The sequence below is a fragment of the Streptomyces sp. NPDC052109 genome (assembly GCF_040680195.1).
In the GTDB taxonomy this organism is placed as follows: domain Bacteria; phylum Actinomycetota; class Actinomycetes; order Streptomycetales; family Streptomycetaceae; genus Streptomyces.
The window spans coordinates 1-52347 of sequence record NZ_JBFAWF010000001.1 but is presented as its reverse complement, the minus strand read 5'-3'; the positions used below and the strand labels follow the sequence as shown (position 1 = coordinate 52347).

Here is a 52347-nt window from a genome sequence, read left to right as displayed (position 1 = left end):
CGGCCCTCCGCTCCTGCTCCTTACGCGCCCTCTCGGCCGCATCCCGAGCAGCCCTCCGCTCCTGCTCCTTACGCGCCCTCTCGGCCGCATCCCGAGCCTTACGTAGCCATTCGTCGTATGCGCCGTCTGCGGCATCGGCAGCTTGCCGGGGTTCATCTGCACCCTGCCGTTGCCTGTCGCGTCGCCGGGAAGACATGTGATTGGCATTCCACTTCTCCTCCGCGCGTGCTTGCCAATTCCCACCCACCCTCTGACATTCGGAGAGAATTGCGAAGGCCAGATTCACCTCCTTCATCTCATCTTCTCGGTTTTTGCGAACGGATTCGGCCTCCTGCTTATGATGATGCAAGTCCGAGTGCAGCAGTTTAGCCTTCCGCTGTCGCGCCCTCTTGATTTCGAGAAAAGAGGCCCCCCGCGTTACCCCCAATACTCCCCAGGGCCCCGGGTCGCCCATCTTGCACCCATCCAGATTGAAGGCGCCAAGCCGATCAATCAGACCAAATCTTCACACCTCGCGCCTGCAAGGCAGGAAATTGCTCAAACGCGTACTCTGTCACGCGATCGATGGCACTCTGGCGAAGGCCTGCAAGGCGAAGGCATTCCGCATTCTCGTGAACAATGTCTTCCAACGACATCTTCGCCAATTTCTCCGAATCATAAAGGCCGCGCTCTCTTTGATATGCGTCGACCTTTCGATGCTGCTCTTCCGTCAGAAGAATGGCCGCATTATAGGAACCCCTTGACTTTTCCAAGCCAAGCGCCTTCAAGTAAGCGTGCTGAATTATCTCGTGGCCAGCAAGACCGTCACCCACACGCTGGGGAATATTCGCTCGGCCGTAATCCGTCACGAGATACTCTTCGCCAAAGGGTTCCCGACCTCCCCCGCCTCCCGGCTTCCCCTTTCCGTGGTGAGATGAGGAAAAGGTTCCGATTATGGGCTCGCGACCCTGCTTATCGTGGGCTCTTTTCTCCGCAGCGACACACGAGCCACACTTCCCGCCCTGGGACGGCGCACCAGGGCCGCCGTGGACGGAGCATATGTAGACCTGATTAGATTCCCTCCAATCAGATATCCTTTTTTTTTCCCAAATTCTTGCCTGTATCCTGTTCATCTCCTGCCTGTCCGCAAAGCGCCGCTCCTCTTGACGCCTGGACTCGCTTCGCGAGTATTCATCGTTCCCCATGGCTATCTCCAATGGCGTCACGCCACTCACGCTTCTGCATCCATGGCACTCCACCTCACTGGTCGCGTCAAGCTGGCAGCCGCATGTATCTTCCGTTCGCGAATCTCGCCTACTCCAGCCAGGCGCCACGATGCTGCCGCCTCCACTGAGTAGCGGGCCAACGACTGTTGGTCGCCTACTACCGGCCCTATCCGGGTATCGTATAAATATCAATCACCCAATCACCTATAGCCGTCACACCCAGATAAGCGATAAATCGGTCATCACCAAAGTCGATCACTTGATGCCCGCTGCCTTCTCCGGAATCCCGCACCATCCGAATAGGGCTGTCGTAGCCGGAATTGGTGATCTTCCAAATCTGGATCATGAAAGGAACGGCTCGGCTTGGGGGGCATGTCCACTTCAACATCAGCTTCTCGGTGACAGGGAATCGATCGGTGATCCCCATGCTGGTCCCAATTTCCCGTCGAACCTTGGCGAACGCGTCTTGTGCCATGGCCGACCTCCCGGAATCTCCTGCCTTACGTTCCCTGGATCAGTCTCCTACCCATCCATCTCCGCAGCATCTCGATGCCAGGCAACCGACGTTCATGTGGTTTCCCAGTTGATGCTGGTGAGGTCAGCGTCGTCGCCTTACCGCGGGTGTCTCTGCCAGACTGTTCATCACGTCCTCTGAACCAATGGAAGTTCGGAGGAACCCGTCGAGTAGACGCCGCGTCCGTCTCAGTTCCCGTCTCATTCATCCCCGTGCACGGCCGTCCGGCCCCGTTCACTCAGCCCAATGATCACGGCATCCGTACGCAGCTGAACGCCCCCGAACCGTGCCGGATCACGCTCTGCCCAGCACCAACTAACCTGCAAAGCGAGTTACGTGGGTTCGATTCCCGCCACGGCCTCTGGTGCCTGAACAGGCAAAACGTAAGGGCGGCACCCCTCGGGGGTGCCGCCCTTACGGCCGTCCGTCTCGTTTCCGTCTCGGGCGACCCTGGTCACAGAGCCGTCAGAGCGGGTTGAGACGGGCCTTGAGCAGGCAGAACTCATTGCCTTCGGGGTCGGCGAGAACGTGCCACTGCTCCTCGCCGGTCTGGCCGATGTCGGCCGGACGCGCCCCGAGCTTCAGGAGGCGTTCGAGTTCGGCGTCCTGATCGCGGTCGGTGGCGTTGACGTCGATGTGCAGCCGGGACTTCCCCGGCTCCGGCTCGTCCCGGCGGGTGAGGAAGATCGTCGGCTGTGGGCCGCCGAACCCTTCGCGCGGCCCGATCTCGAGGCTGCCGTCCTCTTCGCGATCGAGTACGACGAAGTCCAGGACCTCGCACCAGAACCGCGCCAGCACCTCGGGGTCGCGGCAACCGAGCACGAGCTCACTGATGCGACATGCCATGGACGAAACCTACTCTCAGCGTGAGAACTGCCGGGGCGGCCGCGCGCGGAGCTCTCGGGCTCGACGCAGCGGGAACACGCTCGAGACCGTACCGGGCGAAGCGAGCAGGTGCGAAGGGGTTTCGAGGTCCTCGCCCCACCCGGCCGGGCCGCCGGACGAGGACCGCCCTCGTGGAACGGCGACGCGAGCGGCGGGAACGGGTGGTCGTGGTGGGACGGGGCGGGCCGGGTCAGAGGATCCCGCCCGCCCCGTCCTGGAACTGCTCCGTCCAGTAGTGCCAGTCGGTGCCCGGCGCCGTGCCCGTGGGGTCGACGGCCGACAGGATGTGGATCATCACGGCGGCCAGCTGGTCGTACGCCACCGTCGTCAGTGCGTTGCCCAAGTGCCCGTCGATGGTGCGCTCGTGGTGCAGGAGCCAGAGCGTGAACGCGAGGGTGGAGACGTCGGTGTTGAGGGGGTGAAGCGTCGCCTCCGGCTCGCCGAAGGTCAGGATCGCGCCCGTTCTGCCGTCGAGCACCAGGCTGTTGTCCTCGGCCAGCCGGCCCAGGCGGATCAAGTGGTCGGCATGGGCCGGGAGTTCGGACAGGGGGTGGTCGCCCGCGCACTCCTCGGTGGCGTACTCGCGGAGCGTCGGCAGCGGGACGTCCGTGTCGGCGTGGAAGAGGACCGCCTCCTCGGGCAGCCCGGTCTCCCGCAGGAAGCGCCGGGTCGGCTCGTGCGTGAGCGTTGCCGGGAAGTCGAACTCCTCGAAGCGGGCCACCCGGCCGTGCCCGAACTCCTGGTCCAGCAGGCGTGCGGGCACGTCCAGGGTGAGACCGGACGTCGTGCCGGGGCCCGCGACGAGGGCGAGCGGGCGGATGAGGGCCGCCGCCTTCCAGTACGGCGGGACCTCGCCGTCCGCGCCCTCCTGGAAGAGGGAGAGCAGACGCCGGGTGGCCTCGGTCACGGCCCTGGGGCCGTACTGTCCCGCGAGCGAGGCGAAACGGCCGCGCAGTCCGGCCAGTTCCTCGGTGACCGCGGCGAAGCGCAGCAGGGTGTCCAGGGAGGGCGCGAAGGGGCGGGGGTCGGCCGGGTCGAAGAGATAGGCCGTCGTCAGCTCGCCGGTGCCGCCGTCGAGCAGGATGGCCTCGCGCCGCATGCCGGCCGGGTTGAGGAGTTCGCCGATCACCAGCCGGTCCCGCAGCTCGTCCGCCACGCGGAACGGGCCGTCCGCGGCGTCGGCGAGCGTGCGCAGGCCGTGGGTGCGCAGCGGGGAGAAGGTCAGCAGGTCGGTGTCCGCGGGCAGTCCGGAACCGGTGAGCAGGCCACGCGTCGGCGCGTGCGTGACATAGCGGTCCAGCTCCGTCTCGGTCAGCGTGATCGCCGCAGGCCCGGCATCGGTCGTCCTCATCGCTCCCCCGCGATTTCCCCGTCGGTGCACACGTGAGTCGGTCCGTGTGCGATCCCGTGTGAGTCCGTGAGCGCGAGTGCCCCCACTGCTCGGCACACTACGCCGCCCCACTGACAACGACCCTCACCTGGAAGGACGTCACACGGCCCGGGCCCGTTGCGCGTCCGCGGGAATCGTCCGCGCCGTCTCTTCGGGCGTCTGCCCGGACGTGTCCGGCCAGACGCCGATGCGCGGGGCGCGCGGGCGCGGTTCCTCGTCCAGGGCGGCCACGGTCCCTCCATCCCCTGCCGTACCCGGTCTTCGCGCGGCCGGCCTCCCGTGCCGCGACCTCCGCCGCGGCCGGCGCCAGGACGACCACGTACAGCGGGCGGGTGCGGACCGGGCCGACGTACGCCCGCAGATCCTCTCCCAGCACCACGTCCTGCACGGCCGCCGTGAAACCGGCCGCCGTGCACCCGTCCGCCGACGCCGCCGACAGGCGGTACCGCAGGCGCGGTTGGGCGAGGGCCTCCCGTCCGCTCCGGGGCGGTCGCACTCGGCCCGTCCCGACACGGTCATCCGGCGGAACAGCCCCCGACGTGGGCGGCGCGCGGCAGCCGTTCGGCCGGCCGCTGGGCGACCGTCGACTCGCCGGCCGCCCTCACCCCGGTGACCGGCACGACGCCGTCCCTCAGCCAGGGGTGGTCACCCGCTGGTCACCACCGCCGCCTGTGGCCGGATCGGGAGCCGGTTGACCGGTCGGCCGGTGGCCGCGCGGACCGCGGAGGCGATCGCGGCCGGTGCCGTCACGACCGGGACCGCGCTGACGGACTTGGCGCCGAAGGGAGCGACCACGTCCCGTTCCTCGACCAGTTTGACGATCCGGATGTCCGGCGCGTCCAGGGCGGTCGGGAGGGCGTATCCGGTCAGGTCGGGGTGGCGGATCAGGCCACGCGGGGTGCGCAGGTTCTCGGTGAGCGCGATGCCGACGCCCTGGGTCACGCCCGCCTCGATACGCGCCGCCAGCTGGGTCGGGTTGAGGATCCGGCCCACGTCCTGGGCGACCGCCAGCTCCACCACCCGGACCGAGCCCAGCTCGATGTCGACGTCGACCACCGCGCGGATCGCGCAGAAGGCCAGGCCCACGAAGGCATCGCCCTGGCCGGAGGCGTTCAGCGGTTCCGTGGGGTGCGGGCGGCACTGCGCGGTGGCCCACAGCTCCTTGCCGTCCATCGCCTCGGTGACGGTCGTCGACAGCACGCCGTCGTACGAGGTGATCTTGCCGTCGGTGATCTGGAGCAGTTCGGTGGACATGCCGAACTTGTGCGCCAGGGGCTGCAGGAGCTGGGTGCGTACCATCTTCGCCGCGCGTTCCACCGCGCCGCCCGACACCCAGGTGTGCCGGCCCCGGCAGCCCGGGCCGGCCGGTGGCTGGTCGGTGTCGACCGGGGCCACGTGGACTTCCTCGATGCCGAGGGTCTCCTGGACGATCTGCCGGGCGAGCGTGGTGAAGCCCTGGCCGGTCTCGACGGCCGCGCACAGCACGGTCGCGACCCCGTCGTGCACCTTGACCGTCGCCGTGGACACCTCGTCGGCGCCCTCCGCGCCGAGCATGTGCACCATGCCGAGGCCGTAGCCGACGCCTCGCCGCACCGCGCCGGGTTCGCCCGCGCCCTCGGGACCGCCGGGCAGCAGCCACTCGTCCTCCGGGGCGTCCTTGGGCAGGGCGGGCAGCGGGAAATCGCTTACTGCCTGGAGGAGTTCGGCGACCGGGGCGGGGCACGTCACGGTCTGGCCGATCGGCAGCACGTCACCGGTCGCCAGCACGTTGCGCAGGCGCATTTCGGCCGGGTCCAGGCCGAGCTTCTTGGCCAGCTTGTCCATCTGCGCCTCGTAGGCGGCGCACACCTGCATGGCGCCCTCGCCGCGCACGTGGCCGGAGGGCGGATTGTTGGTGCGCACGGCCCAGCCCTCGATGAAGGCGTTCGGGACGATGTACGGGCCGCACGCGAAGGAGACGGCCGCGGCCAGGGCGTCGGAGGAGGTGTCGGCGTACGCGCCCGCGTCCAGCAGGATCTGCGCCTCGACCTTCACCAGCTTGCCCTCGGCGTCCGCGTGGTGGCGGTAGCGCAGGAGCGTCGGGTGGCGGTGGGCGTGGCCGAGGAAGGACTCCTCGCGGGTCGCGGTGAGCTTCACCGGACAGCCGGTCTTCAGGGCGAGCAGGCCGAGCGGCAGCTGGAAACCCTGGTCCTCGCGGTCGGCGGTGGCACCCGGCACCCCGGTGACGACGATCTTCACCCGATCCGGGGACAGGCCGTAGCAGGCCGCGGCGGTGTTGCGGTCGCTGTGCGGGTCGGTGGAGGCCAGGTACAGCTCCACGCCGCCGTCGGGGCGCGGCACGGCGAGGCCGGCCTCGGCGCCGATGGGGGCCGGGTCCTGGCGCCCTATGCGGTACTGACCCTCCACGACGACCTCGCCGACCGCCGACGGGTCGCCGTGGTGCAGCGGGATGTGCCGGATCAGGTTCCCGTCGGGGTGCAGCGGTTCGGCCTCGAAGGCCTGCTCGGGATCGGTGACCGGGTCGAGTACTTCGTACTCGACGATGACGGCGGCCGCGGCCATCCGCGCGGTGTCCGGGTGGTCGGCGGCGACGGCGGCGATGGGCTCTCCGTGGTGGCGTACGACCTCGGAGGCGAACACCGGCCGGTCGGGCGTGCCGCGACCGTGGCGCGGGGTGCCGGGCACGTCCTCGTGGGTGACGACGGCACGTACGCCGGGCATCTCGCGCGCGTGGCTGGTGTCGATGGACACGATGCGCGCGTGCGCGTGCGGCGAGCGCAGGACGGCCGCCCACAGGAGGCCCTCGGCCCACAGGTCGGCCGCGTACGGGAAGGTGCCCTCGGTCTTGGCGCGGGCGTCGGCGTGCGGCAGGGAGGCGCCGAGGCCGTGCGGCGACGCCTCGGCCTCGGGAGCGGGTTCCGCGGCGGTCGTCGCCGTGCCGGCTTCGTTGCTCACGCCTGGCCTCCGTCCTGGCCGTAGTGCTGGTCGTGCGGGCCCGGTGTGCCGTGCGGCGGGGTGCCGTACGGGTCGGGCACGCCGTACGGGTCCGGCGTGTCGCCGTAGCCGCCGGGCGCGGCCCGCGGGGTGTCGAACGCGCCCGGCGCCTCGAAGGCCGACGGGTTGACGCCGCCGGCGCCGGGGCCCGCCTGGTGCGGAATCCGGGCCTCGTCCGCGTTCGCGCCGGCGTCGGCGGCATGCGGGGCCTCGCGTTCGGCGACGACCTCCTTGACGGCCTCCAGAACGCCCCGGTAGCCGGAGCAGCGGCACAGGTTGCCGCACAGCGCCTGCCGGGTCTCCAGCTCGGTCGGCGCGGGGTTGCCCTCCAGCAGATCGTGCACGGTCATCGCCATGCCGGGCACACAGAAACCGCACTGCACGGCGCCGCACCGGGCGAGCGCGCGCTGCACGTCGGAGGGCTGTCCGTCGGCGGCCAGGCCCTCGACCGTGCGCACCTCGCTGCCGGCCGCGGTGACCGCCGGGACCAGGCAGGAGGCCACCAGCCGGCCGTCGACCTGGACGTTGCAGGCCCCGCACTCGCCCTGCGAGCAGCCGTCCTTGGCGCCCGCCAGGCCGAGCCGTTCACGCAGGACGTACAGCAGCGACTCGCCGATCCAGGCGTCGGTGACGGGCCGGTCGACGCCGTTGACGCGCAGGACGTAGGACGCGAGCGGGTGGTCGTCGTGCGGCGGGAGGGGCGCGGTGTGTTCCTCGGCGCCCTCGTCGCCGGCCGCCTGCGCGGGGACCGGGGCGGAATCCGGGGCGGTGCCGGGCGCCGGGTCCTCCACGGGGTGCTCGTGGGCGGTGCCGGCGGCGTCGGGGGTCTCACCGGTGGGTCCCTCGCCGGATTCCCCGGCGGCTCCCCCCGCCCGTTCGGGCGTGTCGTGCGGCACGCCCGTGCCGGCCCCGAGGTCCGGTGCGCCGGGCTCGGAGGAGTGCGCCGTGGCCGCCGCGTCCGGGTGCGCGGCCGCGGGGTCCGCCGCCCCGGCCGTGTCCGCCGCTGTGGCGGCCTGCGGGGCGGTGCCGTGGCGTGCGGGGCCTTCGTGGCCCGCGGGGCCGTCAGCGGGGCCCTCAGCGGCCCGCGCGGGGGTGTGCGCGTCGAGGGGCGCCTGTCCGTGCGCGGCCTCGCCAGGGCGACCGGGCTCCGGGTGAGCGGTCCCGTCGTGGGCGAACTCCGGGTGAACGGCCTCCGCGTGGCCCGGCGCGTCGTACCCGGACTCCGCGCGGCCCGCCCTGTCGGGCGTGAACTCCGCGTGCCCGTCCTCCTCGTGACCCGGCGTGCCGTGGGCCGTTTCCGGGTCGGTCGCGGTCGGGTGGCCCGGCTCCGGGTATCCGCCCGGGGCACGCCGGTACCGCTCGTCCCGCGCGTACGCGTCCGGTGCCGGTGCGTCGCCCGCCGGGTGGGTGTCGGTGTGGTCCGGCAGCGGGCTGGGCTCCGGGCCGGCCGGGCCCTGGGCCCAGGCGTTGCCCGCGCCGTCCGTCGCCCACGGGGCCGGCGCGCCGCCGGGCAGGGTGGCCGGCGGAGTGCCGCCCCACTGCTCGACCAGGGAGGACGCGGTGAACTCGCCCGATTCGTCCGGCAGATCACCGCCGGCCACGGGGATGGACCACTGCCCGGTGACGTCGTGGCCCGGCGCGGCCGGGGCGGCGGGCTCCTCGAAGGTCCAGTGCTGGGTCGCACCGGGGGGGTACGTGAACCGGTCGTCCGCGTGCCGTGTCTGCGGCGTGGCGTTCGGGTCGGGCCACTCGGCGCCGCCCGCGGGCGCGGCCCAGGTGCCGGGCGCGGCGGGGTCCCCGGCGCCGGGGGCGACCGCTATCTGCGGCGGCACATAGCCGTGACCGGGCGCGGCCAGCGGGCTGTCGCCCGCCAGCAGGGCGTCGATGCCGCCCTCGGGGAGCTTGACGAAGGCGGTGGCCCCGTCGTCGTAGTCGCCCTGGGGCAGCGGGTCCCAGCGTCCGCCGCCCTGGGGCGTGCCCTCTCCGTGCTGGTCGTCGGTCACGACAGCGCCCTCCCCAGTGCTCGTCGGGCCAGTGCGGCGACGGTGCGCCGCAGGTGCAGTACGGCGGGCGGAAGCGCGGGCACCGAGCCGTCGGGCTCCGGCGCCGGGTCCGGGATGCAGGCCGCGGCGACGTACTCGCCGAAGGCGTTCAGGGCCTCCGGGACGAGCGCGCGGTCGTTGTCCCAGTCGATCAGCTGGGCGACCCACTGCTCGGCCTCCAGGGGCCGCAGCGGCATCGGCGCTATGGCGCCGACGGCGCACCGCACTCCGCGCCGGGCGGGGTCGAGGACGAGGGCCACGGAGGCCAGCGCGCGGCCCGGTCCGGTACGTCCGGTCGCCTTGAGGAAGACCTGCGGGGCGTGCAGCAGCGGCACGCGCACGTAGCCGACGAGTTCGCCGCCGCGCAGCATCTCCATGCCGGCCAGCAGGTGCGACACCGGGATCTCCCGGCGGGCTCCGCCCGGGCCCGCGATGATCAGCGTCGCCTCCAGGGCGGCCAGCACCGGAAGCGCGTCCCCCGTGGGGGCGGCCGAGGCGATGTTGCCGCCGAGTGTGCCCGCGTTGCGGATGTGCGGCGGGCCCGCGGCACGCGCGGCGGCGGCGAGCGCCGGGATCAGGGCCGCGAAGTCGGGGCGGCCCATGCGCGCGTGCGTGAGGCCCGCGCCGAGCAGCGCGTGGCCGTCCTGGTACTGCCAGCCGCGGATCTCGCTGATCCGCCCGAGGCCCACCAGGGCGGCGGGCCTGAGCTGGCCGGAGTTGACGGCGGCCATGAGATCGGTGCCGCCCGCGACGGGCACGGCGGCGGGCATGGCGGTGAGGGCCGCCACCGCCTCGTCCAGCGTCGTGGGCAGCGTGACGGCCTGCGCCGCCTGCGGTGCGTGCGTGGTCAAACCGGCTGCCCCTTCCCGCTGCCCCACCTGGTCCCACCTGTGTGGCCGTACGGTACGTGCTCACAGGGCGGACGTGGCAACTCTGGCACATCTTCGCAAGGGCCGAAGACGGGGGTCCGCTAGGAGGCAGTAGGGGGCATTCGCCCACCTCATCGCGGAGATGGTCCGATTTCGCATGGCATCGCCGGTGCGCGCCGATTGACACTCTTCGGTGACCCTTGGCGCGGTTTTCCGGCACTTGTTCGGGAAAGGGACCTGGACCGGCCGGTCACCTGTTCGGCGGCGGTCCCTCGATGGGGCGGCCGAGGACGCCGGGGCGCTTCTGCCACGGCCGGGGCCCGGTGGGCGGCCGGTAGGCGACACCGAGGGCGTCAAGTCGCGCGTAATGGGCGCCCATCCGGCGCTCGAAACCGGCGAAGTCCCGCTCGGCGGGGGCGGGCAGCCGGCTCCACGCCACCTCGGCGAAGGCCGCGAGCCTGGGAAAGGTCTGGTAGTCGACGCGTGCGGCGTCCTCCATCACCTCGGTCCAGACGTTGGCCTGAGTGCCCAGCACACGCCGGGCCTCCTCCTCGGTGAGGTCGGCCGGGACGGGTTCGAAGCGGTAGACGTCCTCCAGGGTGCGGACGAACCCGATCGGCACCGGTTCGTCCTCTCCGGGAGCCTGACGGTGGTCCAGATACACGTACTGCTCAGGGCACATGACGACGTCGTGGCCGGCTCGCGCGGCCGCGATCCCGCCGCCGTAACCGCGCCAGGACGACACCGCGGCCCCCTTGGCCAGCCCGCCCTCCAGGATCTCGTCCCAGCCGATGAGGCGGCGGCCGCGCGCGGCGAGCCAGGCGTCGAAGTGCCCGATGAACCACGACTGCAGTGCGTCCTCGTCGGCGAGGGCGAGTTCCGCGATCCGGGTCTTGGCGGTCACCGACTCGGTCCACTGCTCCTTGCGGCATTCGTCGCCGCCGACATGGATGAACTGCGAGGGGAACAGTTCCAGGACCTCCTCGAACACCCCCTCGTAGAAGCGCAGGGTGGTGTCGGTGGGGGCGAGTACGTTGGCGGAGATCCCCCAGTTGTCCCAGACGTCCAGGGCGGTGGTGTCGACGACGTCGGTGTTGCCGAGTTCGGGATAGGCGGCGATGGCGGCCTGCGAATGGCCTGGTACGTCGATTTCCGGGACGACGGTGATATGCCGCTCGGCGGCGTAGGCGACGATCTCCCGGATGTCGTCCTGGGTGTAGTAACCACCGTGCGGTTTCTCGTCCCAGAAGGGCGAGGCCCGGTGCCCGAATTTCGACCGTGCCCGCCAGGACGCGGTTTCGGTCAGCTTCGGATACCGCTTGATCTCGATCCGCCAGCCCTGGTCGTCGGTCAGATGGAAGTGGAAGACGTTGAGTTTGTGGGCGGCCATGAGGTCGAGATAGCGCAGCACGCCTTCCTTGGGCATGAAGTGCCGGGCCACGTCGAGAAGTAGACCGCGCCAGCGGAACCGGGGTGCGTCCCGGACGGTGACGGCCGGGAACTCCCACTCGGTCCGGCCGCTGACCGGAGCGCGCCGGAAGGCCTCCGGACCGAGCAGTTGGCGGAAGGTCTGGGCGCCCCAGAACAGGCCGGCCTCGCTCGCGCCGTCGATGCAGACGAGACAGCCGTCGGCGCACAGCCGATAGGCCTCGGAGCTGCCCAGTTCGTCCTCGAGCGAGGGCCTGATCCGCAGCAGGACGCGGGAGCCGCTGTCGCGGTGCGGGGCCAGTGGCAGCCCGGTCGCCGCACCGACGGTCGCACGCAGCCAGCGCGCGACCCGCTCGGTGCCCCCGGTGGCCTCGATCTCGGTCCCCGCGTCGAGGACGAATCCCGTGCCTCCCCCGGGCAGCGAGGCCGACAGGCGGCTCGGCGCCGGGATCAGCGCCACGTCGGGTTCCGGGAAAAGGGGCGTGTCGCTCATGTCGTCGTCAGTCCTCTGCCGCGTCACCGGGAAGGGCATTGCACCGTGCGCAACGCGCATTTCGCCGCGTACAACTCCGTGAGGCTACGGACTCCATGACCATGCCCACAAGAGGTCTGAACCACTCACCCTCGTGCGCGTACACAGAGACCCCCGGCGCACGCGCATCGCGTACTCACCGGGGGCCCCACGACCGCGGACGGACCCTTACTTGTTGTCGCCGCCCTTGTCGTCGCCACCGCTGCCCATGGATTCGTAGATCTCCTTGCACATGGGACACACGGGGTACTTCTTCGGGTCGCGGCCCGGCACCCAGACCTTGCCGCACAGCGCCACGACGGGGGTGCCGTCGAGCGCGCTCGCCATGATCTTGTCCTTCTGGACGTAGTGGGCGAAGCGCTCGTGGTCGCCGTCGCCGTGGGACACCTGTGGCGTCGGCTCTACGAGGGTCCCCGTACCAGTCCCGCGCTCGGGCTCAAGAGTGCTCATATCAGCAAGAGTAATCAACCGCCCCGGGCTGTGGGCCCAGGGCTTGCACAACGAGCTTCACCGGCCGTGACACGGCGCTTGCGTCCCGTCCGTCCTCCTGGGGGCTTCCGGGGAGGGGCAGGGGCGGCCGGCTGCGCCCCGTGTCGCCACAACTCCCGGTCCCGGGCCATGCCACCCGGAAGAGGGATCCATCGGTCCCGGGCTCCGCGTCCGCACCCGCATCAGTTGAGCGAAGGGTCGTCCGGATACGTGGCCACCATCGCCAGCTCGTTGCGCTGGCGGCGGAGCACCTCGCGCCAGAGCCGCTCGGGTGCCGGTGAGGACACGTCCCCGGGCTCCGACTCGACCACGTACCAGGCGCCCTCGACGAGCTCGTCCTCCAGCTGGCCGGGCCCCCAGCCGGCGTATCCGGCGAAGATCCTCAGGGAACCGAGGGCCGCCGCGAGCAGTTCCGGCGGGGCTTCCAGATCGACCAGGCCGATCGCGCCGTGCACCCGTCGCCAGCCGAGCGGGGCGAGGTCGCCGTTCGCGCCACCCGGGATGACCGCGACACCGAGCGCCGAGTCCAGGGAGACGGGGCCGCCCTGGAAGACCACACCGGGCTCGCCGGCGAGGTCGGCCCAGCCCTCCAGGATGTCCCCCACGTCCACCGGCGTGGGGCGGTTGAGGACGACACCGAGGGAGCCCTCCTCGTCGTGGTCGAGAAGGAGCACCACCGCGCGGTCGAAGTTCGGGTCCGCCAGGGCGGGAGTGGCCACGAGCAGCCGCCCTGTGAGCGAGGACACCTCGGTCATGCCAGACATGATCCCGCATCTTCCCCTTCGGTGGGGAGCCAATCGGAGTGCGGGAGTGAACGCAGCTCAGGGAGCACGGAAGCGCCCCGGGCTCACCTCGGCGTCGGTGACCCCATGTGCCGGAAAGGGAACGGTTCGTGTTGTGACACAGCTATGACGCGGTTGGGTGGTACTCGGGCTTACGGGAGGGGGGTAATCGGCGATTACCCTGTCTTCCCGGCCCCTGCGCACAGTGATCGGCCGCCCCCCTGCCCAACTCATCGGAACGCGAGATACATGACCGTCAACGACGATGTCCTGCTTGTCCACGGCGGAACCCCGCTGGAGGGCGAGATCCGTGTCCGCGGTGCGAAGAACCTCGTACCGAAGGCCATGGTCGCCGCCCTTCTGGGCAGCGCGCCGAGCCGCCTGCGCAACGTTCCCGACATCCGTGACGTGCGGGTCGTCCGCGGCCTGCTCCAGCTGCACGGGGTGACGGTCCGCCCGGGCGAGGAGCCCGGCGAGCTGGTGCTCGACCCTACGCACGTCGAGAGCGCCAACGTGGCTGACATCGATGCCCACGCGGGTTCCAGCCGTATTCCGATCCTGTTCTGCGGCCCGCTGCTGCACCGCCTCGGCCACGCCTTCATCCCCGGCCTCGGCGGCTGTGACATCGGCGGCCGGCCCATCGACTTCCACTTCGACGTGCTGCGGCAGTTCGGCGCCACGATCGAGAAGCGCGCGGACGGCCAGTACCTGGAGGCCCCGAAGGGCCTGCGGGGCACGAAGATCCGGCTGCCGTACCCGTCAGTGGGCGCGACCGAGCAGGTGCTGCTGACGGCCGTGATGGCCGACGGCGTCACGGAGTTGTCCAACGCGGCCGTCGAGCCGGAGATCGAGGACCTCATCTGCGTGCTGCAGAAGATGGGCGCGATCATCGCGATGGACACCGACCGGACCATCCGCATCACCGGTGTGGACAAGCTCGGCGGCTACACCCATCGCGCCCTGCCGGACCGCCTGGAGGCCGCGTCCTGGGCGTCGGCGGCACTCGCTACCAACGGCAACATCTACGTCCGCGGCGCCCAGCAGCGCTCGATGATGACGTTCCTGAACACCTACCGGAAGGTGGGCGGTGCCTTCGAGATCGACGACGAGGGCATCCGTTTCTGGCACCCCGGCGGCCAGTTGAAGTCCATCGCGCTGGAGACGGACGTGCACCCCGGGTTCCAGACCGACTGGCAGCAGCCGCTGGTGGTGGCGCTGACGCAGGCCACGGGGCTGTCGATCATCCACGAGACGGTCTACGAGTCCCGACTGGGCTTCACCTCGGCGCTGAACCAGATGGGCGCCCACATCCAGCTCTACCGCGAGTGCCTGGGCGGCTCCGACTGCCGCTTCGGCCAGCGCAACTTCCTGCACTCCGCGGTCGTCTCCGGCCCGACCAGGCTGCAGGGCGCCGACCTGGTCATCCCCGACCTGCGCGGCGGCTTCTCGTACCTCATCGCGGCCCTGGCGGCCGAGGGCACGTCCCGCGTCCACGGCATCGACCTGATCAACCGCGGCTACGAGAACTTCATGGAGAAGCTCGTGGAGCTCGGCGCGAAGGTGGAGCTGCCGGGCAAGGCGCTCGGCTAGGTCGCTACGACAATGGGGCGGCCCCTTCGCTGAAGGGGCCGCCCCATTGTCGTTGTCCACGCCCGCTGTGGACGCGCCCCCAAGGGGCGCGGGGCTGTGTCGGTCCGCGGCTCCGCCGCGCGGGCGCGACCAGCTGCAGACGACACGGCCCACGGCGCTGCAGTCGAACGGCGGTCCGTGGACCGGCGCTCGAAGCGGAGCGCTTACTTGCCCTTGGCCGCTTCCTTGAGCTTGGAGCCCGCGGTGACCTTCACGCTGTAGCCGGCGGGGATGTTGATCGGCTCGCCGGTCTGCGGGTTGCGCGCGGTGCGAGCGGCACGGTGGGTGCGCTCGAAGGTCAGGAAGCCGGGGATGGTGACCTTCTCGTCGCCCTTGGCGACGATCTCGCCGACGGTCTCGGCGAACGCGGCCAGCACGGCGTCGGCGTCCTTGCGGGTCACCTCGGCGCGGTCGGCCAGCGCGGCCACCAGCTCACTGCGGTTCATGTTGTTACTCCCGTGTTTTCTTGCCGTTGGGGTGTGCCACGCGGCGGATGCGCCCGAGGCACTGCGATGCCGATGCGCTCGCGCCCAGGGACGCATCCTGCCCCTACCTGCGGCGGTAAAGCCAATCCGGCACCCGTAGGAGTCGTGAGAACACCCTGGGGAGTCACACGAAAAGCGCCCGCTCGGCGTCACCCTAGAGCGCGCCCGGCATCAGCTGGTTCCACGACGCGCCGGTTCTGGGGCCGCCGTGGGGATCCTCACAGCCCCTGCACAGTACGGCACGCCGTCACCGGGCCGACGCCCGGCCGCCGCTTTCGCTTCACCCGGCCGGGCGCGCGGCGGCGCCCGGACCGGTCTCCCGGTGCGGCCTAGGCCGTCGCCCCGGCCGCCTTCGCGGCCTCGCGGACCGCGCCCGCGACGGCGCCCGCGACCTTGTCGTTGAAGACGCTCGGGATGATGTAGTTCGGGTTCAGCTCGTCCTCGCTGACCACGTCGGCCAGGGCCTTCGCGGCGGCGAGCATCATCTCGGTGTTGACGGTGCGGGACTGGGCGTCCAGCAGGCCGCGGAAGACGCCCGGGAAGACCAGCACGTTGTTGATCTGGTTCGGGAAGTCGGAGCGGCCGGTGGCCACAACGGCCGCCGTCTGACGGGCGATTGCCGGGTCGACCTCGGGGTCGGGGTTCGCGAGCGCGAACACGATGGCACCGTCGGCCATGGCGGCCACGTCGGCGCCGTCGAGGACGTTCGGGGCGGAGACGCCGATGAACACGTCGGCGCCGCGCACGGCCTCCTTCAGGGTGCCGGTGAGGCCCTCGGGGTTGGTGTTGTCGGCGATCCAGCGCAGCGGCGAGTCGGCCGGGGCGTTCACCAGGTCCTCACGGCCGGAGTGGACGACCCCGTGGATGTCGGCGACGACGGCGTTCTTCACACCGGCGGCGAGCAGCAGCTTGAGGATGGCCGTACCCGCCGCGCCGGCGCCGGACATGACGACGCGGATGTTCTCGATGGCCTTGTCCGTGACGCGGAGGGCGTTGGTCAGGGCGGCGAGGACGACGATGGCGGTGCCGTGCTGGTCGTCGTGGAAGACGGGGATGTCGAGGGCCTCGCGCAGCCGGGCCTCGATCTCGAAGCAGCGGGGCGCGGAGATGTCCTCGAGGTTGATGCCGGCGAACCCGGGGGCGATCGCCTTGACGATCTCCACGATGGCGTCGGTGTCCTGGGTGTCCAGGCAGATCGGCCAGGCGTCGATGCCGGCGAAGCGCTTGAAGAGGGCCGCCTTGCCCTCCATGACGGGGAGGGCCGCCTTCGGGCCGATGTTGCCGAGGCCGAGCACGGCGGAGCCGTCCGTCACGACCGCAACGGAGTTGCGCTTGATGGTGAGGCGGCGGGCGTCCTCGGGGTTCTCGGCGATCGCCATGCAGACGCGGGCCACGCCGGGCGTGTAGACCATGGAGAGGTCGTCACGGTTGCGGATGGGGTGCTTCGACGCCATCTCGATCTTGCCGCCGAGGTGCATCAGGAACGTACGGTCGGAGACCTTGCCGAGGGTGACGCCCTCGATCCCGCGCAGCTTCTCGACGATCTCCTCGGCGTGGGCCGTGGAGGTGGCCGCGATGGTGACGTCGATACGGAGCTTCTCGTGGCCGGACGCGGTGACGTCGAGGCCGGTCACCGAGCCTCCGGAGGACTCCACGGCGGTGGTGAGCTGCGAGACGGCCGTTCCGCTCGCGGGCACCTCCAGCCGGATGGTCATCGAGTAGGAGACGCTGGGCGCCGTTGCCATGGCCGACTTCCTCTGCTTTCACCGTGTCGCGAGTTGTGCCGTCCGATCGTCGCACCTACCGCGGAGTACGCGGTAGTCGCCCTGGATTGCGGACGTTGTGTTCATGAGCGGTGCGTGATTTCGGAAAACCACTTCCACCATACGAGAGACGATCAAACAAAGAAAGAGACCCACGTCACACGGACGTGGGTCTCTCTCACGCTGGCGACACCGACCCGCCATGCTCGCCTCGCGGCAAGTGGTCCCTCGCAGGGACAAAGGTTGGGCCCGGGGGCTTGGATCGAGCCGGTGCCGTGTCCAGGCTAACAAACGGATGCCGAGGACCATTCCCCCTGCGGGGACTTCACAGGAAAGTCACTCCCGCAGCAGGTCCGGCACCCCGGTCGCGTCCGGCTCGTCCCGCTCCGCGGACACCACCGTCAGCTGCTGGGTGGCCCGGGTCAGGGCCACGTAGAGCACGCGCAGGCCGGCCGGGGACTCGTCGGCGATCTCCGCCGGCGAGACGACGACCGTGGCGTCGTACTCCAGGCCCTTGGCCTCCAGGCTGCCGAGCGCCGCCACCCGGTCGCCGAGCCCGGCCAGCCAGCGCCGGGCCTCCTCGCGCCGGTTCATGGCGACGACCACGCCGACCGTGCCGTCCACCAGGTCCAGCAGCCGCTCGGCCTCCGCCCGCACGGTCCGCGCGAGCGACTCCCGTACGACCGTGAAGCGCGGCTCGACGCCCGTGGACCGTACGGCGCTGGGCGCCTCGGAACCGGGCATCGCCAGCGCCAGCACCTTGGCGGCCAGATCGGCGATCTCCGCCGGGTTGCGGTAGTTCACGGTGAGCTGGAAGCGGCGCCGCGGGCGGGTGCCGAGGGCCTCGTCGCGGGCCGCGGCCGCCTCGTCCGGGTCGGACCAGGAGGACTGGGCCGGGTCACCCACGACCGTCCAGGTGGCGTGCCGTCCGCGCCGGCCGACCATCCGCCACTGCATCGGCGTGAGGTCCTGCGCCTCGTCCACGATGACGTGCGCGTACTCGGTGCGCTCCTGCGCGAGCCGCTCGGCCCGCTCGCGCTGGGTCTCCTCGCGCACCGGCATCAGCTCCTCCAGGCCGGTGAGCTGGTCCAGCGGGTCGACCTCGCGCTTCCTCCGCGGGCGGGCCGGGGCGCCGAGGATGGCCTGGAGCTCGTCCAGCATGGCGATGTCGTGCACGGAGTGGCCGTCACGCTGGAGGGAGCGGGCGACCTTGCGGACCTCGCCGGGGTTGAGGATCCGGCGGGCCCAGCGGCCGAGCCGCCGCTCGTCGGCCATGGCGGCGAGCACGGCCTTCGGGGTCAGCTCGGGCCACCAGGCGTCGAGGAAGGCGGCGAAGGCGTCCTCGCCGATGACGTCCTCGTCGAAGGAGGAGCGCAGCTCGGCGGTCAGCTCGGGGTCGGTGTGCCGGGCGGCCGCTCCGGACTTGGCCCACAGGGCGTCCAGGAGCAGCTTGCGGGCGCGGGGACGGAGCAGGTTGACGGGGGCGGTGCCGCCGAGGGCGGTCCGGCGGACACGTTCCAGCTCCTCCGCCTCCAGCTCGAGACGGCGCCCGAAGGCGACGACGCGCAGGCGGGACGGCGGCCCGTCGAAGGCCCGCGGCGTGCCGTCCTCGTCCGCCGCGCCGGTACCGGCCGGCCCCAGTTCGAGCGCCCCCCGGGCGGCCTTCCGCAGCACCTTCAGCATGCGGCACGAGCCCTTGGCCCGGGCCACGGACGGGGAGTCGTACAGCGTGGCCTCGGCGCCGTCGACGAGCGAGCCGATGGCGCGGATCGCGACCTGGCCCTCCTCGCCGAGCGAGGGCAGCACTCCCTCGGTGTAGGCCACGAGCAGCGGGGTCGGGGAGACGATGAGGATGCCGCCCGCGTACCGGCGTCTGTCCTGGTAGAGCAGGTAGGCGGCGCGGTGCAGGGCGACGGCGGTCTTGCCGGTGCCGGGCCCGCCCTCGACGTAGGTGATGGAGGCGGCGGGGGCGCGGATGACCAGGTCCTGTTCGGCCTGGATGGAGGACACGATGTCCCGCATGGTGTGTGTGCGGGCCTGGCCGAGGGCGGCCATGAGGGCGCCGTCACCGATGACGGGGAGTTCGCGGCCGTCGAGGGAGGCGGTCAGCTCGGGGCGCATGAGGTCGTCCTCGACCCCGAGCACGCGGCGCCCCTTGGACCGGATGACCCGGCGCCGTACCACGCGCCCGGGATCCACCGGAGTGGCCCGGTAGAAGGGGGCGGCGGCGGGCGCCCGCCAGTCGATGACCAGCGGCGCGTAGTCCTCGTCGAGCACACCGATGCGCCCGATGTGCAGGGTCTCGGCGATGTCGGCGGTGTTGTCGTCCCGCACGGCACCCTCGGCGGGCTCCACGGCGGTGTAGGCGCCGTCGGGCCCCTTCTTCCCGTCCTTGCCGAGAAGGAGGTCGATCCGCCCGAAGAGGAAGTCCTCGAACTCGTTGTTGAGCCGGTTCAGGTGGACACCGGCCCGGAAGACCTGCGCGTCCCGCTCGGCCAGCGCGCCCGGGGTGCCGACCTGGCCCCGCTTGGCCGCGTCGTTCATCAGGAACTCGGCCTCGTGGATCTTCTCCTCCAGCCGGCGGTACACCCGGTCCAGGTGTTCCTGCTCGACGCTGATCTCCCGGTCACGGACGGAATCGTGTGCGTCGTGTACCGAGCCGACCGCGGACTGCTGAACCTGAGCGGCCACCGGGCCCCCTTCTGACGTGCTGGGCAGCCGTCAACCGTACGCGAAGGGGGCCCGTGGAAGCTACGGCAGCTACGCCTGTACCTGCACCAGCTTCTGGCCCTGGAAGGTCACCACCTCGAAGTGGTCGATCTCGTTGGGCTTGAAGGCCGCCGCGCCGCCGATGTACAGCGGCTTCCTGGACTCCGGCGTCTTCCCGTCCGAGATGCCGTAGCCCGTGTCCGGCACGGACCAGGAGGACATCGTCACGCGCTGCCCGTTCTTCGCGACGAGCACCAGCGAGCACTTCAGCGGGCCCTTGGCGTTCTTCAGCTGCAGGACCGCCTGGGTGCCCCACTCCTTCTGGGTCATCGCGACGGTGGCGCTGATCTGCGACGACGGGTCCGTGGCCGACTTCTTGTCGGGCATGGCCTCGAAGGTGGTCTGCGCCGCGGAGGCGGTGGTCTGGCCCCCGTTCCCGCCGGAGCCGCTGTTCACCGCCACCGCGGCCAGCGGTCCGGCGATGATCAGCGCGGCAGCCGCCGCGATCATGTAGAAGCTGCGCCGGCGCTTCCGGGCGCGCTTCTCCGCGACCTCGTCGACCAGCTTCTCCACGATCCGCGGGCTGGGCCTGGCGGACAGCGACTCGCCGATCGCGGGGGTGCTGCCGGAGCCCGGCAGATCCGCGAGCGCGGCCAGCATCGGCTCCATCCCGGCCAGCTCGTCCAGCTGCTGGGCGCACCACTCGCAGCCGGCGAGATGGGCCTCGAAAGCGGTTGCCTCGGCGTCGTCGAGAATCCCGAGGGCATAGGCGCCCACGGTCTCGTGCTCGCTCGGCACGGAAGATCCCGATTGGGGGCTCATAGGCCCAGACATACCCGGACCACCCGCACCGAATCCCTGCATTCCCCCGTAACCACTGCTCATCACGCCGTCACCCCCCGCTCCTCCAGTGCCAGCTTCATCGACCGCAGGGCGTAGAACACCCGAGACCGCACGGTGCCGCTGGGGATGCCCAGCGTCTCTGCCGCCTCATTGACCGTACGCCCCTTGAAGTACGTCTCGACGAGGACCTCCCGGTGGGCCGGGGTCAGGTCGTCGAGCGCGTCCGACAGCGTCATCAGCCACAGCGCCTTGTCGATCTCGTCCTCCGCGGGGATGACCTCCAGCGGCGACGGATCGACCTCCTGCGGCCGGGCCTGCCGGCTGCGGTGGCCGTCGATGACGATGCGGCGCGCGACCGTCACCAGCCAGGGGCGTACCGAACCGGTCGCCCGATTGAGCTGACCGGCGTTCTTCCAGGCACGGATGAGCGTTTCCTGTACGACGTCCTCGGCGCGCTGCCGGTCACCGGCGACCAGCCGCAGGACATACGCGAGCAGGGGTCCGGCGTGCTCCCGATAGAGCGCACGCATCAACTCCTCGTCAGGTTCCGAGGGCTGTGAGGACATGCGATGTCGGGCCCTCGATCCACGTTCATTGGCCACGGCCGCATCCTTGCGCACGCCCACCTCCGGTGTCCGGGGGTTCCCCCAGTCGGTCGCTCGCCCACCCGTACGGAAGGGAACGGCGCGGCGTTCAAACGGAGGTGACAGTTTTCTCCGGGGTGACGTGACGAGGGGGACATGCGCGCACATACCTCCCGCGCGATCTTTACATTTCCGACACATCGCCGGAGGCCGCAAGAATGTCCGGTGTAGAGGGCATCCAAACGCACTGTTACGGAAATCACGCCCGCGTGAGAGCCGCCCGCCGCCGGTGCCGGGCCACCCGCTCCCGGTTCCCGCACGCCTCGCTGGAACACCACCGCCGGCGCCGGCCCCGGGACGTGTCCACGTACACGAGCGGGCAGTTGTCCCCCTCGCACTCCCGGACGGCCGCCCGCACGACGGGATCAGTGAGCAGTTCCACGGCGTCCCGGGCGACGAGCGCGAGCAGCCCCGCGCAGCTCGGCGGATCGGCCAGCTCCCGCACCAGGGCGCCCCCGTCCCCGCGTACGGCACGCAGGACCGGAGGCGCGGCACGGGCGACCTCGTTGACCCGCCCGAGCGCCCGCAGGTACGAGGGCGTCTCCAGGGCTTGGGGGCTTCGCACCAACTGCCCGATGTACGCCCGCAGTTCCCGGAAGGGAGCCGGCCAGGAGGCGTCCGCGTGACCGAGCGCCGTACCCTCCGGCACCAGGCGGGCCCCGCCGATCCACGCGCACAAGTCCTCGGCGGAGCTCAGCCGTTCGGCCGGATGCGTGGTCGCGAGGAGATCGAGGCAGATCCGTCCGGCGTCGAACCGCGGCTCGTAGGGGGGCGTGGCCGTACCCAGTGCCATGTGCCTGTCACCGCCTAGGCAGGAAGCGTGGGGTGTTCTCTTCACAGTGCCCGCCCGGGCGCCCGGCCGGAAGCCCTCGTACCGGCTGGACGCACGCGTACGCGCTCGCGCGCCTCGGCCATGTCCGGGGCAGGGGTCTCCCGGTTCGCTGGAGACATGACGAAAACGACACACAGGCCGCACACGGCCGACACGACGAGCGCGACGGCCACGCCCGCCAGGACCGCCGTGCTGATCGCGGCCACGATCACCACGGGCCTGAGCGCCGGGGTCTTCTACATCTTCGCCTGCGCGGTGATGCCGGCCCTGGCCCGCAGCGACGACCGGACGTACGTCGAGGTCATGCGGAACATCAACACGGCGATCCAGAACCCGGCGTTCTTCCTGAGCTTCATGGGTGCGCTGTTGCTGACCGGGCTGTCGGCGTGGCAGCTGCGCCGGGCACCGGGCGGGCGACGGGTCCGGGCCGCCCTGCCGGCGTACGCCCTGGTCTTCCTCGTCACGATGGCGTTCGGCATCCCGCTCAACATCGCCCTGGCGGCGCAGGGCGATCCGGCCGCCCTGCGTGCGCACTTCGAGGGCCCGTGGGTGGCGTGGAACGGGGTGCGGGCGCTGGGTTCGACGCCGGCCCTGGGGCTCCTGGACCGGGCCCTGATGCTGTACGGCCGCCCCGCCCACTCCTCGTAGGCCAGGCCGACTCGGGTGCCGACGGCAGGCACGCACACCCCGTCCCCGGCCGACCGCTCCTCCTACGCGTCCGCGTACTTCGCGTCCGCCGCCGGGTCCAGGGCCAGGCGGTAACCGCGCTTCACCACCGTCTGGATCAGCTTCGGTGCCCCGAGGGCCGTGCGCAGGCGGGCCATCGCCGTCTCCACCGCGTGTTCGTCGCGGCCCGCGCCCGGCAGGGCGCGCAGGAGGTCCGCCCGGGGCACCACCCAGCCGGGACGGCGCGACAGGACCCGCAGCAGGGACATGCCTGCCGGGGGAACCGGTTTCAGGGTGCCGTCCACCAGGACCGCATGGCCCCGGATCTCCACCCGGTGACCGGCGACCGGCAACATGCGGGCGCGGCCCGGGAGTTCCTGGCACAGCAGCTGGACGAGGGGGCCGAGGCGGAAGCGTTCCGGCTGGACCGTGTCCACGCCGTGTGCCTGGAGCGGCAGCGCCGTCACCGGGCCCACGCAGGCCGGCAGGACGTCGTGGGACAGCGCCGCCAGCAGGTCCGGCAGCACGCCCCGGTCCTCGGCACGGGACAGGAGGGACGCGGCCGCCGGCGCGCTGGTGAAGGTCAGGGCGTCCACCGACCGCGCCACCGTCGCGTCCAGCAGGCGGTCCAGCGGGGTGATGTCCTCCGGGGGCATCCAGCGGTACACCGGCACCGGGAGCACCTCCGCTCCCCCGGCGCGCAGGGACTCGACGAACCCCGGCAGCGGTTCGCCGTGCAGCTGGACGGCGATACGGCGGCCGTCCACGCCCTCCTCCAGGAGGCGGTCCAGGACCTCGGCCAGCGATTCCGACGACGGCGACCACTCCTCCGTCAGACCGGCCGCCCGGATCGCGCCCTTGACCTTGGGGCCCCGGGCCAGCAGCTCGGCCTGCCGGAGCCGGCCGAGGAGCGGATCGCCCAGGCCCCAGCCCTCGGCCGCCTCCACCCAGCCCCGGAAGCCGATCGCCGTGGTGGCCACGACCACGTCCGGACCACGGTCGATGATCTCCTTCGTGGCGGCGAGGAGTTCGCCGTCGTCGGCGAGCGGCACGATCCGCAGAGCCGGTGCGTGCAGGACGGCGGCACCGCGCCGGTCGAGCAGGGCGCTCAGCTCCTCGGCCCGGCGCGCGGCGGTGACGCCCACGGTGAATCCCGCGAGCGGACCGTGCTCGGGGTGCTGCTCTTCGTCGTACATCGGCTCTCCTAGCTGACCGGTGCGCCTCTCGAGCCTGTCAACGGTGCGTGACAGGCTCGGTTCGGCCCGATGTCACCGGTGTTACGTCACACTTCGGCGTAGCCGAGCTGCGGCTCCGTCTCCGCCGTGGGTACCTTCCCAGCCTGCCGCGCCGGGCGGCGAAGGTATACGGCCCACGTCACCGCGAAGCAGAGGGCGTAGAAGGCGAGGAAGGCGACGAACGCGCCGGTGCCGGATCCGTAGGAGAGGAAGGACTGGCGGAAGGCCAGGTTGATGCCCACGCCGCCGAGCGCGCCCACCGCGCCGATCAGCCCCATCGAGGCGCCGGACAGCCGCCGGCCGCAGGCCACGGCCGCCTCCCCCTCCAACCCCTTGGCCAGGGCCTTCGCCTGGAAGATGCCCGGGATCATCTTGTACGTGGAGCCGTTGCCGAGCCCGCTGAGCACGAACAGGACGACGAAGACGGACACGAACAGCCCGAGCGACTTCTGTCGGCTCGCGACGATCAGTACGGCGGTGGCGGCGGCCATGGCGACGTAGTTCCACAGGGTGATGCGGGCGCCGCCGAAGCGGTCGGCGAGCCGCCCGCCGAGGGGGCGGATCAGGGAACCGAGCAGCGGGCCGATGAAGGTGAGGTAGGCCGCCTGGAGCGGCGTGCGGCCGAACTGGATCGTCAGGACCTGGCCGAAGGCGAAGCTGTAGCCGATGAAGGAGCCGAAGGTGCCGACGTAGAGGAAGGCCATGATCCAGGTGTGGGCGTCCTTGGCCGCGTCCTTGGCCGCTCCGGTGTCGTTCTTCACCGTCGCCAGGTTGTCCATGAAGAGGGCGGCGAGGGTCGCGGCCACGACGATCAGCGGGATGTAGATGCCCAGCAGGAGGCGCGGGCCGCCGTTCGCGCCGATGACGGCGAGGGCGACGAGCTGGATGACGGGCACGCCGATGTTGCCGCCGCCGGCGTTCAGGCCGAGCGCCCAGCCCTTCCGCTTCAGCGGGAAGAAGGCGTTGATGTTGGTCATGGAGGAGGCGAAGTTGCCGCCGCCGATGCCGGCCAGCAGGCCGACGAGGAGGAACGTGGTGAAGGAGGTTCCGGGCTCCATGACCACGAAGGCGGCGATCGTCGGGACGAGCAGGAGGCAGGCCGAGACGATCGTCCAGTTGCGGCCGCCGAAGACGGCCACGGCGAAGGTGTAGGGGACGCGCACGACGGCGCCGACGAGGGTGACCATCGAGGTCAGCAGGAACTTGTCGGCGGGAGTGAGGCCGTACTCCGGGCCCATGAAGAGGACCAGCACGGACCACAGGGTCCAGATCGAGAAGCCGATGTGCTCCGAGAGGACGGAGAACCAGAGGTTCCGGTTGGCGATCCGTTCACCGGTCACCTTCCAGAACCCCTCGTCCTCCGGATCCCAGCGCTCGATCCAGCGGCCACTGCGTCGGGTTGGTGCTGGGGCTGTCATCGCTCCTCCAGGTGCTCCGGGCTGCTCCGTCTGCCGTACGACCGACTGAGCCCGAAGGTAGGGAGGACGCGTTTCCGCGCTGTGGCTGTGAGTGACCGGAAGGGAACGTTGCTCTCACTCACAGGGAGGCGCCCCGGTGAGGGGAGGCGGCCGGGAGCTCAGGACGCGATCCGGTACCGGTGCTCCGGACGGCCCGTCGCCCCGTAGCGCAGGATCAGCCGGACCGTGCCCTCCTTGACGAGGTACGACAGGTAGCGCTGGGCCGTGGCCCGGGAGACCCCGGTCAGCTCGGCGGCCTCGGCGGCCGACAGGTCGCCGTGCGCGGCGCGCAGCGCCTGCTGCACGAGGGCGAGCGTGGGCGCCGAGTGGCCCTTGGCCGGCACCCGGGGGACGGCCGGTGGCCTGACCGCGCTGAACAGGGCGTCCACGTCGGCCTGTTCGGTCTCCGTGGTCTCCCCGAGGGTGTCGACGCGGTGCTGGAGTTCGCGGTACGAGGTGAGCCGCTCGGCGAGGTCGGCGGCGCCGAAGGGCTTGACCAGGTAGCCCACGGCGCCGAGTTTCATCGCCGTGCGCACCGAGGCGATGTCCCGGTCCGCGGTGATCATGATGGCGTCGGGGCGGGCACCTCCCGCGTCCCCCGTCAGCCGCCGCAGTACGTCGAGTCCGCTGCCGTCGGGCAGGAAGATGTCGAGCAGGAGCAGGTCGGGGCGGAGTTCGGACGTCGCCTGGAGCGCCTCGGCCACGGTCGCCGCCTCGCCCACCACCTCGTAGCCCTTGACCCGGGACACGTAGTCGCAGTGGATGTGGCTGACCCGGAAGTCGTCGTCCACGACCAGGGTGCGGATCATCAGCGGTCACCTCCCACGGGGAACGCCTTCGCCCCGGCGGCCCTCACGAGGTCGGGCAGTGGCAGTCGCACCGTGAACACCGCCCCCGGGCCCTCGCTGACGGTGATGGCGCCGCCGTGCCGCGACACCAGGCGATGGACCAGCGCCAGGCCCAGGCCGCGCCGGGCCGTGCCCCGGTCGGGGCGGGTCGACCAGCCGTCCTCGAAGATCGATTCGCGGGCGCCGGGCGGAACGCCGGGGCCGGTGTCCGCCACCCGCACGGTCGTGCCTCGCCCGTCCTCGGCGAGCGTGAGCCGCACCCCGCGTCCGCCCGCCGGCGGCGGCCCGTCGCCCGCCGCGTCGATCGCGTTGTCCAGCAGGTTGCCGACGATCGTCAGCAACCGCGGCAGGTGCGCCGGATCCTGGCCCAGCGCGGAGTCGTCGTCCAGCTCGACCCGCACCCCGCGTTCGGCGGCGACGGTGGTCTTGGCCACGACCAGGCCGACCATCAGCGGGTTGCCGATCCGCTCGCGCACGGACTCCGTGAGCGCCTGCCCGGCGCCGGCCGACTCCACGGCCAGTTCGTACGCGTCGTCGTGCGCCCCTATGTCGAGCAGCCCGGCGACCGTGTGCATCCGGTTGGTGAACTCGTGCTGCTGCGCCCGCAGCGCGTCGGTCAGCCCGCGCACGGAGTCCAGCTCCCGCAGCAGACCGACCAGTTCGGTGCGGTCGCGGACGGTGACCACGGCGCCCAGTGCGCGCCCGTGCAGGGTCACCGGCATCCGGTTGACGACCAGACAGTGTTCGTCGGTCAGCACGCTGATGTCGGTGCCGGTCAGGGTCCCGTCCAGGGCGCGGCGCAGCCGTCCGCCGGGCAGCACCTCCTCCAGGGTGCTGCCGAGCGCGGTGCCGAGGCCGAGCAGGCGGCGGGCCTCGTCGTTCACCACGGTGATCCTGCCGTCCGGGGCGAAGGCGAGCACCCCCTCGCGGATGCCGTGCAGCATCGCCTCCCGGTCCTGCAACAGCCCGGCGATCTCCTCCAGTTCCAGCCCGAACGTGGTCCGCTTCAGCCGCCCGGCCAGCAGGAACGCGGCCACCGCGCCCAGGGCGGTGGCGATCGCGGCGTACAGGGCGAAGGTGGGCAGCTCGCGCCACAGCTCGCCGAGCACATCGTGTTCCGGGATACCCACCGACACCTCACCGACCAGCTCGCCCGTCGGCCCGTACAGCGGGACCCTGCCGTTGGCGGACCGCCCGGTCGCGCCCTGGTCGGTGCCGACGTGCGGCAGGCCGTCCCGCGCCACGATCGGCTCGGACACCGGCGAACCGACCAGTCGCGGCATGGGGTGCGAGTGGCGGATGCCCCGCAGGTCGATCACCACCACGTACGACGCCCCCGACGCCTGCCGGATCCGCTCGGCGACGCTCTGCACCACGTCACCGCCGCCGTCCTGCATGGCCCGCCGGATCTGCGGGTCCGCGGCCGTCGTCTTGGCGATGGCCACGGCCCGCTCCTCGTAGGTGCGGTCGAGGGCGGAGCGTTGCGCGAAGGCGAACAGCACGAATCCGATGACGCCCGTCAGCGCCAGGATGACAAGCTGGCTGGCCAGGATCCGCGCGGAGAGTCTCCCCCTCCCGCCGCGCCGGATTCGTATACGGATGGGTGTCACAGGTGCCTCTTCGCCCCTGTTCTGGGTGGTGCCGGGCCGGCCCTGCGCCGGACCCGTGGTGGCGTGATTGTGCCTGATGACCGAAAACCTGCCCACCCCCGGAGGGCTGAGCTAAACGAGCAGAACCCCGGTTTACGCGGCTATCGCGGGATACCTGGGAAACAGCGACGTCACGCCCGGTGGCCCCTAACGTCTGCCTTCCTCGACCCCAAGAGGTGTGGAAGGAGACGGACCCCCATGGCTTCGCGCAACGATGTCGCGAAGAGCCCGATCGCCGGCGGCAGTGCCGGTGCGGCGGAGCGCGAGGACGCGCGCATCGAGATATCCGGGCTCACCAAGCGATTCCTGACTCCTGCCGGTGAGGTGTTCACGGCACTGCAAGGCGTGTCGTTCACCGTGGAGCCGGGCCAGTTCTGTGCGGTGGTCGGCCCCACCGGCTGCGGCAAGTCGACCACGCTGAGCATGGTGTCCGGGCTCGACCGGCCCAGTGAGGGCTCGGTCAGGGTCGGTGGCCGAGAGGTGGACGGCATCACCGACGGCGTCAGCTTCATGTTCCAGGCGGACGCCCTGCTGCCCTGGAAGACCGTCCTCGGCAATGTGCTGATGGGACCGGTCTTCCGTGGCGTGCCGAAACAGCAGGCGCAGGCCTCCGCCCGCGACTGGCTGCGCCGGGTCGGCCTGACGGGTTTCGAGGACCGCTATCCGCACCAGCTCTCCGGCGGTATGCGCAAGCGCGTGGCCATGGCCGCGGCGCTGATCAACGAACCCAAGATCCTGATCATGGACGAGCCGTTCGGCGCCCTGGACGTGCAGACCAAGGCGATCATGTCGACCGAACTGCTGGGCCTGTGGGAGCAGATCCGCCCGTCCGTCATCTTCATCACCCACGACCTCGACGAGGCCGTCGCGCTCGCCGACCGGGTCGTCGTGATGACCTCCGGCCCCGGTTCGGTCAAGGCGGTCTTCGACATCGACCTGCCGCGCCCGCGCGGCTCCGTCCAGGAGATCCGCTTCCAGCCCCGCTTCATCGAACTCCAGCAACAGATCTGGGAAACGCTGCGCGAAGAGGTCGAGCGCGCCTACGCACGCACCGCAGGAGGCGCCGCATGAGCACGACGTCCACCGCGCCCGCCTCCGCCACGGGCGGCAAGCAGGCCCCGGCGGCCGCCGCCGCCAAGCGGGCCGCCCGGCGCCGCGTCGCACGGGTGTGGGCGGGCCGCATCGGCATCGCGGCACTCGTCATCGGCGGCTGGCAGGCCTTCACCACCTGGGGCATCGTCGACCCGTTCTTCTTCGGTCAGCCGTCGGGCATCTGGAAGCGGCTGATCGACCTCTTCCAGAACGGCACCGAGTTCGGCTCCTTCTACACGAACATCTGGACCACCATCCAGGAGGCGCTCATCGGCTTCGCCGTCGGCGCCGTCACCGGAGTCGTCTTCGGCGTGGCACTCGGCCAGAGCCGCTACCTGTCCGACGTCCTCGGGCCCTACATCAAGATGGTCAACGCGATCCCGCGGATCGTCCTCGGCTCGATCTTCATCGTCGCCTTCGGCATCGGCGTGACCCCGAAGATCCTGCTCGCCGCCGTGCTGGTGTTCTTCATCGTCTTCTTCAACGCCTTCCAGGGCGTCCGCGAGGTCGACCGCAACATCCTCGCCAACGCCCGGGTGCTCGGCGCCTCCCAGATGCAGATCATCCGGCACGTCATCGTGCCCTCCGCGCTCACCTGGATCATCGCCAGCCTGCACAGCGCCTTCGGCTTCGCCATCGTCGGCGCGCTGGTCGGCGAGGTGCTCGGCGCGCAGAGCGGTCTCGGTCTCGTCATCAAGACCGCGCAGAACAACTTCGACCCCAACGGCGTGTTCGCGACGATGCTCGTCATCGCGGTCATCGTGCTGGGCGCGGAGTGGCTGATCGGCAAGCTCGAACACCGGCTGCTGGCGTGGCGCCCGCCGGCCCCCTCCGAGGCCAACTCCCTCTGAACTCCCTCTCCCCTTCCTCGCATTGCGCGTCCCCGTACACCCGAAAGGAAAGAGCCGCCATGTTCAACAGAGCCCTCACCGCATCGCTCGTCACCGTTCTCGCCCTCGGCGCGGCCACCGCGTGTTCCAGCAGTTCCGGCAGCTCCGGGGCGAGCGGCTCCGGCGGCACCCCGACCGTCAAGCTCATGGTCGGCGGCATCGACAAGCAGATCTACCTGCCGTACCAGCTCGCCCAGAACCTCGGCTTCTACAAGAAGTACGGCGTCAACGTCGTGCTGAGCACCGAGCAGGACGGCGGCACCGGTGCCGAGGACGCGATGGCCTCGGGCCAGGTGGACATGGCGGGCGCCTGGTACAACCACACCATCGACTTCCAGGTGAAGGGCAAGGCGGTCGAGGACGTCGTCCAGCTGTCCGGGGCGCCGGGTGAGCGGGAGATGTGCGCCACGAAGAGCGGAGTGCACTCGGCCGCCGACTTCAAGGGAAAGACGCTCGGCGTCACCGACCTGGGTTCCGGCACCGACACGCTCACCCAGTTCCTGGCCGCCAAGAGGAACGTGAAGGCCGGCGACATCCACCGGATCGGGGTCGGCGCGGGCTCGACCGCCATCGCCGCGCTCCAGAACGGCAAGGTCGCCTGCGTGATGACCACGCAGCCGACGGTCGCCGCCATCGAGAAGAAGGGCGTCGGTTACTCGGCGGTCGACGTGGCCACCACCTCCGGTGCGAAGGCCGCGACGGGCGGCGCCTGGCCGGCCGCTGGTGTCATCGCCCGTACCGACTGGGTGAACTCACACAAGGACGCGGTGCAGAAGGTCGTCGACGCGCTCGTGGCCACCATGCACTGGATCAACACCCACAGCGCGGCCGACATCGCCGACAAGCTGCCGCAGTCGTTCGTGCAGAACCAGTTGGTGAGCAAGGCCGACTACGTCTCGGCCCTGAACCAGGACAAGGGGCAGTTCCTCCCGGACGGCATCATGCCGGCGGGCGGCCCGAAGAACGTCCTGGCCACGGAGGAGCTGGTGGGCCACGCGACCTCGAAGGTGAACCTCGCCACGACGTTCACCAACGACTTCGCCGTCGCGGCCAACAAGAAGGAGGGCTTCACCACGACGACGAGCCCGGCGGGCGCCGACGGCTGATCCCGGGCTCGGGCTCCGGCTACGGCCGGCGCGGGGCTCCCCCTCGGCCGGCGGTCATCGTCCTGTCGTCCGCCGCGGGGATCCAGCTCCCGGCCGGCCGCCGCAGCCAGCCCTCCGCTTCCGCCACCTCTCCCGCCGCCCTCCGCAGGCCGTCCAGGGCGGGATGGACCAGCCCCTTGCGCCACACCAGGGAGACCGGTGACAGCGGGACGGGGTCGACGAGCGGACGGCGGACCGTGCGGGGCAGGGCGGGGAAGTCCACCACGGCCAGCACCGGATGGCGGGTCTTGGCCATCATCCGCTCGAACTCCTCGTCCCCCACGGCCAGCGGCAGGGCCGGGGCGAGCCGGACGCCGTACTCCTCGAAGAGCCGGAGCGCCAGATCGGTCCACTCCAGGGTGCGCGGGTTCCCGGCACCGGCGTACACCGTCTCCCCGGCCAGCGCGGCGACGGGCACCTCGGGCAGACCGGCCAGCCGGTGGTCCTCGGGCAGGACGACGGCCATCGGCTCGTACCGCACCGGCTGCTGTGCGAGCCCGGACCTGAGCGCCGGGTCCAGGCCCGCGAAACGGCCGAAGGAGGCGTCCAGCCGCCCGGACAGCACCTGCTCGGCGGCTCCGGTCAGACCGCTCTCGTAGCGGGCCATCAGCTCGCAGTCCGGGGCGAGTTCACGGGCCCGGTGCAGCACCCGGCGGCCGGTGACCAGGCCGGGCGAGTTGAGGTCCACCAGCAGCGGACGAGCCTGCGCCGAGGACGCGAAGGCCGCCAGCAACTCGTCCTGTGCCGCCAGGACCCGGCGCGCGTGCGGCAGCAGCCGGACACCGTCGGCGGTGAGCGTCACCTGCCGGGTGGTCCGCAGGAAGAGTTCGGCGCCCAACTCCCGCTCCAGCCGCCGTACATCACGGCTGAGCGCCTGCTGGGCGACGTACAGGCGGGCGGCCGCCCGGGTGAAGTGGAGTTCCTCGGCCACGGCGACGAAGGCACGCAGGAGACGGGGGTCGACGGCGGCGGGCACGCCACGCAACTTACAACAGGGATGCGTGAATCGGCGCCGAGAAGGTGTTGGACCCGTTGATCCACTCCGGGCGAGGGTGGATCCATGCCCCCGCTCATATCCGTGACCCACGCCTACCGCCGTCTCTTCACCCTCCCCGGCACCCGTGCCTTCACCACCGGCAACCTGCTCGCCCGGCTGCCCATGGGCATGTTCAGCGTGAGCGCGGTCGTGATGATCGCCGGCTCGCGGGGCTCGTACGCCCTGGCCGGTGCCGTCACCGCGACCGGTCTCGCGGCGACCGCGCTGGCCGGGCCCTGGATCGCCCGGCTGGTCGACCGGCACGGGCAGGCCCGGGTCGCCGTACCTGCCACGCTCACCTCCGCCCTCGGCAGCCTCGCGCTGCTGCTGTGCGTGCGCTGCGGAGCTCCGGACTGGACGCTGTTCGCCGCGTACGCCGTGACCGCCGTCACCCCCAACATCGGCGGCCTGTCCCGCGCCCGCTGGGCCCATCTGCTGCGCGACGACGCCGGGGCGCTGCACACCGCGAACTCCTTCGAGCAGGCCGCCGACGAGCTGTGTTTCATGTTCGGCCCGGTACTCGCGTCCTTTCTGACCGGCACGTTGTTCCCGGAGGCCGGCACGCTCGTGGGCGTGGTGCTGCTGCTGGCCGGCATGCTGCTGTTCGCCGCCCAGCGGGCCACCGAGCCGCCGCCGCAGGCCCGTTCACGCACCCGGTCGCCGCTGCGCAGTCCGGGCATCCCGCCACTGCTGGTCTGTTTCACCGCGACCGGGGCGGTGTTCGGCTCGACGGAGGTCGTGACGATCGCCTACGCCGACGCGCAGGGACACCGCGCGGCGGCGGGTGTGATCCTGGCCCTCCAGGCGGCGGGTTCGTGCGCGGCGGGGCTGGCGTACGGCGCGCTGAAACCGGCCGGGCTGCGGCTCGGCCACTGCCTGGCCGGGATGGCCGTGCTGATGACCCTGCCGTGGGTGGCCGCGGAGGTCGCCGGTTCGCTGTGGCTGCTGGCGGGCGCGCTGCTGGTGGCGGGGATGGCGACGGCCCCGACGATGGTCACGGCGATGACGCTGGTGCAGCGTCGCACCTCGGCCGACCGCCTGAACGAGGGCATGAGCCTGATGGTGACGGGCCTGCTCACGGGGATCGCGTGCGGTTCGGCGACGGGGGGCTGGGCGACGGAGCACCTCTCCCCCACGCTCGCGTACGCCGCACCGACGACGGCCGCCGTCCTCGCCCTGGGCCTGGCCACGCTCACCCGTGCGGACGGCACCGCGGCTTGACTGAGACGGCGAAGGCCCCGCCGCTCGAAAGCGACGGGGCCTTGCCCACATGGGGTACCCCCCGGAGGGAGTTCGTGGAGATGGCGGGAATCGAACCCGCGTCCAACGGTGCGGAATCAGGGCTTCTCCGTGTGCAGTTCGCTTCGCTTTTCTCGGCCCCGGCGATCACGCGAACAAGTCGCCGACGGGCTCAGTCACTGTTGGGTTTCCCTCTTCACCCCGTGACCGGGATCAAGGTTTAGTTCCCTAGCTGATGCCAGGATCCGGGTCGGGAACAGCCCCGGGCTGACACTTCGCAAGTCGCTACTTAGGCAGCGAGGGCGAAGGAATCGCGCTTGGTGTTGGCGATTATTTTTTGCGACATATGGTTTACGAGATCATTGCCGCTTCCTCGACACGCTTCCCCTGCTTCGACAGCCGCTGTCGAAACCGATCATCCCCATGTTGATTTTTCAAGCCCCTCCGTGGAGAGGTGCGCACCCTCCGTGGAGTGCACTGCCATCGTACGTGACCAACGTACGACGATGCCAGCCTATTCCCGGCGGTCGGCCGGCTAGACGCCGCGCTGCCTGCGCTTCGCCGCCGCGATCGCCCGGTCCGACTCCCGCCGGTCCTGCTTCTCCCGCAGCGTCTGCCGCTTGTCGTACTCCTTCTTGCCCCGTGCGAGGGCGATCTCGGCCTTCGCACGGCCGTCCTTGAAGTAGATGGCGAGGGGCACGATCGTGTGACCCGTCTCCTGGGACTTCGACTCCAGCTTGTCGATCTCCTCGCGGTGCAGGAGCAGCTTGCGCTTGCGGCGCGCGGAGTGGTTGGTCCAGCTGCCCTGGTGGTACTCGGGGATGTGGGCGTTGTGCAGCCACGCCTCGCCGCGGTCGATCTGGACAAAGCCGTCGGTCAGCGAGGTCCGCCCCTCGCGCAGCGACTTGACCTCGGTGCCCATGAGCACGAGCCCGGCCTCGTAGGTGTCGATGATCGCGTAGTCGTGCCGGGCCTTCTTGTTCTGGGCGACGATCTTGCGCTTGCCGCCCTTCTCGCCGTCCCTGGCCTTGCCGGCCCCGCCGCCCTGCTTGGGCTGGGACTCCTTCGGTACGTACATTCCCTTGCTCATAGTGCCGCCCATTTTCGCACCACGCAGGGGGTGTGAGTACAGCCGATTACAAGGGGCCGCACGAGGTGACTAGGAGGGGTCGCCCAGACCGGTGAGGACCGCCTCGGCCCGCTTCAGCGTGTCCGGGCCGGCGTCCAGGTCGGGGGTGATGCCCCGGCCGTCGACGGCGTGGCCGGAGGGGGTGCGGTAGTGGCCGACGGTCAGCTCGGCCACCGAGCCGTCGGGCAGGTCGGTCGGCATCTGGACGGAGCCCTTGCCGAAGGTGCGCGAGCCGATCACCACCGCGCGGCCGCGGTCCTGCAGGGCCCCGGTGAGCATCTCGGCCGCGCTCATCGTGCCGCCGTCGACGAGGGTGACCAGCGGCCGGGTGGTGTCGCCGCCGGCGTCGGCGTGCAGGGAGCGCTGGGCGCCGTCCACGTCGTAGGTGGCGACCAGGCCGCCGTCGAGGAAGGCGGAGGCGGTCTCCACCGCCTCGGTGACCAGGCCGCCGGAGTTGCCGCGCAGGTCCAGGACGATCCCGCCGTCGGCCGGGGCCCGCCGTACCGCCGCGCGGACGGCGTCCCCGGAGCCCTTGGTGAACGCGGCGATCTTGATGACGGTGACCCCGCCGGGCAGCTTGCGCACGGTCACGGAGTCGGTGGACAGGCTGGCCCGGCGCAGTGTCTCGGTCCACGCGCGTGTGCCGCGCTGAAGGCCAAGGGTGACGGGTGTGCCGGCGGCCGCGTCGTCGGCGTCGCCGCGCAGTAAGGAGACCACGTCGGTGACCGGCCGTCCGTCGACCCTGCTGCCGTCGACGCTGCGCAGCCGGTCGCCCTTGCGGATCCCCGCCTCGGCGGCGGGTGAGCCGGGCTGCACCCTCGTCACGTCGATCCGGCCGTCCCGCTCGCGGCGCGCCCACAGGCCGACGCCGGTGTAGCGGCCGTCGAGGGCCTCCTGGAACTCCTGGTACTCGCCTTCGGAGTAGACGGCGCCCCATCTGTCCCCGCTGCGGCTGACGGCCCGCTCGGCGGCGTCCATCGGGGACTTGCCGTCGGCCATCGCCTCGGCGGCGGCCTTCTGGACGTCCTCGTCCCGGGTTGCCGTGGGCGCCGGCCCGGCGGCGGCCTTGCGCGCGGAGACGGCGGCCTCGGGCTGCGGGAAGGAGCCGGTGGCGGCGCCGGTGACCAGGACCCCGGCGAAGACCAATGTCAGGGCGGCCCCGCGGCGGAAGCGACGGGGCTGACAGAACAGGTCTCGGCCTGACATGGCGGTGAGTCTAGGACAACGCGAAGGGCCGCACGGCGGGATGTCCGTACGGCCCTCTTGGGGATGCGTCACACCTTCAGGTACTTGCGCAACGCGAAGAACGCCGCCAGCGACGGCATCGCCACGCTCGTGGCGAGGATGAGCGGCAGCTTGGTCAACACCGCGTCCCAGCCGACGAAGTTGATCAGCGTGAGCTTGTGCGCGAGGTCCATGCCGTGGTCGATGGTGAAGTACCGGCCCACCACCAGGGCCACGCAGGCGAGCCCGCCGCCGATGAGTCCGGCGACCGCGGCCTCGGCGATGAACGGCGCCTGGATGTAGAAGCCCGAGGCGCCGACCAGGCGCATGATCCCGGTCTCGCGCCGGCGGCTGAACGCCGAGACACGCACGGTGTTGACGATCAGCAGCAGTGCGACGATCAGCATCATCGCCATCACGCCGAGCGCGCCCCGGTTCATCAGGTTCAACAGCTGGAAGAGATTGTCCAGGATGCCCTTCTGGTCCTGCACGGACTGCACACCGGCGCGGCCGTTGAAGGCCGATGCGATCACCTGGTACTTCTGCGGGTCCTTGAGCTTGATCCGGTACGACTCCTGCATCTGGTCCGGCGTCAGCGAGCTGGCCAGCGGGGAGTTGCCGAACTGCTCCTTGTAGTGCTTGTACGCCTCGTCCTGCGACTCGTACGCCACCTTCTCGACGACCGGCATCTTGTGCAGGTCCGAGAGGATCTGCTTCTTCTGGTCCTCGGTGACCGCGCCCTTGGCGCAGTTGACGTCGGAGTCGGCGTCGTGCTTGTTGCACAGGAAGATCGAGACGTTGACCTTGTCGTACCAGTAGCCCTTCATGGTGCTCACCTGGTCGCTCATCAGCAGCGAGCCGCCGAACAGCGCCAGGGACAGGGCGACGGAGACGATGACGGCGAAGGTCATCGTCAGATTGCGGCGGAGACCGACACCGATCTCCGACAGGACGAACTGGGCGCGCATGGCGTCTTGTCGAGCCTTTCCGTCGTGAACTTGCTTAGTGCTGGTAGCCGTAGACGCCGCGGGCCTGGTCGCGGACGAGGCGGCCCTTCTCCAGCTCGATGACGCGCTTGCGCATCTGGTCCACGATGTTCTGATCGTGCGTCGCCATGATGACCGTGGTGCCCGTCCGGTTGATGCGGTCGAGCAGCTTCATGATGCCGACGGAGGTCTGCGGGTCGAGGTTGCCGGTGGGCTCGTCGGCGATCAGCAGCTTGGGCCGGTTGACGAAGGCCCGCGCGATGGCCACGCGCTGCTGCTCACCACCGGACAGCTCGCCCGGCATGCGCTCCTCCTTGCCGCCGAGCCCGACGAGATCGAGCACCTGCGGAACGGACTTGCGGATCTCGCCGCGGGACTTGCCGATGACCTCCTGGGCGAAGGCCACGTTCTCCGCGACGGTCTTGTTGGGCAGGAGCCGGAAGTCCTGGAACACCGTCCCCAGCTGGCGGCGCATCTGCGGCACCTTCCAGTTGGAGAGGCGCGCGAGGTCCTTGCCCAGCACGTGCACCTGTCCGTGGCTGCACCGCTCCTCGCGGAGGACGAGCCGCAGGAAGGTGGACTTTCCGGAGCCGGAGGACCCCACGAGGAACACGAACTCGCCCTTCTCCACTTCCAGGGAGACATCCCTGAGTGCGGGGCGGGTCTGCTTGGGGTAGACCTTGGAGACGTTGTCGAATCGGATCACGGATGCACCACGGGTCGCCGGGGGTAGATGAGCGTGACCATACGCGAACCGGGTGTGCAAGTGCAGTCGCAGGTCGAGGTTGGGTAAGGCTTGTACGTTTTTGTACCGGCCCCTGTGCTCTCCCCGCTCTCCAAGGCCCCGCGCATGCGCTCCGCGAACCTGGCACAGTGGAGGGGGAACGTTCTCGTTCCCGTGAGCGTTGTATGACAGTGATGGCCGGTGCGAGGAGGGCGAGCGCATGACGTACGACCGGTTGGTGTGCGCGAACTGCGCGGCGCCCGTGAGCGAGGGCCGGTGCCCGGTGTGCCGTGCCAACCGCGAGCGACTGCAGCAAGAGGGTTTTCTGGGTGGGGTGAACCCGATGGCGCTGATCGCGCTGCTGGCGGTGCTGATCGCCGCGGTGGCGCTGCTGGCGCACCAGACCGCTTGAGAAAAGCCCGAGAAAGCCGTAAGGGCCCGGAGCGCCGAGCTCCGGGCCCTTACGTATGCACGGCAGGCGCACTGCGTGACCGTGCGGCTACGCTCAGGCGGCCGCGCCGCCCCGGCCGTTCGCCAGACGCGGCAGGACGCGGAAGCCGATGCCGCCGGCGATCATCGTCGCGGCACCGATGAGCAGGAACGCGGTCTGGCCGGCACCGGTCTCGGCGAGCTGCTTGTCGCCGCCCTGGGGCTTGCTGTCGGAGCCGGTGTCGGTGAGGGCCGAGGAGCCCTGGTCCTGGGTGGCGTTGTTGTTCCCGCCCTGCGGGGTGTCGTTGTTGCCACCGGTGCTGGAGCCGCCGCCGGTGCTGGAGCCACCCGTGCTGCCGCCACCGGTCGTGCTGCCACCGCCCGTGGTGCTGCCACCGCCCGTGGTGCTGCCACCACCGGTCGTGCTGCCACCACCGGTCGTGGTGTCGCCGCCGGTCGTGCTGCCGCCACCGGTCGTCGTGTCACCGCCCGTGGTGGTGTCACCGCCGGTCGTCGTGTCACCGCCGGTCGTCGTGTCACCGCCCGTGGTGGTGTCACCGCCGGTCGTGGTGTCACCGCCGCCGATGACTCCGCCGATGGTGACGTCGCCGCCGACCGTGTTGTCACCGCCGGTGGTCGTGTCACCGCCGGTCGTCGTGTCACCACCGGTGGTCGTGTCACCACCGGTGGTCGTGTCGCCGCCGGTCGTGGTGTCGCCGCCGGTCGTGGTGTCGCCGCCGGTCGTGTTGTCACCGCCGGTCGTGCAGATGCCGAGGTCGCACCCGCCGTCACCGCCGTCGGTGCCGCCGTCGGTACCACCGTCCGCGTGGATGCCCGGGACGTTGAGGTCCAGGGCGGATGCCGCGCCGGCCGCGGTCAAGGACGCACCGGCCGCGATCACGGCGCCGGCGGCTATCCGCGCGACCCGGATCCGCGTCTTCTTCGTCATGTAGTTGCTACCCCCAGTAGCTGTTCGCCAATGAGGCTGCGCATGGGGCGTGCCGTGATCGACGGAGGGCAGCCGGTGACGAAGTCCGCGTCAACTCATTCCCCCGGTTCACATGCGCCCCTCGAGTACGCATGCCGCGCCTCACCTTTCCGATTTTTCAAAGCAACGTCAAGGCCGTTGCGGGCGCGATGTCCCTTCGGGGGGCGTTTGCGGTGAGTTGAAGCCTGTGAGTGTGACGTAAAACCCAGACAAAAGACAACTGCCGCCCCTCGGGCGGCAGTTGTCCAGTCGACTGTCATGTCGACAAAGTTACTTCTCCTGCTGCTTGCGCCAGCGAATGCCGGCCTCCAGGAACCCGTCGATCTCACCGTTGAACACGGCCTCCGGGTTGCCCACTTCGTACTCCGTCCTCAGGTCCTTGACCATCTGGTACGGGTGCAGGACGTACGAACGCATCTGGTTGCCCCAGGAGTTGCCTCCGTCGCCCTTGAGCGCGTCCATCTTGGCCTGCTCCTCCTGCCGGCGGCGCTCCAGCAGCTTGGCCTGCAGCACGTTCATCGCCGTGGCCTTGTTCTGGATCTGCGAGCGCTCGTTCTGGCAGGAGACGACGATGCCGGTGGGGAGGTGGGTGATGCGCACGGCCGAGTCGGTGGTGTTCACGCCCTGACCACCGGGCCCGGAGGAACGGTAGACGTCGATCCGCAGCTCGGACTCGTCGATCTCGACGTGGTCGGACTGCTCGACGACGGGAAGCACCTCGACACCCGCGAAGGAGGTCTGACGGCGGCCCTGGTTGTCGTAGGGCGAGATGCGCACCAGTCGGTGCGTGCCCTGCTCGACGGAGAGGGTGCCGTAGGCGTACGGCGCCTGCACGGAGAAGGTGGTCGACTTGATGCCGGCCTCTTCGGCGTACGACGTCTCGATGAGCTCCGTCTTGTAGCCGCGCTGCTCGGCCCAGCGCAGGTACATGCGCTGGAGCTTCTCCGCGAAGTCGGCGGCGTCGACGCCACCGGCCTCGGCGCGGATGTTGACGAGCGCCTCACGGGAGTCGTACTCGCCGGACAGCAGGGTGCGGACCTCCATCTCGTCCAGCGACTTCTTCACCGCGGCCAGCTCGGACTCGGCCTCGGCGCGGGTGTCCGGGTCGTCCTCCTCCTCGGCCATCTCGAAGAGGACGGCGAGATCGTCGATCCGGCCGCGCAGCGCCTCCGCCTTCCTGACCTCGGCCTGGAGGTGGGAGAGCTTGCTGGTGATCTTCTGCGCCTCGTCCGGGTTGTCCCAGAGGGACGGCGCGGCCGCCTGCTCCTCGAGCACGGCGATGTCTGCCCTCAGCCTGTCGAGGTCCAGGACGGCCTCGATCGACTCCATGGTCGAGGAGAGGGACTTCAGCTCTTCGGATACATCGACGACTGCCACGCCTTCAAGCGTAACGGCTGTGGCAACCGTCCTCGGCCGAGCAGCCCCCGGCCCTGCGGTGGCCCTCCTGGAGGCTCCGCCCCAGAGCCTCCGCCCGGCCGCCCTTCCACTCGACTCGATCGGCCGGGGAGGGTGCCCTCTCGGCCGGCAGCCACGGGTGCGGAACGGGGCTCCGGGGGGCGGCGCCCCCGGGCGGGTCACGGGGTCGACGTGCTGTGGGTGCCGGAGGGCGCCTCGGAGTGCCCGTCGGCCGAGGCCCACCACGCACCGACGCCCACCACAGCCGCCAGCACCACGCCGGCCACGCCCAGAGTCACCCGGCGCCTGCGCACCGCGGCCTTGTGGCGGGCCGAGCCGGGCCGGGGCGTACCGGATGCGCGAGGAGCGCGAGCCGTGCCGTGCGCGCCCCCCGCCAGCTCGTCCGGCCCCGGCACTCTCATCGACGTGTGCGTGTCCCGGTTGGAGTCCGGCTTGGCTCCGGGGACGAGGGACACCGCCCCCCGCCGCCGTAGCGGCTCGGCACCGGACGGAGCCGCCGGCGCCGGCTCGTCCTGTGCCGGCTCCGCGGAGAGGTCCGGCTCGTCCACGTCCAGCGGCGGCATCCCGGCCAGTGTCGGCAGCTGCTCCCGCAGCCGCGCCGCCAGCTCGGAGGCGCGCAGCCGGGACGCGGGCGCCTTGGCCAGGCACTGCACGATCAGCTGCCAGAGCTCCTCCGGGATACCGGGGAGGGGTACGACGGTCTCGGTGACATGGCGTCGCAGCACCGCGCCGGGGTGACCGCCGCCGAAGGGGGTGAAGCCCGCCAGCAGCTCGTAGAGGACGGTCGCCAGGGCGTAGATGTCCACGGCCGCGCGCGGCGGCAGGCCCTCGACGATCTCGGGGGCGAGGTAGTCCGGTGTACCGATGATCTTCGTGGCCCGCGTCCGCTTCGGCGAATCGATGAGCTTGGCGACGCCGAAGTCGGTGAGCAGGGCGGGGTGGGATCCGCCGGGCCCGAGCGGTCCCTGCATGTCGAGGAGGACGTTCTCGGGCTTGACGTCCCGGTGGACGACCCCGGCCGCGTGGGCCGCCGCCAGCGCGTCGGCCACGTCGGCGACGATCGCCACGGCCGCCTCGGGGGGGAGCCGCCGCTCGCGCTCCAGCCGGGTGCGCAGGTCGGTGCCGCGCACGAGGTCCATGACCAGGGCCAGGTCGTTGCCGTCGACCACCAGGTCACGCACCGTCACGATGTGCGGATGCTCCAGGCCGAGCAGCGCGGTGCGCTCCTGGACGAAGCGCCCGACGAGCTCCTGGTCGGAGGCGAGGTCCTCGCGCAGCAGCTTGACGGCGACGGGACCCTCCGGCCCCTCGCCCAGCCACACCGTGCCGGCGCTGCCCCGCCCCAGGATCTGGTGCGCGGTGTACCGGCTGCCGATCTTCCGTGCCAAGACTGCTCCTACAGACGCGTGTTGTCGCTGCTGCGTCATTCCGGGGGACGACCCCGGGACCCCAGCCGCCAGACCAGGAACCCTGGTCGATAAAACTACGCGTTGAACGAGCCAACCTTCACCGCGGAGACGGAAATCACCCGTCAGATGTCGACAAATCCGCAAACTCGCGGCGAGTTACCGCGAGTTCGCCCGCTCAGTTACCGCCGCCGGAGGAACCGCCCAGGTCCTTGATCCACTTACCGATCTGGCCGGTCCAGTGGCTCACCTCGTGCCAGTAGCTCCGGCCCTGACCGATCCAGGTGTGCACCGGGGTCAGCTCGTAGATCAGCCAGCTCGCCACGACCAGGATGACGATCGTGAACAGACAGCCCTTCAGGCAGCCGAGCCCCGGGATCTTCATCGGGTTGGCGCTGCGCTGCCGCGGCGCGCGGGGCTCGCGCGCGGGCCGCTGCGGCTCCGGGGCGGGCGGCGCGTACCGCTGCTGCGGCGCCTGCGGCGGGGCGTACTGCTGGGGTTGCTGCTGCGGCGCGTAGCCGTACCCCTGCTGGTACCCCTGCTGCCGGCCGCGCGGCTGCGGCTGCTGGGGGCGGGCCTGCGAGGCCTGCCGCGGCTGCTGCTGGGGCCGGGCCACCTGTCGCTGCGGCCGGTGGCGCAGCGGGTCGTCCTCCGGCGCGAGGTACTGGATCTGCGTCTGCTCGTTGCGGTCGCGGGCGGCACGCAGCTGGGTCTGCCAGGGGTGCGGCTGCTCGGGCTGCTGCCCCTGCGGACCCGTGTTCGGCAGCACCGCCGTCGGGTCCGCCGCGCCCGTGTTCGGCAGCACGGCGGTGGGGTCGGCGGCGCCGACGGGGCCGCCGGTGTGCGGCAGCACGCTGGTCGCGGCGTTCGGGTCGTACGCGCCCCGGGGGCCGGTGTTCGGCAGCACCTGGGTGGGGTCGGCGGCACCGGGTACGCCCGGAACGGCGGTCGGGGCCGGGTCCGGGGCGAGCAGCGCGCCCACGCCCTCGGCGGCGGCGATCTGCGCGGCGTTCGCGTGCACGCCGATGCCCTCGGCCACGACCCTGAGGCCGCGCGCCAGGTTCTCGGCGCTCGGCCGTTCGTCGGGGTTCTTGCGCAGGCAGCGCTCTATGACCGTCCACAGCGGGTCCGGGACCGTGGAGGGACGGCGCGGCTCGGCGCTCAGGTGCTGGTGCAGCACCTCGAGCGCGGTGCCGCCGGCGAACGGCGGGCGGCCGGTGACCAGCTCGTACAGCAGGATGCCGGCGCCGTAGATGTCGACCGCGGAGGTCTGCGGGCGACCCTCGGCGGACTCCGGTGCCACGTACGCGGGCGTGCCGACGAACTCCTGGGTGCGGGTCAGGCCCGGGGAGTCGGCGAGGCGGGCGATGCCGAAGTCGGTCAGCATCGGGTGCATCTGACCCTCGTACTGCGCGAGCAGCACGTTGGCGGGCTTCAGGTCGCGGTGGACGACGCCGTCGGCGTGGCTCGCGGCGAGCGCGTCGGCGATCTGTGCCGTCATCAGCGCGGCGGCGACGGGGGTCAGGGGGCCGTTCTCGCGCAGGTAGCGGTGCAGGTCGGGACCGTCGACCAGGTCCATGACCAGCGCCAGCAGATCGCCCTCGACGACCAGGTCGCGGACCCGGACGATGTTCGGGTGGGTGAGGCGGAGCAGGACGGAGCGCTCGCGAAGGAAGCGCATCACGATGTCCGGATCGCTCGCCAGCTCCTCCTTCAGGACCTTGATCGCGACCGTCTCGCCGGGCTGCCCTGGCACGGCCGCCTCGGCGCCCGCCGTCTCGCGCTGGCGGGCACGCCAGACGGTGCCTGTGGCGCCGCGTCCGAGCGGCTCCTCAAGCAGGTACTTGCTGCCGACTGGCCGCACGTCACGCGCTCCCTGCTGTCTGCTGCTGCTTGCTTGCCTGCATTCCGGTTGTTCCGCCCCACTGTAGTGCCGCCCTTGTGGGCACCACGTGTCGACGGGAAGACGCACGTACCGGTCTGCTGGTTGCCGGAGCCGGACGTGACCGATCTCAACTGATCGCCGGTGAGGCACCGGTCAGGCATTTTTGGGGGCACAGCCGACCAATCAAGATCACTTGTCACCGGGTGCCGGGCGCGTTGTCGGTGGCAGGTGCGAGGATGCCTTCCAGTACTGGCCGACGTGCTCGTGTTGGGGTGGGGATGCAGATCCGGCTGACCGTCGTAGACCCGCTGGTCCCGGCCTCGCAGCGGGGTCGCACCGCGAGTCGCGACGTGCTGGTCACGGCCCCCACGGGCACGGACCTGGCCGCGGTCGCCTCGGCGCTGGCCGGAGCGGTCACCGGGGAGGGCCGCGACGCCTCCGGCTCCCCGGTCGTGCTGTACGCCGGCACCGAACGCCTCGACCCGCGCCGCCGCACCCTCGGCGAGCCCCCGCTGGTCGACGGCGCCGTGCTGTCCCTGGGCGCCCCCGCGGCCGCCGAGCCGCACCCCGAGCTGGACGACGCGCCGACCCAGCTGCACGTCGTCGCCGGCCCCGACGCGGGCGGGGTCCATCTGCTGCACGGCGGCCGGATCACCGTGGGCCGCTCGGCCGACGCGGACGTACCGCTGGACGACCCCGACGTGTCCCGGCTGCACTGCGCGGTCACCGTCGGCCCCGACGGCCGCGTCTCGGTCGCCGACCTCGGCTCCACCAACGGAACGGCGCTGGACGGGGTGCGGCTCGCTGAGCGGCCGGTGCGGTTCCCTGCCGGGAGCCTGCTGCGGATCGGGGAGTCGGCGCTGCGGGTTACTCCGTCCGGGGGACCCGGGGCGCGCCTGCCCACTGTCTCCGACGGGGAGGGGTGCGTCCGGGTCGTACGCGACGGTTCGCCGGGTGCGGGGCCGGTGCGGGGCGCGCGGGACGCAACGCCGGGTGCGGGTGGCCCCTCCGGGGGTGCGGGTCAGGTTCACGACGTGCCGGGTGCGGCGCCGTCCGCAGGTGCGGGGGGTGCCGGTGGCGCTCAGCACGGGTACGACCCCGTCGGGTGGGGAGCCTCCGGTGCGGGGGGCGGGGCCCAGGAGCACCGGCAGGGGGAAGCCGTGGTGCCGGGGCAGGCCGGGGCGCCCGGGATCGAGCGGCGCGGCCGGGCGGGTTCCGGGGACACGCATGCCGGGCGCTTCGGCGTCGGTGGGCAGGGCGGGGCGCCCGGGCAGAGGCACGCCGGCCCGGCGGGGCACGGGACGGCGGAATCAGGCCCCGGATCCGGCGAGGACGCGCGCTCGAGCGGTCGTCACGGCGCGCCCGTCAGGGGCATCGACGCCGCCCAGGGCGCGCGGCGGCGCGGTCTCGGCGCCTGGGCCCGCCGACTGGCCGGCGGACGCGGGGAGCAGGCTCCCGGCCCCGGGGCGTACGACGCCACCGCCGCCCACGCCGGCGCCGCTCCGTCGTCCGTCGCGCCGCAGCAGTCCGAGACCTGGCCGGATCCGGCCGCGCTGCTGCTGACGGTGCTCGATCCCGGGCCCCGGCTGTGGGAGCGCGGGCCGGGTCACCCGGAGACGCTGACCGTGCGGCTCGGAACGGCCGACCGGAGCGCGCCGGACGGCTCCGGCCTGCTGCCCGCGGTGCCCGTCACGGCGGCACTGCGCGAGGCGGGCGCGCTGGGCCTCGCCGGTCCGCGTCCCCGGCTGTCGGGGCTGGCCCGTGCGGTGCTGGCCCAGCTGGCGGCGCTGCACTCCCCCGATCTGCTGGAGATCGTGCTGATCAGCGCCGACCGCTCCCGTCCCGCGGCGGAGCGCGCGGCCGAGTGGTCCTGGCTGGGCTGGCTCCCCCATGTCCGGCCGGGCCACGGCCAGGACTGCCGGCTGCTGCTGGCCTACGACCGCGAACAGGCGGCCGCCCGCACCGAGGAACTGCTGCGCCGGGTGGAGGACCACGCGGCGACCGGCCGGAGCGCGGCCCACCCCGCCTCCGTCCGCGTCCCGGCGCCCGGCACCGCACCGGACGCCCCCGCGCACGGCTCCCGCACGGGCGGCGCGGACCAGGCATCCCTTCCAGGCGCGTCCGCCCAGGGCACCTTGTCCGAGGCGTTCGGCACTCCCGCCCAGGCCCCGGCAGCCACCAGCGGCACCCCCGGCCCCCCGGACATCCCCGCCCAGGGCCTCGTCCCCGGCCGTCCCGGTACCGCCCCACCCTCCTCCGGCGCTCCCGCCCTCCGAGCCGAGGACCTCTTTCCCGGCCACGCCGGCCCCACGGCACCCGCCTCCGGCGCGTCCGGCGTCCCGGCCCAGCACCTCTCCCCCGGCCGCGCCGGCACCTCCGCGCACGCCTCCGGCGCCGCGCACCGCCCCTCCTGGGCCAAGGAAGACGCCGATGCCGGTGGGTTCCCGGGGCCGTACACCGTCGTCGTCGTGGACGGAGATCCCGGCGGCAGCGCCCTGCGGGACGCCGTGGCGCGGCTGGCCGTGGCCGGGCCGCGGGCCGGGATCCATGTGATCTGTCTCGCCGAGACCGAGCCCGCCTCGCCCGCCTCCCCCGTGGCGCTGACGTACGAGGCCGCGTGCGCGGCGACGCCGACGTTCCGGCACTGCGGTGCGGTGGCGCTGCTCGGCGGCGATGTCGCGACGGCGCTGCATCTGATGCGGGTGGCGCCGAGCGGTCCCGTCGGCCCGGGCACACTCGCCGCCGTCGACGCCGTGTCCGTCGCCTGGGCGGAGCGGTTCGCGCGGGCGCTGGCGCCGCTGCGTCCGGACGGCCCGGTCGGCGGGCGGGACACGCGCGTGGCGGCGCCGTTGCCGCAGTCTGCGCGGCTGCTGGACGAGTTGGGGCTGGCCCGGGCCACCCCGGCGTCGCTGATGGCGCGCTGGGCGGACGCGGCAGACGACACCCAGGCGCTGGGCGGCCGGGCGCGTGCGGTGCTCGGTGCCGGGCCGCGCGGGCCGCTCACCGCCGATCTGGTGGCCGACGGGCCGCATCTGCTGATCGAGGGGCCGGCCGCCAGCGGTCGTACGGAGTTGCTGCGGGCCGTGGTGGCCTCGCTGGCCGCCGCCGAGCGGCCGGACCGGCTGGGCATCGTACTGATCGACGGCCGGGACGGCGTCGGGACGGGCGCGGCACGGGGCGAGGGCTTGCGGATGTGCACCGAGATACCGCATGTGACCACTCATCTGATCGCCAACGACCCCGTGCGCATGCGGGAGTTCGCCCAGTCGCTGTCCGCCGAACTGAAGCGGCGGGCGGAGCTGCTGGGCCGGACGGACTTCGCCCAGTGGCACGCGGGGCGTGCGGTGTCGGGCCGGATCGTGGCGCAGCGCACGGCCGCGAACGGGGACATAGAGGCGCCGCCCAGCTCCACCCTGCGGCTGCGGCCGGGCGCGGCGGCGCGGCAGCGGGCCGAGGCGGCACCGCCGTTGCCGCGGCTCGTGATCGTCGTCGACGACCTGGACGCGCTGGTCTCGCCGCCGCTCGGCTCGCCGGGCCGGCCCGCCGCCGGGTCGGTGATGCGCGCCTTGGAGGCGGTGGCCCGGGAGGGCGAGCGGCTCGGGGTCCATCTGGTGGCGGCGACCGGGATCGGCGGGCGTACCGCGGAGACGGAGCCCGCGCGCCGGGCCACCGTGCGGATCGCGCTGGACGCTCCCCAGCAGGGGCCGGACGAACCGGCGCCGGGGCGGGGCATGGTGGCGTTCGCGGACGGCCGGGTCATCGGTTTCCAGGGCGGCCGGGTGACGGGCCGTATCCCCCGTACGGCGACCCAGCGGCCCACGGTGGTCCCGCTGGACTGGCAGCGCATGGGCGATCCGCCGGCCCGCCGGCCCGTACGGGAGCTGGGCAACGGCCCCACCGACCTGGCCCTGCTGGCGAGCGCGGTGGAGCGGGCGGCGCGGGAGGTGTCGGCCGCGGAGGTGCCGTCGCTGCTCTAGCCGGAGGAATCCGCGCCGTAACCGAAGAAGGACGCATACGCCCCTGGTCACGAGCCGGTCACGATGCGCCGCTTGACACCGCAGGCGCTCTTGCCCGCCCCGAGCGGCCCGCGTACACCGGAGCGCACGGGACACGCTCGACGACGTTCACCCAGGAACGACGAACGGGGAAGTGATGCGCATATGAGCAGCATCATCCGGACACACAGGGCCGTCGCCACACTCGCCGCACTGCTCGCGGGAGCCCTCGCGCTCACCGCCTGCTCCAGCAGCGGCAACGACAAGAAGGGCAGCGGGGGCGGCAGCGCCGTCCCGACCGGTTCCACCGTCGGCCTGCCGAAACTGAACGGCGCGAACCTGGAGATCGCGGCCGTCTGGACCGGTCAGGAGCAGAAGAACTTCAAGCAGGTCCTCGCCGAGTTCGAGAGGCGCACCGGCGCGAAGGTCACCTTCGTGCCCGCCCAGGACCCGATCATCAACTTCGTCGGTTCGAAGATCGCGGGCGGCCAGCCGCCGGACGTGGCCATGCTGCCGCAGCCCGGCGCCATCAAGCAGGCCGTGCAGCGGGGATGGGCCAAGCCGCTCGGCCCGGAGGTCCTGAAGGAGCTGCGGAAGAACTACTCCCAGGGGTGGCAGGACATCGGCAAGGTCGGGGGCAAGCAGTACGGCGTCTACTACAAGGCCGCCAACAAGTCGCTGATCTGGTACAACGCCAAGGTCTTCGGGAACGCGGGCGCCAAGGAGCCCAAGACCTGGCAGGACCTGCTGACCACCACCCGGGCGGTGTACGACTCCGGGGTCACGCCGTTCTCCGTGGGCGGCGCGGACGGCTGGACGCTGACGGACTGGTTCGAGAACGTGTATCTGTCCCAGGCGGGCCCGCAGAAGTACGACCAGCTCGCCCAGCACAGGATCAAGTGGACGGATCCCTCGGTCAGGCAGGCGCTGACGACCCTCGCCCAGATCTGGGGCAAGAAGGACTACCTCGCGGGCGGCCAGGACGGCGCACTGCAGACGGAGTTCCCGGCCTCGGTCACCCAGACGTTCACCGGCGGCGACCAGCCGAAGGCCGCGATGGTCTACGAGGGCGACTTCGTGCAGGTCAACATCGGTGAGACCAAGGCGAAGGTGGGCACGGACGCGAAGGTGTTCCCGTTCCCGGCGGTCGGCTCCACCGCGCCGGTGGTCTCCGGCGGTGACGCCGCGGTGATCCTGAAGGACTCCAAGGCGGCTCAGGCCCTCGTCACCTTCCTGGCCTCGCAGGACGCGGCGACGATCCAGGCGAAGCTCGGCGGCTATCTCTCGCCGAACAAGAACGTGCCGATCTCGGCGTACCCGAACGCGGTGCAGCAGAAGATCGCCAAGGCACTGATCGCGTCCGGCGACGACTTCCGCTTCGACATGTCCGACCAGGCACCGCAGGCCTTCGGCGGCACCCCCGGCAAGGGTGAGTGGAAGGACCTGCAGGACTTCCTGAAGAACCCGGCGGACGTGGCGGGCACGCAGGCGAAGCTGGAGAAGGACGCGGCGGCCGCGTACGGAAGCGGGAGCTGATCCGGCGATGGCGTCGGCGGCAACGGCGGCCGGGGCCCCACCGGGGCCCGCCGCACCCCGCGGTCGCAGGAGCGTGACCGGCACCCGCAAGGCCGTGGCAGCCCTGTTCCTGCTGCCCGCCCTGGTGCTGCTCGGGGCGCTCGTGGTCTACCCGATCGGGTACTCGCTCATCCGCAGCTTCGTGAGCGCCTCCGGCGACGGTTTCGCCGGCGTGGACAACTACAAGACCCTCTTCACGGACGACGGCATCCGCACCGCCCTGAAGAACAACGTCATCTGGGTGGTGTTCGCGCCCACGGTGTCCACCGCGCTCGGTCTGGTCTTCGCGGTGCTGACCGAGCGGGTGCGCTGGGGAACGGCCTTCAAGCTGGTGGTCTTCATGCCGATGGCGATCTCGATGCTGGCGGCCGGGATCATCTTCCGGTTGGTGTACGACCAGGATCCGCACAAGGGCGTGGCGAACGCGGTGTGGGTGGGCGTGCACGACACCTTCGCCCAGTCGTCGGCGTTCCCCAAGGCGCACCCGGGCCGCGAGTCGCCGCTGGTGGCCCAGGGGGGCGGTTTCATCACCAGGGCCCCGGTCCACGCCGGCCGGCCGGTCACCCTGCCCCTGGTCGGTGTCGCCCCGGACCAGATGCCCGACGGCGCGAAGAAGGCCGCGGCCGCCGAGCCGGAGCCGGGGAAGATCACCGGCACCACCTGGCAGGACTTCACGCGCGGCAAGGGTGTGGGCCGGCTCGGCGTGCCCGACCCCTCCGAGCTGGGCTATGCCGGGATGCGGATCGAGGCGGTGAGGGACGGCAGGGTGGTGGCCTCCGCGAAGGCGGCCGGCGACGGCACCTTCACGCTGCCCGCGTCCGCCGACGGAGCACGACTGCGGCTTCCGGCGAGCAACTTCAAGGAGCCGTACAACGGCGTCGAGTGGCTCGGCCCGGCGCTGGTCACCCCGGCGATCATCGGGGCGTACGTGTGGATGTGGGCGGGCTTCGCGATGGTGCTGATCGCGGCCGGGCTCGCGGGGGTGCCCCGGGAGCTGCTGGAGGCCGCACGGGTGGACGGCGCCACCGAGTGGCAGGTGTTCCGCAAGGTCACCGTGCCACTGCTCGCGCCGGTGCTCGCGGTGGTCACCGTCACGCTGATGATCAACGTCCTGAAGGTGTTCGACCTCGTCTACATCATCGCCCCCGGCTCCTCCCAGGACGACGCGAACGTGCTCGCCCTGGAGCTGTACCGCAAGGGCTTCGCGGAGAACCAGCCGGGCGTCGCGAGCGCGATCGCGGTGCTCCTGCTGGTGCTCGTGATCCCGGTGATGCTGTTCAACATCCGTCGGCTGAGGCGGGAGGTCAGGCGATGACGGCGACCGCCGGAGGCATCACGAAGGCCGGCCCTGCCCGGACGGTGAAGGCGCGGCAGTCCCTCGGTTCGAGGATCACCGAGAGGCTGAGCGGAGGCCTGGTCCGCGTCTTCCTCATCGTCGTCGGCCTGTTCTGGCTGGTGCCGACCGTCGGTCTGCTCATCGCCTCGCTGCGCGCGCCCGAGGACATGAGCGCGAGCGGCTGGTGGACGGTGTTCACCAAGCCGTCCCAACTGACGTTCGACAGCTACCAGAAGCTCCTCGGGAACGGCGACATCACCCACTCCCTGTGGAACACCGTCCTGATCACGGTTCCGGCGACGGTCCTGGTGGTCGTCATCGGCGCGCTGGCCGGTTACGCGTTCGCGTGGATGGAGTTCCCGGGCCGCGACTGGTGGTTCCTGGGCGTGGTGAGTCTGCTGGTCGTGCCCGTGCAGGTGGCGCTGATCCCGATCGCGGAACTGTTCGGGAAGATCGGTCTGTTCGGCTCGGTCCTCGGCGTGGTCCTGTTCCACACCGGCTTCGGTCTGCCGTTCGCGGTGTTCCTGCTGCGCAACTTCTTCGCGGAGATCCCGCGTGAACTGCTGGAGGCGGCCCGCCTGGACGGCGCGGGTGAACTGCGGTTGTTCGCACGGGTGGTGATGCCGCTCGGCGGCCCGGCGATCGCGAGCCTCGGCATCTTCCAGTTCCTGTGGGTGTGGAACGACATGCTGGTCGCGCTGGTGTTCACCGATTCGGGCAGTCAGCCGATCACGGTCGCGCTGCAGACGCAGGTACGGCAGTTCGGCAACAACATCGACGTGCTGGCGCCCGGCGCGTTCATCTCCATGGTGATTCCGCTGGCCGTGTTCTTCGCGTTCCAGCGGCAGTTCGTGTCCGGTGTGATGGCGGGCGCGGTCAAGTAGAGGCGCTCTTCGGCACTCTTTCGGGGCGGGCCGCAAGGGGCCCGCCCCTCGCCGTTCACCGGCCGTCCCCCACATGCCGTAGGGAGCCGTAACCAATTCACTCCATCGGCCGTTCCCGGTCAGAACCCCCGCGCCGACCGACGACCCTTGGATGCCCCTTGCCCAGGTTCAGTGTCATTGTCCCCGCGTACAAGGTCCAGGCGTATCTCTCCGAGTGCCTGGACTCGGTGCTCTCTCAGTCGTATCCCGATCTGGAACTGATCGCCGTGGACGACTGCTCACCGGATGCCTGTGGCGCGATCATCGACGAGTACGCGGCCCGTGACGCCCGTGTGCGGCCCGTGCACCTGGCCCAGAACCGGGGGCTCGGACGGGCCCGGAACGCGGGGATGGCCGAAGCGAGCGGCGACTACCTGGTCTTCCTGGACAGCGACGACACGCTCACCCCGGACGCGCTGCGCTCGATCGCGGACCGGATCAAGGAGACCGGCGAGCCGGACGTGCTGGTGTACGACTACGCGCGCACCTACTGGGACGGCCGGTCGGTGCGCAACCAGCTCACCGGCCCGCTCACCGAGCAGGGCCCCGCGCCGTTCCGCCTGGAGGACCGGCCGGGGCTGCTCAGGGTGCTGATGGTGGCCTGGAACAAGGCCTGCCGACGGGAGTTCGTCGAGCGCCACGGCTTCGCGTTCCCGCCGGGCTACTACGAGGACACCCCCTGGACCTTCCCGGTGCTGATGGCGGCGGAGTCGATCGCCACCCTGGACCGGGTGTGCGTCCACTACCGGCAGCGCCGGCAGGGCAACATCCTCGGCACCACCAGCGTCCAGCACTTCGATCTCTTCGAGCAGTACGACCGGGTGTTCGCGTATGTCGAGGACCATCCCGAACTGACCCGGTGGCGGCCGGAGTTGTTCCGCCGCATGGTCGACCACTACGCGACGGTGTTCACCAAGCGGGGCCGGGGGGGGGGGGGGGGCCCCCGCGCGTTTATTGGCCCGGCCCCGGCCGACAAACGCCCCCTCCGCGCCCCCGGCGCCCCCCGGCGGCGCCGGCAAAAACAGGTCCGCGGCGGTCG

General features: G+C 71.4%; 41 protein-coding genes, 1 other RNA gene and 1 pseudogene. 12 read left to right on the top strand and 31 right to left on the bottom strand.

Annotation, left to right across the window (positions count from 1 at the left end):
- Positions 1 to 488: 488 nt before the first annotated feature.
- The 11 genes and pseudogenes from AB0L59_RS00215 to AB0L59_RS00165 form a co-directional block, all read right to left on the bottom strand.
- Positions 489 to 848, bottom strand: a complete 360-nt coding sequence (locus AB0L59_RS00215) for a hypothetical protein (protein WP_365577541.1) — start codon at positions 846 to 848, stop codon at positions 489 to 491.
- 523 nt (positions 849 to 1371) lie between these two features.
- Positions 1372 to 1680 (bottom strand): hypothetical protein, encoded by a 309-nt coding sequence (locus AB0L59_RS00210; protein ID WP_365577538.1) that lies wholly within the window; start codon positions 1678 to 1680, stop codon positions 1372 to 1374.
- A gap of 504 nt (positions 1681 to 2184) precedes the next feature.
- Positions 2185 to 2565, bottom strand: coding sequence for a VOC family protein (locus AB0L59_RS00205; RefSeq protein WP_365577536.1), 381 nt, complete (start codon positions 2563 to 2565; stop codon positions 2185 to 2187).
- 229 nt (positions 2566 to 2794) lie between these two features.
- On the bottom strand, positions 2795 to 3955 hold the full coding sequence (locus tag AB0L59_RS00200) for an SUKH-4 family immunity protein (protein WP_365577533.1): 1161 nt from the start codon (positions 3953 to 3955) through the stop codon (positions 2795 to 2797).
- Positions 3956 to 4093: 138 nt separating this feature from the next.
- A pseudogene (locus AB0L59_RS00195) lies at positions 4094 to 4629 on the bottom strand (phosphotransferase).
- A gap of 10 nt (positions 4630 to 4639) precedes the next feature.
- Positions 4640 to 6949 (bottom strand): molybdopterin cofactor-binding domain-containing protein, encoded by a 2310-nt coding sequence (locus AB0L59_RS00190; RefSeq protein ID WP_365577530.1) that lies wholly within the window; start codon positions 6947 to 6949, stop codon positions 4640 to 4642.
- Entirely contained in the window at positions 6946 to 8991 is a 2046-nt protein-coding gene (locus tag AB0L59_RS00185) for a 2Fe-2S iron-sulfur cluster-binding protein (protein ID WP_365577527.1), read from the bottom strand. The genes AB0L59_RS00190 and AB0L59_RS00185 overlap by 4 nt, the downstream gene beginning before the upstream one ends.
- Entirely contained in the window at positions 8988 to 9881 is an 894-nt protein-coding gene (locus AB0L59_RS00180) for an FAD binding domain-containing protein (protein ID WP_365577524.1), read from the bottom strand. The genes AB0L59_RS00185 and AB0L59_RS00180 overlap by 4 nt, the downstream gene beginning before the upstream one ends.
- Before the next feature lie 268 nt (positions 9882 to 10149).
- Positions 10150 to 11820: a beta-N-acetylhexosaminidase gene (locus AB0L59_RS00175; RefSeq protein WP_365577521.1), complete on the bottom strand. Its 1671-nt coding sequence runs from the start codon at positions 11818 to 11820 to the stop codon at positions 10150 to 10152.
- A 207-nt stretch (positions 11821 to 12027) separates the two neighbouring features.
- Positions 12028 to 12309 (bottom strand): DUF3039 domain-containing protein, encoded by a 282-nt coding sequence (locus tag AB0L59_RS00170; RefSeq protein WP_360160460.1) that lies wholly within the window; start codon positions 12307 to 12309, stop codon positions 12028 to 12030.
- A 221-nt stretch (positions 12310 to 12530) separates the two neighbouring features.
- Entirely contained in the window at positions 12531 to 13103 is a 573-nt protein-coding gene (locus tag AB0L59_RS00165; protein ID WP_069780554.1) for a YqgE/AlgH family protein, read from the bottom strand.
- A gap of 276 nt (positions 13104 to 13379) precedes the next feature.
- Between AB0L59_RS00165 and murA the strand changes: the two genes are divergently transcribed.
- Positions 13380 to 14720 (top strand): UDP-N-acetylglucosamine 1-carboxyvinyltransferase, encoded by a 1341-nt coding sequence (murA, locus tag AB0L59_RS00160; RefSeq protein WP_365577518.1) that lies wholly within the window; start codon positions 13380 to 13382, stop codon positions 14718 to 14720.
- A gap of 203 nt (positions 14721 to 14923) precedes the next feature.
- Here murA and AB0L59_RS00155 read toward each other — a convergent pair whose 3' ends face one another.
- The 6 genes from AB0L59_RS00155 to AB0L59_RS00130 form a co-directional block, all read right to left on the bottom strand.
- The gene (locus AB0L59_RS00155) at positions 14924 to 15205 is read right to left on the bottom strand and encodes an HU family DNA-binding protein (RefSeq protein WP_023550134.1); all 282 of its coding nucleotides are present in this window, start codon (positions 15203 to 15205) and stop codon (positions 14924 to 14926) included.
- A gap of 368 nt (positions 15206 to 15573) precedes the next feature.
- Positions 15574 to 16989, bottom strand: coding sequence for an NAD-dependent malic enzyme (locus AB0L59_RS00150; RefSeq protein ID WP_365577515.1), 1416 nt, complete (start codon positions 16987 to 16989; stop codon positions 15574 to 15576).
- Positions 16990 to 17343: 354 nt separating this feature from the next.
- Positions 17344 to 19698: a UvrD-helicase domain-containing protein gene (locus AB0L59_RS00145; protein WP_365577512.1), complete on the bottom strand. Its 2355-nt coding sequence runs from the start codon at positions 19696 to 19698 to the stop codon at positions 17344 to 17346.
- 69 nt (positions 19699 to 19767) lie between these two features.
- Entirely contained in the window at positions 19768 to 20550 is a 783-nt protein-coding gene (locus tag AB0L59_RS00140; RefSeq protein WP_365577509.1) for a zf-HC2 domain-containing protein, read from the bottom strand.
- Positions 20551 to 20600: 50 nt separating this feature from the next.
- Positions 20601 to 21185, bottom strand: coding sequence for a sigma-70 family RNA polymerase sigma factor (locus AB0L59_RS00135; RefSeq protein ID WP_030167252.1), 585 nt, complete (start codon positions 21183 to 21185; stop codon positions 20601 to 20603).
- A gap of 217 nt (positions 21186 to 21402) precedes the next feature.
- On the bottom strand, positions 21403 to 21996 hold the full coding sequence (locus AB0L59_RS00130; RefSeq protein ID WP_365577506.1) for a CGNR zinc finger domain-containing protein: 594 nt from the start codon (positions 21994 to 21996) through the stop codon (positions 21403 to 21405).
- Positions 21997 to 22152: 156 nt separating this feature from the next.
- On the opposite strand from AB0L59_RS00130, the gene AB0L59_RS00125 reads away from it, so the two are divergent.
- On the top strand, positions 22153 to 22683 hold the full coding sequence (locus AB0L59_RS00125) for an anthrone oxygenase family protein (protein WP_365577503.1): 531 nt from the start codon (positions 22153 to 22155) through the stop codon (positions 22681 to 22683).
- Between the two features lie 62 nt (positions 22684 to 22745).
- Here the strand turns inward: AB0L59_RS00125 and AB0L59_RS00120 are convergent, their stop codons facing one another.
- The 4 genes from AB0L59_RS00120 to AB0L59_RS00105 all read right to left on the bottom strand — a co-directional run bounded on the left by AB0L59_RS00120 (position 22746) and on the right by AB0L59_RS00105 (position 27851).
- Positions 22746 to 23897 carry a uroporphyrinogen-III synthase gene (locus tag AB0L59_RS00120; RefSeq protein ID WP_365577500.1) on the bottom strand — a complete coding sequence of 384 codons (1152 nt, stop codon included), beginning with the start codon at positions 23895 to 23897 and terminating at the stop codon, positions 22746 to 22748.
- 86 nt (positions 23898 to 23983) lie between these two features.
- Positions 23984 to 25354, bottom strand: coding sequence for a nitrate/nitrite transporter (locus AB0L59_RS00115; protein WP_365577497.1), 1371 nt, complete (start codon positions 25352 to 25354; stop codon positions 23984 to 23986).
- A gap of 158 nt (positions 25355 to 25512) precedes the next feature.
- The gene (locus AB0L59_RS00110; protein WP_365577494.1) at positions 25513 to 26202 is read right to left on the bottom strand and encodes a response regulator; all 690 of its coding nucleotides are present in this window, start codon (positions 26200 to 26202) and stop codon (positions 25513 to 25515) included.
- The gene (locus AB0L59_RS00105; protein ID WP_365577491.1) at positions 26202 to 27851 is read right to left on the bottom strand and encodes a sensor histidine kinase; all 1650 of its coding nucleotides are present in this window, start codon (positions 27849 to 27851) and stop codon (positions 26202 to 26204) included. The genes AB0L59_RS00110 and AB0L59_RS00105 overlap by 1 nt, the downstream gene beginning before the upstream one ends.
- A 237-nt stretch (positions 27852 to 28088) precedes the next feature.
- Between AB0L59_RS00105 and AB0L59_RS00100 the strand changes: the two genes are divergently transcribed.
- The 3 genes from AB0L59_RS00100 to AB0L59_RS00090 are packed head-to-tail and all read left to right on the top strand — an operon-like array spanning position 28089 to position 30978.
- Positions 28089 to 28961 carry an ABC transporter ATP-binding protein gene (locus AB0L59_RS00100; protein WP_365577488.1) on the top strand — a complete coding sequence of 291 codons (873 nt, stop codon included), beginning with the start codon at positions 28089 to 28091 and terminating at the stop codon, positions 28959 to 28961.
- Positions 28958 to 29833, top strand: coding sequence for an ABC transporter permease (locus AB0L59_RS00095; protein ID WP_365577485.1), 876 nt, complete (start codon positions 28958 to 28960; stop codon positions 29831 to 29833). The genes AB0L59_RS00100 and AB0L59_RS00095 overlap by 4 nt, the downstream gene beginning before the upstream one ends.
- A 59-nt stretch (positions 29834 to 29892) precedes the next feature.
- Positions 29893 to 30978 (top strand): ABC transporter substrate-binding protein, encoded by a 1086-nt coding sequence (locus tag AB0L59_RS00090; protein ID WP_365577482.1) that lies wholly within the window; start codon positions 29893 to 29895, stop codon positions 30976 to 30978.
- 19 nt (positions 30979 to 30997) lie between these two features.
- Here AB0L59_RS00090 and AB0L59_RS00085 read toward each other — a convergent pair whose 3' ends face one another.
- Positions 30998 to 31993, bottom strand: a complete 996-nt coding sequence (locus AB0L59_RS00085; RefSeq protein WP_365577479.1) for a LysR family transcriptional regulator — start codon at positions 31991 to 31993, stop codon at positions 30998 to 31000.
- Positions 31994 to 32077: 84 nt separating this feature from the next.
- Here AB0L59_RS00085 and AB0L59_RS00080 point away from each other — a divergent pair, with 84 nt between their 5' ends.
- Positions 32078 to 33274, top strand: coding sequence for an MFS transporter (locus AB0L59_RS00080; RefSeq protein WP_365577476.1), 1197 nt, complete (start codon positions 32078 to 32080; stop codon positions 33272 to 33274).
- A gap of 72 nt (positions 33275 to 33346) precedes the next feature.
- On the opposite strand, the gene ssrA is transcribed toward AB0L59_RS00080, so the two are convergent.
- The 5 genes from ssrA to ftsE all read right to left on the bottom strand — a co-directional run bounded on the left by ssrA (position 33347) and on the right by ftsE (position 37337).
- Positions 33347 to 33715: a transfer-messenger RNA gene (gene ssrA, locus AB0L59_RS00075) on the bottom strand.
- A gap of 112 nt (positions 33716 to 33827) precedes the next feature.
- A complete protein-coding gene (gene smpB / locus AB0L59_RS00070; protein WP_361254690.1) occupies positions 33828 to 34370 on the bottom strand; it encodes an SsrA-binding protein SmpB in 543 nt (180 codons plus the stop codon).
- A gap of 81 nt (positions 34371 to 34451) precedes the next feature.
- The gene (locus AB0L59_RS00065) at positions 34452 to 35627 is read right to left on the bottom strand and encodes a S41 family peptidase (protein ID WP_365577473.1); all 1176 of its coding nucleotides are present in this window, start codon (positions 35625 to 35627) and stop codon (positions 34452 to 34454) included.
- Positions 35628 to 35695: 68 nt separating this feature from the next.
- Positions 35696 to 36613, bottom strand: coding sequence for a permease-like cell division protein FtsX (gene ftsX / locus AB0L59_RS00060; RefSeq protein ID WP_365577470.1), 918 nt, complete (start codon positions 36611 to 36613; stop codon positions 35696 to 35698).
- 34 nt (positions 36614 to 36647) lie between these two features.
- The gene (ftsE, locus tag AB0L59_RS00055; RefSeq protein ID WP_189949054.1) at positions 36648 to 37337 is read right to left on the bottom strand and encodes a cell division ATP-binding protein FtsE; all 690 of its coding nucleotides are present in this window, start codon (positions 37335 to 37337) and stop codon (positions 36648 to 36650) included.
- A 238-nt stretch (positions 37338 to 37575) separates the two neighbouring features.
- Here ftsE and AB0L59_RS00050 point away from each other — a divergent pair, with 238 nt between their 5' ends.
- Positions 37576 to 37767: a hypothetical protein gene (locus tag AB0L59_RS00050; RefSeq protein ID WP_023550109.1), complete on the top strand. Its 192-nt coding sequence runs from the start codon at positions 37576 to 37578 to the stop codon at positions 37765 to 37767.
- A gap of 93 nt (positions 37768 to 37860) precedes the next feature.
- Here AB0L59_RS00050 and AB0L59_RS00045 read toward each other — a convergent pair whose 3' ends face one another.
- The 4 genes from AB0L59_RS00045 to AB0L59_RS00030 form a co-directional block, all read right to left on the bottom strand.
- Positions 37861 to 38733 (bottom strand): hypothetical protein, encoded by an 873-nt coding sequence (locus AB0L59_RS00045; protein WP_365577465.1) that lies wholly within the window; start codon positions 38731 to 38733, stop codon positions 37861 to 37863.
- 309 nt (positions 38734 to 39042) lie between these two features.
- Positions 39043 to 40149 carry a peptide chain release factor 2 gene (prfB, locus tag AB0L59_RS00040; protein WP_365577462.1) on the bottom strand — a complete coding sequence of 369 codons (1107 nt, stop codon included), beginning with the start codon at positions 40147 to 40149 and terminating at the stop codon, positions 39043 to 39045.
- Positions 40150 to 40346: 197 nt separating this feature from the next.
- A complete protein-coding gene (locus AB0L59_RS00035) occupies positions 40347 to 41576 on the bottom strand; it encodes a serine/threonine-protein kinase (RefSeq protein WP_365577459.1) in 1230 nt (409 codons plus the stop codon).
- A gap of 196 nt (positions 41577 to 41772) precedes the next feature.
- Complete coding sequence (locus AB0L59_RS00030; protein WP_365577456.1) at positions 41773 to 43458, bottom strand: protein kinase; 1686 nt, start codon at positions 43456 to 43458, stop codon at positions 41773 to 41775.
- Positions 43459 to 43757: 299 nt separating this feature from the next.
- On the opposite strand from AB0L59_RS00030, the gene AB0L59_RS00025 reads away from it, so the two are divergent.
- The 5 genes from AB0L59_RS00025 to AB0L59_RS00005 form a co-directional block, all read left to right on the top strand.
- Positions 43758 to 47456, top strand: coding sequence for an FHA domain-containing protein (locus AB0L59_RS00025; RefSeq protein WP_365579429.1), 3699 nt, complete (start codon positions 43758 to 43760; stop codon positions 47454 to 47456).
- 183 nt (positions 47457 to 47639) lie between these two features.
- Entirely contained in the window at positions 47640 to 49010 is a 1371-nt protein-coding gene (locus tag AB0L59_RS00020; protein ID WP_365577453.1) for an ABC transporter substrate-binding protein, read from the top strand.
- Positions 49011 to 49083: 73 nt separating this feature from the next.
- Positions 49084 to 50364 (top strand): sugar ABC transporter permease, encoded by a 1281-nt coding sequence (locus tag AB0L59_RS00015; protein WP_365577450.1) that lies wholly within the window; start codon positions 49084 to 49086, stop codon positions 50362 to 50364.
- Positions 50361 to 51269: a carbohydrate ABC transporter permease gene (locus AB0L59_RS00010; RefSeq protein ID WP_365577447.1), complete on the top strand. Its 909-nt coding sequence runs from the start codon at positions 50361 to 50363 to the stop codon at positions 51267 to 51269. The genes AB0L59_RS00015 and AB0L59_RS00010 overlap by 4 nt, the downstream gene beginning before the upstream one ends.
- Before the next feature lie 158 nt (positions 51270 to 51427).
- On the top strand, positions 51428 to 52347 hold a 920-nt coding region (locus AB0L59_RS00005), incomplete at its 3' end, for a glycosyltransferase family 2 protein (RefSeq protein WP_365577444.1).

Excerpts from the sequence above, each read along its gene's own strand:
- AB0L59_RS00210 (WP_365577538.1), bottom strand. The coding sequence starts at position 1,680 with ATGGCACAAGACGCGTTCGCCAAGGTTCGACGGGAAATTGGGACCAGC.
- AB0L59_RS00205 (WP_365577536.1), bottom strand. The coding sequence starts at position 2,565 with ATGGCATGTCGCATCAGTGAGCTCGTGCTCGGTTGCCGCGACCCCGAG.
- AB0L59_RS00200 (WP_365577533.1), bottom strand. The coding sequence starts at position 3,955 with ATGAGGACGACCGATGCCGGGCCTGCGGCGATCACGCTGACCGAGACG.
- AB0L59_RS00175 (WP_365577521.1), bottom strand. The coding sequence starts at position 11,820 with ATGAGCGACACGCCCCTTTTCCCGGAACCCGACGTGGCGCTGATCCCG.
- AB0L59_RS00170 (WP_360160460.1), bottom strand. The coding sequence starts at position 12,309 with ATGAGCACTCTTGAGCCCGAGCGCGGGACTGGTACGGGGACCCTCGTA.
- AB0L59_RS00165 (WP_069780554.1), bottom strand. The coding sequence starts at position 13,103 with ATGACCGAGGTGTCCTCGCTCACAGGGCGGCTGCTCGTGGCCACTCCC.
- murA (WP_365577518.1), top strand. The coding sequence starts at position 13,380 with ATGACCGTCAACGACGATGTCCTGCTTGTCCACGGCGGAACCCCGCTG.
- AB0L59_RS00155 (WP_023550134.1), bottom strand. The coding sequence starts at position 15,205 with ATGAACCGCAGTGAGCTGGTGGCCGCGCTGGCCGACCGCGCCGAGGTG.
- AB0L59_RS00150 (WP_365577515.1), bottom strand. The coding sequence starts at position 16,989 with ATGGCAACGGCGCCCAGCGTCTCCTACTCGATGACCATCCGGCTGGAG.
- AB0L59_RS00140 (WP_365577509.1), bottom strand. The coding sequence starts at position 20,550 with ATGTCTGGGCCTATGAGCCCCCAATCGGGATCTTCCGTGCCGAGCGAG.
- AB0L59_RS00130 (WP_365577506.1), bottom strand. The coding sequence starts at position 21,996 with ATGGCACTGGGTACGGCCACGCCCCCCTACGAGCCGCGGTTCGACGCC.
- AB0L59_RS00125 (WP_365577503.1), top strand. The coding sequence starts at position 22,153 with ATGACGAAAACGACACACAGGCCGCACACGGCCGACACGACGAGCGCG.
- AB0L59_RS00120 (WP_365577500.1), bottom strand. The coding sequence starts at position 23,897 with ATGTACGACGAAGAGCAGCACCCCGAGCACGGTCCGCTCGCGGGATTC.
- AB0L59_RS00115 (WP_365577497.1), bottom strand. The coding sequence starts at position 25,354 with ATGACAGCCCCAGCACCAACCCGACGCAGTGGCCGCTGGATCGAGCGC.
- AB0L59_RS00110 (WP_365577494.1), bottom strand. The coding sequence starts at position 26,202 with ATGATCCGCACCCTGGTCGTGGACGACGACTTCCGGGTCAGCCACATC.
- AB0L59_RS00100 (WP_365577488.1), top strand. The coding sequence starts at position 28,089 with ATGGCTTCGCGCAACGATGTCGCGAAGAGCCCGATCGCCGGCGGCAGT.
- AB0L59_RS00095 (WP_365577485.1), top strand. The coding sequence starts at position 28,958 with ATGAGCACGACGTCCACCGCGCCCGCCTCCGCCACGGGCGGCAAGCAG.
- AB0L59_RS00090 (WP_365577482.1), top strand. The coding sequence starts at position 29,893 with ATGTTCAACAGAGCCCTCACCGCATCGCTCGTCACCGTTCTCGCCCTC.
- AB0L59_RS00080 (WP_365577476.1), top strand. The coding sequence starts at position 32,078 with ATGCCCCCGCTCATATCCGTGACCCACGCCTACCGCCGTCTCTTCACC.
- smpB (WP_361254690.1), bottom strand. The coding sequence starts at position 34,370 with ATGTACGTACCGAAGGAGTCCCAGCCCAAGCAGGGCGGCGGGGCCGGC.
- AB0L59_RS00065 (WP_365577473.1), bottom strand. The coding sequence starts at position 35,627 with ATGTCAGGCCGAGACCTGTTCTGTCAGCCCCGTCGCTTCCGCCGCGGG.
- ftsX (WP_365577470.1), bottom strand. The coding sequence starts at position 36,613 with ATGCGCGCCCAGTTCGTCCTGTCGGAGATCGGTGTCGGTCTCCGCCGC.
- AB0L59_RS00050 (WP_023550109.1), top strand. The coding sequence starts at position 37,576 with ATGACGTACGACCGGTTGGTGTGCGCGAACTGCGCGGCGCCCGTGAGC.
- AB0L59_RS00045 (WP_365577465.1), bottom strand. The coding sequence starts at position 38,733 with ATGACGAAGAAGACGCGGATCCGGGTCGCGCGGATAGCCGCCGGCGCC.
- AB0L59_RS00025 (WP_365579429.1), top strand. The coding sequence starts at position 43,758 with ATGCAGATCCGGCTGACCGTCGTAGACCCGCTGGTCCCGGCCTCGCAG.
- AB0L59_RS00020 (WP_365577453.1), top strand. The coding sequence starts at position 47,640 with ATGAGCAGCATCATCCGGACACACAGGGCCGTCGCCACACTCGCCGCA.
- AB0L59_RS00010 (WP_365577447.1), top strand. The coding sequence starts at position 50,361 with ATGACGGCGACCGCCGGAGGCATCACGAAGGCCGGCCCTGCCCGGACG.